Origin of the sequence: Diaminobutyricimonas aerilata (assembly GCF_002797715.1) — a bacterium.
Classification (GTDB): Bacteria; Actinomycetota; Actinomycetes; order Actinomycetales; family Microbacteriaceae; genus Diaminobutyricimonas; species Diaminobutyricimonas aerilata.
Window position 1 is genome coordinate 1,977,325 of sequence record NZ_PGFF01000001.1, and the last position, 57,671, is coordinate 2,034,995.

Sequence of the window (57,671 nt, forward strand, 5' to 3'; positions counted from 1 at the left end):
TGCTGCAGAAGGGGCGCATCTCCCCCGACGACGCGAACCGGCTGAACGCCCTCGTCACCGGCACGACCGACAAGGCCGACTTCGCCGACTGCGACTGGGTCATCGAGGCCGTGTTCGAGGAGCTCGAGGTCAAGCAGCAGGTGTTCGCCGAGGTGGAGCAGCACATCTCCCCCGACGCGATCCTCGCGACGAACACCTCCTCGCTCTCTGTCGAGCGGATCGGCGCGAAGCTCGCCCACCCCGAGCGCGTGGTCGGCTTCCACTTCTTCAACCCGGTCGCGGTCATGCCGCTCATCGAGGTCGTGCGTACGCCGGCGACCACCGACGAGACGCTCGCGACCGCCATGGCCGTCGCCGCGAAGCTGAAGAAGAACGCCGTACTCGTGAAGGACGCCCCCGGCTTCGTCGTCAACCGCATCCTCGCCAAGCTCCTCGGCGAGGCGATGCACGCCGTCGACTCCGGCACGCCGTTCAAGGTCGTCGACGAGTCCATCACCCCGTTCGGACTTCCGATGGCGCCGTTCGAACTGCTCGAACTCGTCGGGCTCAAGGTGGGGGCCCACGTGCTCGACACGCACCACGCCGCGTTCCCGGATCGGTTCTTCGCGAGCGAGAACCTGCACCGCCTCGCCGAGCACGGGCGGATCTTCGAACGCGACGCCAAGGGCAAGATCAAGGGCTACGACAAGCAGGCCGAGCGGATCGTCGCGGGGGGCACCGCCCCGCTCACCGGCGAGCAGCTGCTGCGGCGCATCGAGGACGGTCTCGCCGACGAGGTCAAGCGGATGCTCGACGACGGGGTCGTCTCGGCACCCGAGGACATCGACCTCTGCCTCATCCTCGGAGCGGGCTACCCGTTCCAGATGGGCGGGGTGACCCCGTACCTCGATCGCGTCGGTGCGTCGCAGCGGGTGTTCGGCGACACGTTCCACCACCCGCCGATCCGCGGAGTGCGCTGACCGTACCCGTGATGGGCCGGATGCCTTAGTCGGGCATCCGGCCCATCCACACGAATAGGGAATTCGCCCGATGTCCGGGGTGCACCTCAGCGAGGACCCTGAACGGTATGGACATCACCGAGTATTCGCATTCCCTGCTGAGCGCGGCGCTCGACCGCGAGGCCACCGTCGCCGCCGAGGCCGCTCGAGTCGCGCGCGAACGTCGTGAGGCGCGCGCGCGTGAGCGGTCGCCGCGCCGCATCGCCCTCCGCGCCCGACCCGCCGGTGGAGCCGACTGCTGACAGCCCGCCCGTCCCGTTCCCGGCTGGTCGACGCAGCGCGGGCGACGGGGCGCACACATGTCGGCCGCCGGTGGCAGCATGAGAGTGTGGGATCCTCAACCGGGCAGGCGCGGATGGTGGGTCGCGACGCCGAATGGGCGACGCTCCGCCGTCTCGCGGACGAGAGCGCCCGCGGCAGCGCCCGCCTCGCCGTGATCGGCGGCGAGGCTGGCATCGGCAAGTCGCGCCTCGTCGAGGAGTTCACCGCGGCCCTCCCCTCCGGAACACTCGTGCTCCGCGGACAGTGCGCCGGCGCCGTGAGCGTGCCGTACGCGCCGTTCGCGCGCGTCGTGCGCGGACTCGTCGCCGAACTCGGACTCGACACCGTCCTCGACGCGGCCGGAGCGAACCGCCCGACGCTCGAGACCCTTCTCGACGGCGGCACCCCGCAAGGCACCCTCGATGAGCGACTCGGGGTCGATCGGCTGAACGGGGCCGTCACGAACCTCTTCGAGCACCTCTCCGCCGACCGGTCGCTCGTCGTCGTCATCGAAGACGTGCACTGGGCCGATCCGGCGTCGCTCGAGCTCATCCGGTTCCTCGCCCGGGTGCTCGTCGACGGTGCCGTGCTCTTCGTGCTGACCTATCGCAGCGATGACGTCCCGCGCGGACATCCGCTGCGCCCGCTGCTCGCGGATCTCGACCGCAACCGTCGCGCGGAACGTGTCCTGCTGCCACGCCTCACCGCCGCACAGGTGCGAGCGCAGGCGTACAGCCTGCTGGGCGCGGTCCCGACCGGCGATCACGTGCGACGCCTGGTGGAACGCAGCGAGGGGGTGCCGTTCTTCGTCGAGGAGCTCGTCGCCACCGGGCGCGCGCTCGACCGTGGCCAGGTGCCCGAATCGTTGCGCGACGTGCTGCTCGCCCGATACGAAGCGCTGGACGACTCGGCCCAGCGGGTCGTCCGGGTGCTCGCCGCCGGTGGCGGGCGGGTCGACCACGACCTGCTCGCGATCGTGAGCGGCGAGGCTCCGGACCGGCTCGAACGGGCGCTGCGCGACGCGATCGACGCGGGCGTCATCGTCGTCGATGGCCACGGCTACGACTTCCGGCATGCGCTCGTGCGAGACGCGGTGCACGCCGAGCTGCTCCCCGGGGAGAGCGTGCGGTTCCACACCGCCTACGCGCACGCGCTCGAGACGGGCGGCTCCGACTCCTCGACGCGGGTGACGCGGTCGGTGCTGCTGTCGTTCCACTGGAGCCAGGCGCACGACAGTGAACGCACCTTCAGCGCCTCGATCGAGGCGATGCAGGCCAGCCACGCCGCCTTCGCGTACGCGAGCGCCGCCCAGATGGCCGAGCGCGCGCTCGAGCTGTGGGACCGCGTCGACGATCCCGTTGCCTCGTCGGGGATGAGTCACGTCGATCTGCTCGCGCGGGCCGCCGCGTTGTGGCGCAACGCCGGCGACATCCCGCGGGCCATCGCGATCCTCGACTCCGCTCTCGCCGAGGTCGGCGACAGCGACCGGGCGCGCGCGGCGGCCCTTCTGCGCGACAAGGCCGCCGCGCTCGGATTCGACGGGCGCCCCTCGGCGATCGAGGTCTACGAACAGGCACTCGCCCATGCCCTCCAGGTGGACGACGCGACGCTGCGGGTGAGCATCCTCGCCCCACTCGCCGCGCAGTACATGGTGACCGGCCGTATCGACGAGGCGGTCGCCGCCGCCGACCGAGCGCTCGAGGAGGCGCCGCCGGGAGCCGCCCGGCACGCCTCCGTCGCGGCGAACGTGCGGGGCAGCACGCGCCTGCAGAACGGACGCATCGCCGAGGGCGAGGCCGACCTCGAGCTCGCCAAGCGGCTCGCCGGCGAGGAACGCGGACCGCTGCTGCGCTACTACGTCAACGCCTCGGACGCGATGCAGCTGCTCGGACGGTTCGAGCGGGCGCTCGACATCGCGAGCGAGGGGTACGAGATGGCCCGCCGGGTGGGCGTCGAACGGACGACCGGGGCGGTGCTTGCCGTCAACTCGATCGACCCGTTGTTCAGCCTCGGCGACTGGGACCGGGCGGACCGTCTGATCGAGACGGCGCTCGAGCTCGATCCGCCGCCGGTCTTCCGCGTCTACCTGCGGCGCGCGCACATCCGTTCGGTGCTGTGGCGAGGCGATCCGGAGGGCGCGTGGCAGCTCGTGCAGAAGTGGCGCGCGTCGATCGACGAGCTGGGTCGATTCGAAGAGCAGACCCGCGCGGGCATGGCGCTCGATGTCGCCGACGTCGCCTTCGCCCGGGGCGACCTCGACTCCGCGTGGGAGGCGGCGTCCATCCTGCTCGAGAGCCGCGTGGCCTCACCGGGCTGGGAACTGCCCCTCGCGGGGACGGCCGCCCGCGTGCTCGCCGCACGGCGTGCCCACGGCACGGATCCGGCGCGAGCGGCTGCCGACGAACAGCGACTGCGCTCCGCCCTCGACCGGTCCGCGCTGTGGCCGAGCCTGCCCTTCTGGTCCGCCGTCGTCGACGCCGAGCTCTCGGGACCGGCGGGCACCGGCGACGACCCGGAGGCATGGCGCCGCGCCGTCGCCGCCGCGCAGGCCCCCGAAGCTCCCGCGCTCGGCCGTTTGCAGTGCCGACTCGGACTCGCGCGAGCACTCACCGCCCACGGAGACCGTGCCGAGGCGCGGCGGGAGCTCGCCGACCTGCACGAACAGGCGACTGCGGTCGGATGCGCGCTCATCGCACGCTGGGCCGACGAACTGGCCGAACGCATCGCCCCGAGTGCCCCACGCACGACCGGCGAGAACGAGCTCACCGCGCGGGAGCAACAGGTGCTCGACCTCATCGCCGCAGGCGCGAGCAACGCCGAGATCGGGAGACGCCTCTACATCAGCGTGAAGACGGTGAGCGTGCACGTGTCGGCGATCCTGCGCAAGCTCGGCGCCACGAGCCGCACCGAGGCGGTGCACCGCGCGCTCGGGGCGTCCACGGATGACCGGCGTGTCGGCGGCTCACCGTAGCCTGCACACATGACTCGTGTTCAGTACTACGTCGCCTCGTCCCTCGACGGATTCATCGCCGCCCCGGGCGACGACCTCGACTGGTTGCTCGCGTTCGGCTTCGAGGAGTTCCAGGAGGGCTACGACGCGTTCTTCGCCGAGGTGGGAGCGATCGTCATGGGATCGCGCACCTACGAGTTCATCCGCGACTCCGGCGAGGAGTGGGCCTACGCGTCGACACCCGCGTGGGTGCTCACGACGCGCGAACTGACCTCCATCCCGGGTGCCGACATCCGCTTCTCGTCCGCGCCCCCGGCTGAGGTGCACGCCGAGGCGACGGCGGCCGCGAACGGACGCAACATCTGGGTCGTCGGCGGCGGCGTCGTCGCCGCACAGTGGGCCGAGGCAGGTCTGCTCGACGAGATGCTCGTGACGTACATGCCCGTCGTGCTCGGCCGCGGCGCTCCCCTGCTGCCGCTCTCGGCGACGCGTACGGGGCTCACGCTCGAGCGCACCCGCAGCTACCCGTCCGGCGCCCTCGAGGTGGTGTACCGGTTCTGAGCCGACCCAGACGGGCCCAGCCGAGGTCGATCGAGCATGGCGCTTGACCTTGTCACCGTGACACGCTCTGTAATCGATCACGGAGGTGGTCCGGATGACCCGAACACACGCGCCCGGCGCGGAATCGCGCTTGAGATCCGCGCTCGAATCGACCCACCCGTCCGTCCGTCCGTCTGCAAGCAGCGCTGACCGCGGGAACGCAGCCGCACGACGAGTACGTGGCGCCGATCATCGAACGGTGCGCCGTCGAACCCGATTTCTACGTGCGCGACATGCTCACCTGGGCGCTCACGCGTCACGATCCTGCTCGGACCGTCGACCTGTTGCTCGCCGAACTGGCCTCCCCCACGCCGCAAGCGCGCAGCCAGGCGTTGCACACGCTCTCGAAGATCGGCGATCGACGAGCGTGGTCGGCGATCACCGTCGAGCTGCTGCACGACGATGATGACGAAGTCGCTCGCGCCGCGTGGCGCACCGCCGTGGGCCTCGTTCCGGACGGCGAGAGGACCTCTCTCGCTGAACTGCTCGCGACCCAACTGGGTCGCGGAGGACTCGAGCTGCAACGCAGTCTGAGCCGCGCCCTCCTCGGACTCGGCGATGCGGCCTCGCCTGTCGTGACTGCCGCGATGACGGATCGCCGACCCGGCGTGCGCGCTCACGCCCTCGCCACCGAGCGACTTCTGCGCGACCCCGACGAGGATTTCGCCGCCGCCCTCCACGAGGCCCGCTGGGTCGTCGCGCTCCGCGCCGCGCCCGACTGGACGGAGTGACCACGTGCTGATCGGGGAGGTCTCCGCACGATCCGGCATCAGCACGCGGATGCTGCGGCACTACGACCGCGTCGGCCTGCTGTCGCCCTCGGGTCGGGAGCACGGCGCCTATCGCCGCTACTCCGACGACGACGTGCGGCGCCTGTTCTACATCGAGAGCCTGCGCTCCCTCGGCCTCACGCTCCGCGAGGTCGCGCTCGCCCTCGCCGACCCCTCGTTCGATCCGGCGTCCGTCGTGGAACGGCTCCTCGTCGGTACCCGTGCACGGCTCGCTCGCGAGCGGGAACTGCTCGACCGACTCGAGCGGGTCCACGCGAGCGCGCCCGACGCGTGGTCGGATGTGCTGCGCACCGTCGGGCTCGTTCGCGGACTCGACGCCGAGGACCCATCGACACGGCAGCGCATCGTGCTGTCGGGTGAGGCCGCAGCGCCGGCGGACGTCGCGCGCCTCGCAGAGGCCGCGCTACGCGAGACGGATCCGAATGCGGCTGGGGCTCTCGATTGGGCACTCGCCCGCATCGGCGAGAGCGCGGTCCCGCTGCTCGTGGCAGCCCTCGACTCCTCCGACCCCGACCGCAGACGGCGCGCGATCGAGGCCCTCGCGAAGCACCCGTCGCCCGAGGCGGAAGGCGCGCTCGTGCAGTCACTGCGGCACGTCGATCCGGTCGTGCGTGCACGGGCGGCTCTCGCGAGCGGCGCGCGCGGCGTGCTCGAGGCGGTGCCGCTGTTGCTCGCTCTCGTGGCCGACGGGCGCGGCGATGTCGAGGCATCCGAGGTGCTCGGCTCTCTCGCGGTCCGCCACGGGCAAGCGGATGCGGTCGCCCGCTTGATCGCCGACGAGTCGGTCGGCGCGCCCGATGCGGCCCGCGTGCGGCTCGCGGCAGCGCTCGCGGAGGTGCCGGGTTCGATCGCGGCGTCGATCCTCACCGCCTTCGCGAGCGACCCGGACCCGAGGGTGGCGGGCACCGCGACGTTCCTCCTCGCGGCACGGTCGCCCGAGGGGTGACCACGTGATGACCCGGCGTGCCGTCAGGGGCCTCCGAGGCGGTCCATCGATTCCGAGCCGGGCTAGTCCGCGTCGGTGCGGATGCGCTCGTGCTCGTCCTCCGGCAGCGGGCGGGCGACCGGGATGCGGCTGCCGAGCACCTGCGCGACCACGTCGCGCGCGATCTGCTGACCGGTGAGTCCCACCTGCTCGAAGATCTGCGACCGGGACGCGTGCGGCAGGAACTCGTCCGGCAGCCCGAGCTCGGTGACGGCGGTGTCGACCCCGGCGGCGCGCAGGTCCTGCCGCACCCGGGTGCCGATCCCGCCGACGCGCACGCCGTCTTCGATCGTCACGACGATGCGGTGCGACCGGCTGAACTCGATGACGCTTCCCGGCACGGGCACGACCCAACGCGGGTCGATGACGGTCGCGCCGATGCCCTGCTGCGCGAGACGCTCCGCCACCTGCAGCCCGACCGCGGCCATCGGCCCGACGGTCACGATGAGCACGTCGCGGTGGGCCGCCTCGCGCAGCACGTCGACACCGTCGTCGGTGCGACGCAGGGCCGGGTACTCGACTCCGACATCGCCCTTCGAGAAGCGCACGACGGTCGGGGCGTCCTGCACGGTGACGGCCTCGGCGAGTTCCTCGCGCAGCGTGGCGGCGTCCCGCGGGGCGGCGATGCGGATGTGCGGCACGACCTGCAGGATCGCGAGATCCCACATCCCGTGGTGACTGGGGCCGTCCGGTCCCGTCACGCCGGCGCGGTCGAGCACGAAGGTGACCCCGGCACGGTGCAGCCCGACGTCCATGAGCACCTGGTCGAAGGCCCGGTTGACGAAGGTCGCGTAGAGGGCGACCACCGGGTGCAGCCCGCCGTAGGCGAGGCCGGCCGCCGAGGTGACCGCGTGCTGTTCGGCGATGCCGACGTCGAAGACCCGATCGGGGAACCGTTCGGCGAACTTGTGCAGGCCCGTCGGACGCAGCATCGCCGCGGTGATGCCGACGATCCGCTCGTCACGGGAGGCGAGGGTGAGGATCTCGTCCGCGAAGACGGACGTCCACGAGGGCCGGCTCGCCGTCTCGACCGGCTCGCCGGTCTCGGCATCGATCTGGCCGACGGCGTGGAACTGGTCCGCGACGTCGGCGAGGGCGGGCTCGTAACCGCGCCCCTTCTGCGTGATGGCATGCACGATGACCGGCGCGCCGTAGTCCCGCGCCTGGGTCAGGGCCTCCTCGAGCGCCTCCAGGTCGTGGCCGTGCACCGGGCCGATGTACTTGATGTCGAGGTTGGAGTAGAGCGACTCGTTGTTGGTGAACCGGGACAGGAACCCGTGCGTGCCGCCGCGGATACCGCGGTACACCGCGCGACCGACCGCACCGAAGCGGTCGAAGAGCCGGCGGCTCGACACGTGCAGGCGCCGGTAGGTGTGCCGGGTGCGCACGCCGTTGAGGAATCGCGCCATGCCGCCGATGGTGGGCGCGTACGAGCGACCGTTGTCGTTCACGACGATGACGAGATTGCGGGAGTTGTCGTCGCTGATGTTGTTGAGCGCCTCCCACGTCATCCCGCCGGTGAGCGCCCCGTCGCCCACGACCGCGACGACGTGACGGTCGCCCTGACCCGTCATCGTGAACGCACGCGAGATGCCGTCGGCCCAACTGAGCGAGCTCGACGCGTGGGAGCTCTCGACGATGTCGTGCGGTGACTCCGAACGCTGTGGGTATCCCGCGAGTCCGCCCTGCTGCCGCAGCCGGGAGAAGTCCTGCCGCCCGGTGAGCAGTTTGTGCACGTAGGACTGGTGGCCGGTGTCGAACACGATCGCGTCGCGCGGGGAGTCGAAGACGCGGTGGATCGCGAGGGTGAGCTCGACGACACCGAGATTGGGGCCGAGGTGTCCCCCGGTCTTCGACACCTCGGTGACGAGGAACCGCCGGATCTCCTCCGCCAGCTCGGTGAGCTGGGCGGAGGAGAGCGCGGCGAGGTCCTCCGGTTCGCGGATGTTCTCGAGCAGGCTCACGCCGGGAGCCTAGACCAGGCTCCTCAGCACGTACTGAAGGATGCCCCCGTTGCGGTAGTAGTCCGCCTCACCGGGGGTGTCGATCCGCACGACCGCATCGAACTCGATGGTCTGCTTGCCGGCGGGCGAGTGCTCGCTCGGCTCGGCGACGACGTGCACGGTCCGCGGCGTCGTGCCCTCGTTGAGCTGCTCGACCCCGCTGATGGAGATGATCTCGGTGCCATCGAGTCCGAGCGACTCCGTGGTCTCCCCGGCCGGGTACTGCAGCGGGAGCACGCCCATGCCGATGAGGTTCGAGCGGTGGATGCGCTCGAAGCTCTCGGTGATGACCGCCTTGACGCCGAGGAGGCTCGTGCCCTTCGCCGCCCAGTCGCGGCTCGAGCCGGAACCGTATTCCTTGCCGCCGAGGATGACGAGCGGGACGCCCTGCTCCTGGTAGTTGCGGCTCGCGTCGTAGATGAAGCTCTGCGGAGCATCCGCCTGCGTGAAGTCGCGCGTGTACCCGCCCTCGACGCCGTCGAGCAGCTGGTTCTTGAGCCGGATGTTGGCGAAGGTACCCCGGATCATGACCTCGTGGTTGCCGCGGCGCGATCCGTAGGAGTTGAAGTCCTTGCGGTCGACGCCGTGCTCGGCGAGGTAGTGACCGGCCGGGCTGTCGGCCTTGATCGATCCCGCGGGGCTGATGTGGTCGGTCGTGACCGAGTCGCCGAGCTTCGCGAGCACCCGGGCGCCCGAGATGTCGCTCACTGGCGACGGCTCGAGCGTCATGCCCTCGAAGTACGGGGGCTTGCGCACGTACGTCGACTCCGCGTCCCACTCGAAGGTGGCACCGGTGGGCGTCGGGAGCGACCGCCAGCGCTCGTCGCCCTCGAACACCCCGGAGTACTGGGTGTCGAACATGTCGGTGCTGATCGACGAGTCGATCGTCGCCTGCACCTCGGCCGCGTCGGGCCAGATGTCGCGCAGGTACACGTCGGCACCCGTGCTGTCCTGGCCGAGCGGGTCGTTCTCGAAGTCGAAGTTCATCGACCCGGCGAGGGCGTAGGCCACGACGAGCGGCGGGCTCGCGAGGTAGTTCATCTTCACGTCGGGGTTGATGCGGCCCTCGAAGTTGCGGTTGCCCGAGAGCACCGCGGTGACGGCGAGGTCGTTCTGCTGGACGGCCTCGGAGATCTCCTCGTCGAGCGGTCCGCTGTTGCCGATGCACGTCGTGCAGCCGTAGCCGACGAGGTAGAACCCGAGGTCCTGGAGCGGCTTGGTGAGACCGGCCTTGTCGTAGTACTCGGTGACGACCTTCGACCCGGGCGCGAGGGTGGTCTTGACCCACGGCTTCGCCTTGAGGCCCTTCTCCGCGGCGTTGCGCGCGAGCAGACCCGCGGCGAGCATGACGGAGGGGTTCGACGTGTTCGTGCACGAGGTGATCGCCGCGATCGCGACGGCACCGTGGTCGATCGTGAACTCGCCCGACTTGCCCACCACTCGGGCCGGGTTGGAGATGTGCGCCGGGGCGGAGGTGTCCTGCGCGGCGAACTGGTGGTGGTGGCTCGTGTCGGTCTCTGCCGCCTGGTGCGCCGACTCCTCGTCCTGCGAGGTCAGACCGATCGGGTCGGACGCCGGGAAGGTGCCCTCGACGGCCGCGTCGACACGGCTCCGGCCGGGAACCGCGTAGTCGACGAGGTCCTTGCCGAACTGGTCCTTCGCCGACGAGAGCTCGATGCGGTCCTGGGGACGCTTGGGTCCGGCGATCGACGGCACGACGGTGCTCAGGTCCAGTTCGAGGTACTCGCTGTAGACGGGCTCGACCGAGGGGTCGTGCCACAGCTTCTGCAGCTTGGAGTACTCCTCGACGAGCTTGACCTGCTCCTCGCTGCGGCCGGTGAGGCGCAGGTAGTCGAGGGTGACGTCGTCGATGGGGAAGATGGCGGCGGTTGAGCCGAACTCCGGGCTCATGTTGCCGATGGTCGCGCGGTTGGCGAGCGGCACCTCGGCGACGCCCTCGCCGTAGAACTCGACGAACTTGCCGACGACGCCGTGGCGACGCAGCATCTGCGTGATCGTGAGCACCACGTCGGTGGCCGTCACGCCCATCGGGATCGCGCCGGAGAGCTTGAAGCCGACGACCTTCGGGATGAGCATCGACACGGGCTGGCCGAGCATCGCGGCCTCGGCCTCGATGCCGCCGACACCCCAGCCGAGCACACCGAGGCCGTTGACCATGGTCGTGTGCGAGTCGGTTCCGACGAGGGTGTCGGGGTAGGCCTGCAGCACGCCGCCGACCTCACGCGTGTAGGTCACACGGGCGAGGTACTCGATGTTGACCTGGTGCACGATCCCGGTGCCGGGCGGCACGACCTTGAAGTCGTCGAACGCCGTCTGGCCCCAGCGCAGGAACTGGTACCGCTCGCCGTTGCGCTGGTACTCGATCTCGACGTTGCGCTCGAAGGCATCCGGCTGGCCGAAGAGGTCGGCGATCACCGAGTGGTCGATGACGAGTTCCGCCGGAGCGAGCGGGTTGATCTTGGTCGGATCGCCGCCGAGTTCCGCGACGGCCTCGCGCATGGTGGCGAGGTCGACGATGCACGGCACGCCGGTGAAGTCCTGCATGACGACGCGGGCGGGGGTGAACTGGATCTCGGTGTCGGGCTCGGCCGTGGGCTGCCACGATCCGAGCGCCTCGATCTGCTGCTTCGTGACGTTCGCGCCGTCCTCCGTACGCAGCAGGTTCTCGAGCAGCACCTTGAGGCTGAACGGGAGCTTCTCGTGACCGGACACCCGGTCGACGCGGAAGACGCGGTAGGTGGCGGATCCGACGGTGAGATCGTCGGCGGAATCGAAGCTGTTGACTACGGACACGTGTCGTCTCCCTTGCTGACCTGGTCCCATCCTTGCGGCGCGGTCTCCCGCCTGCCAGCAAGGCAAGCCTAAGCCTGAACCCGGTGGAAATATCTTGATATCAAGATAAATCGCACGGCTCCGCAGGGCAAGTCGACGCGCCGGATGGAACGGGCGGCGTCGAACGCGGACGGGCGGTCAGCGCGCGTCGGCGGCGCCTTCGGGCCGCGCGTAGACAGCCCGGACGAGCAGCCACGTCACCCACAGCAGGCCCGCGTAGAGCGGCACGCCCATGAGGAGCTTCGTGCCGGCGAGCCATTCGACGTTGCCGCTGAAGTAGAGGGGCAGCTGCACGCCGAGGCGCAGCGCGAACAATCCGGCCCACAGCACGGTGGCCACCGTCATCACGCGCATCTTCGCCCGGTCCGCGCGCCACCCCGAGAGATCGGAGGTGAGGAGCCCGACGATGACGCCGACGAGCGGCCAGCGGGCGATGAGGCTCGCCACGAGGGTCGTGAGTGAGATGGCGTTGATCCAGAAGCCGGGCACGAAGTTGTCCTCGGCGCGGCCGCTGAGAAGAGCGAGGGTCGCCGACGCGGCGATGCCGATCGCCCCCACGACGGCCGGCATGACGGGAGTGCGGGTGATCAGGCGCACGATCACGAAGAGGGCGGCGACCGCGATCGGCACGATCACGGAGGGCACGAGGTCGGCGGTGATCGTGTAGACGACGAGGAAGACGAGCCCGGGGAGGATCGACTCGACGAGTCCGCGGACTCCCCCGACGGCCGCGAGCAGCGCCGACGCCGTTGGTGTCTCGCCGGGCGCGACGCGGGCGAAGCCCGCACGTTGCGCCGCGGCCGAGAGGGTGTCGCTCAGACTCGGCGCGGGGTCCGGTTCGCGGGGCTCCGACACGTCAGACGCGCGTGGGGCCGCCGGACGAGTCCCCACCCGTCGGCATGTGCAGCGGGATGAGGTCGCGGGGCGGCATGGGCGCCGTACCGCGCACCACGACGATGCTGCGGAACAGGTCCTCGACCTTCTCCGCGGCCTCGGGGTTGACGACTCCCTCGCCGGCGATGACGCCGCGCAGGAACCAGCGCGGACCGTCGACGCCGATGAAGCGTGCGAGGCGCGTGCCGGCGGATTGGGCGCCCGCCGTGACGGGGATCTCGGCGAGGATCTCAGGGCCGAAGTTGCCCTCGATGAGCTTTGTCGTGCCACCCTGCTTGTGGATCTGGTCGATGATCTGCTGTCGGATCTCGTGCCAGAGCCCGCTGGATCGCGGCGCGGCGAACGGCTGCACCTGGAGGGTCGAACCCGCGTAGTCGAGACCGACGGCCACGACGCGCTTGGTGCCCTCCTCGACCTCGAGCCGCAAGTGCAGCTCGGCGCGGGGCAGGATCTTCACTCCGCCGAGGTCGACGTAGGGGCGGACCGGGTTGGCCTCGCTCTCGTCGAACGGGCCGGCGGTCACGCGGTCGGCGGGAGCCGACTTCTCGACCTCGGCGCCGTCGCCGGGCTCGCTCTGATTCGCTGCGATGTCGCTCACGCGTCCACTCCTGTACTCATGCTCTGGTAGCCCGTCGACCCGAAGCCGCCCGCGCCCCGGGCGCTGCCGGGGAGTGAGCTGACGGGCACGAAGACCGCTCGACTGACCGGCATCACGATCAATTGCGCGATGCGATCGCCGACCGCGACAGGATACGGCACCCGCGCATCCGTGTTCAGCAGTGTCACGCGGATCTCCCCGCGATACCCGGCGTCCACCGTGCCGGGGCTGTTCACGACGGTGATCCCGTGTTTCGCGGCCAGGCCGCTGCGCGGGACGACGAAGGCGGCGTACCCCGCCGGAAGGGCGATCGAGACGCCCGTGCCGACGGTCGCCCGTTCGCCGGGGCCGAGTTCGACGGCCTCCGTCGACACGAGGTCCGCGCCGGCGTCACCGGGGTGCGCATAGACGGGGATCGCGTCGCCGCTGAAGAGCACCTCGACGGGATCGGTCACGATCCGAGGCTAGTGCATGGTCGAATGGGGGCATGGCGTACCGTGAACGGCTCTGGCCCGCCCCCTGGCTCTACCTCGCGACGGCACTCGTGATCCCGGCGTCGCTGCTCGTGCTGCTGCCGATCTCGCTCGCAGCCGGGGTGGTGACCGCCCTCGTGCTCTACGCGGGCTGCCTCGCCCTGCTGCTCACCGGCTCCCCCGTCGTCGAGGTGGGGCCCGACGGGTTGCGCGCGGGACGCGCTCTTCTCGAGCCGCGTTTCGTCGGCGACGCCGTCGCCTTGCGCGACGACGAGGCGACGCACGCCCGCGGTCCGGGGCTCGACGCCCGCGCCTACCTGCTCATTCGTGGCTGGGTCACGCCCGTCGTGCGGGTCGAAGTGCGCGACGAGCGCGATCCGGCTCCCTACTGGTTGATCTCCAGCCGGCAGCCCGAGCGCCTCGTCGAGGCGATCGCGGCGATCAGGCCGCGCACTCCTGGCAGATAGGTCCGAGCTTCTCCTCGTGGTCCATCTGCGAGCGGTGCTTCACGAGGAAGCAGCTGACGCAGGTGAACTCGTCCGCCTGCGGCGGGAGCACCACGACGTCGAGGTCGAGGTCGGCGAGGTCCTGCCCGGCGAGCTCGAAGCTGCCCGGGTTGTCGGCGTCGTCCACGTCGATGGCCGAGGCCATCTTGTCGGGAACCCGCTCCTTGAGGGCATCGATCGACTCCGCGTCGTCATCGGTCTTCCGCGGGGCGTCGTAATCGGTCGCCATGTCCATCCATCTCTGTGAGCGTTCCGCCGGATCGGCGGCCATAGTTTGCATCAAACGAGGGGCAATAGCAAACCGCTGGAAGCCGCTCGATTCCTGCGATCTGCCCAACTCGCGCCGCGCCCCGGATATTCCCGGATTCCGGCCCCCGCCGTGTCATTCTGTGCGGGAGACAGGACGGATGAAGGGGTGTACTCCGACATGCACGAGCTCCGAGTGATCGGTTCCGAGGGCGGCGCACTCGTCGTGGCCTCCGACGGCGGTGAACAGTACCGCGTTCCCGTCGACGACGTCTTCCACACACAGCTTCGCCGGGCGACCGCGAGCACGTCGACGGGCCGGCGCCTGTCGCCGCGGGAGATCCAGGCGCACATCCGCTCCGGCATGTCCGCGCAGGACGTCGCGGCCGTGACGGGCGCGGACCTGGAGTACATCCAGCGCTTCGAGGGGCCCGTGCTCGCGGAACGCGAGTACGTCATCGACTCGGCCCTCGCCGTGCCGGTGCACACCGCGGTCGAGACCGACCCGCTCGAGGGCGGCACGACGTTCGGCTCCGTCATCCGCGAGCGGCTCCACGACCTCGGGGCGTCGGGCGAACGGTGGGCGAGCTGGAAGGAACAGGGCGGCGGCTGGATCGTGAAGCTCGCCTTCACGGCCGAGCACGTCGAGCACGACGCGCGCTGGCAGTTCGAGCCGCGCAAGCAGCAGCTCTCGCCGCTCAATCACGAGGCGGTGACGCTCTCGCAGCAGGACGACCAGGCGCGCGCGCTCATCCCCCGCTTGCGCGCGGTGAAGTTCGGCGATGAGCCCGACAGCGATTCGGACCGATTCGACAGCGGCGCCTTCTCGGTCGAACCCGAACCGGAGCCGGAGCCCGTCCGTCCCACGAGCCGCACCGCCGAGATCGTGTCGACCGGTCAGACGGCCGACCTGCTCGAGGCCCTGCGCCGCCGTCGCGGGGAACGGGAGACCGCCGGCTTCGGCGACCCCGACCCGATGGGCGGTGCGGAGTCCGCTCCTGCGACCTCGAGCATCCGCCTCATCGACGTGCCGCTGGACGACTTCCCCGAAGAGTCGCCGACGCCGCCGCGCCAGGACACCGGGCCGGCGCCGAAGCAGCAGGCCCGAAAGGGGCGTGCGACCATGCCGAGTTGGGACGAGATCGTCTTCGGCGCCCGACCCGACGACGACCTGGCCTGACTCAGCGCGGCGCGAAGGCGCCGAACGCGAGCAGCGGCACCGACGCCTCGTCCGGGGTGATCGACCCGTGCTGCCCGATCATGCCCCGACCGGGGTCATCCGGGTCGGCGTAGACCGCCGTGCGGCCCCGCGCGAGCACGAGCACATCGCCTATGCGGTCGAGCACGGAGTCGTCGACCGGTCCGAACCAGCCCGCGTCGACGACCTCCCGCCGCTCCGCGACCCAGGCCCGGGAGCCGACGGCCGCGCGCCACCGCTCGGCGACGGCGGAGGCGTCGGCACCCTGTTCGACGACGAGCTGCACGCAGCGGGGCTCTCCGGCGACATGCCGGACCCCCTCGAGGAGCGCGACATCGGCGATGACATGGTCTTCGCCGGAGACGTCGACCATGCCGTGGTCCGCGGTGACGAGCAGCCCCTCGTCTCGACGGAGCGAGGAGGCGAGCCGGGTGACCGCCGCGTCGATGTCCTCGAGCGTCGCGAGCCAGCGGTCGGACGCCGTGCCCGAGTCGTGGCCGGCCTTGTCGAGCTCGGGCACGTAGAGGTAGACGACACCGCGATCCATGCGGTCGAGCAGACGTCGTGTCGTGCTCACGCGCTCATCCAGGGTCGCGGCTCCCTGGTACTGCGCGCCGCGCAGCACGGCGGCGGTGTATCCGGAGGCGGAGAACTTCGGATGGCCGACGACGAACGCGGACATGCCTTCCGCCGTCGCCCGCTCGAACACCGTGGGCTCGGCCTGCCAGTCGAGGGGGCGCATCCCGTCGTCCCAGCCGGTCAGCTGATTCACGACGCGGTCGCGGGCGGAGTCGTACACCGAGTAGCCGACGAGCCCGTGCCGACCCGGCAGCACGCCCGTCGTGAGCGTCGCGAGCGCGCTCGCGGTCGTGCTCGGGAACGTCGAGGCGATCGTGCGCGACGAGGCCGAGGCGAGCGTGCGGGCGTACCCGGACGCGCCGCGCAGGTTCGCCGCGCCCATCCCGTCCACGAGGAGCACGACCACCTTGGACACCCGCGGGAGTCCGAGGCGATTCGGCCGGCCGCGCACCGCCTCGAGCGAATCGGGGAGCACGTCGGCGAGGCTGAACCGGTGGGAGGGGCGCGCCGGTAGCATGGCGGTCATCCTATGACTGCGTCCGACACCCCCACAGCGAATCCCGGCGAACGCATCGAGGACGTCGATGTCGCCACCGAGATGCAGGGCTCCTTCCTGGAGTACGCCTACTCGGTCATCTACTCCCGAGCGCTCCCCGACGCCCGCGATGGCCTCAAGCCGGTACAGCGCCGCATCCTCTACCAGATGAGCGAGATGGGCCTGCGGCCCGACCGCGGGCACGTGAAGTCGGCGCGCGTCGTCGGCGAGGTCATGGGCAAGCTCCACCCGCACGGCGACTCCCCCATCTACGACGCCCTCGTGCGGCTCGCGCAGGACTTCACCATGCGTGTGCCGCTCGTGGACGGGCACGGCAACTTCGGCTCCCTCGACGACGGCCCCGCGGCGCCCCGGTACACCGAGGCGCGGCTGCAGGCCTCCGCGCTCGCGATGACCGAAGGCCTCGACGAGGACGTCGTCGACTTCGTGCCGAACTACGACAACCAGCTCACCCAGCCCGAGGTGCTGCCCGCGGCGTTCCCGAACCTGCTCGTCAACGGCGCGAGCGGCATCGCCGTCGGCATGGCGACGAACATGGCCCCGCACAACCTCGTCGAGGTCATCGGTGCGGCACGGCACCTGCTCGAGAACCCGTCGGCCACGCTCGACGACCTCATGGCCTACGTGCCCGGCCCCGACCTGCCGACCGGCGGCACGATCACCGGCCTTGCGGGGGTGCGGGAGGCGTACGAGACCGGCCGCGGACGCTTCATCACCCGGGCGAAGGTGCGGGTCGAGCAGCTCACGGCACGCAAGTCCGGCCTCATCGTCACCGAGCTGCCCTACATGGTCGGCCCCGAGCGGGTGATCGAGAAGATCAAGGACGGCGTCACCGCCAAGAAGATCAACGGCGTCTCCGCGGTGACCGACCTCACCGACCGCAAGAACGGTCTGCGCCTGGTCATCGAGATCAAGACGGGCTTCAGCCCGGAGGCCGTGCTCGAACAGCTCTACCGGCTGACGCCGCTCGAAGACGGCTTCAGCATCAACAACGTCGCGCTCGTCGACGGCAGCCCGCAGACACTCGGACTGAAGCCGCTGCTCGAGGTGTACCTCAGGCACCGCCTCGACGTCGTGCGGCGGCGGTCCCAGTACCGGCTCACCCGCCGCCAGGAGCGCCTGCACCTCGTCGAGGGGCTGCTCATCGCGATCCTCGACATCGACGAGGTCATCCAGGTCATCCGCACGAGCGACGACGCCGAGCAGGCGCGCACGCGACTGTCCGAGGTGTTCGACCTCAGCCAGCCGCAGGCCGAGTACATCCTCGAACTCCGCCTGCGCCGCCTCACCCGGTTCAGCCGGATCGAGTTGGAGGCCGAGCGCGACCAGCTCAAGCGCGAGATCGAGGAGCTCCAGGCCATCCTCGGCGACGAGGCCCGACTCCGCGGTGTCGTCTCCGACGAGCTCGACGACATCGCCGAACGCTTCGGCACACCCCGCCGCACCCTGCTAACCGAGGCCAAGCCGAGCGTGGCCACCTCGTCGCGCAAGAACGCCCCGGTGCTCGAGATCGCCGACGTGCCGTGCCTCGTGCTGCTCTCCACGACCGGACGCATGGTGCGCATCGACCTGCCCGACGGCGCCCTCCCCCCGGTGCGACCGGCCCGGCGCAGCCGCCACGACGCCCTGCTCTCCGTCGTCGAGGCCACGAGCCGCGGCGAGCTCGGCGCGATCACCGATCGCGGTCGGCTCGTGCGCTTCTCCCCCGTCGACCTCCCCTCGGTGCCGTCGAACTCGGTGCAGCTCGGCGCGGGTGCCCGCGTCGCGGAGTACCTCGCCCTCGGCGACAAGAAGGAACGCGTGCTCGCGATCGTGAGACTCGGCGACGAGCGTCCGATCGCCCTGGGCACCCGCTCCGGAGTCGTCAAGCGCGTCGCCGCCGGCGGCTACCCCAACCGACCCGACTTCGAGGTCATCGCGCTCAAACCGGGCGACCAGGTCGTGGGCGCCGTGCAGGGCGACGAGACCGACGACCTCGTCTTCGTCACCTCGGATGCCCAACTGCTGCGATTCCCCGCCTCGGCGGTGCGTCCGCAGGGTGTCGCGGCCGGCGGCGTCGCCGGCATCAACCTGAGCGACAAGGCGCGCGTGCTGTTCTTCGGCTCGGTCTCCCCCGACGCCGACCCCGTCGTCGCGACCATCTCGACGAGCACGGCGACGATCGCCGGAACCGACCCCGGACGGGCCAAGGTGTCGGCATTCACCGAGTTCCCGCGGAAGGGTCGGGCGACCGGCGGCGTGCGCGCACACACCTTCCTGAAGGGCGAGGACACGCTCGCCCTCGCCTGGGCGGGACCCGAGCCCGCGCTCGCGCTCGGCACCGACGGCTCGCTGCGCTCGCTCCCCGAGACGCGCTCGCGGCGGGACGCCTCGGGCACTCCCCTCGAGGCGATCATCGGCTCGATCGGCCGCGCCCTCTAGGCGCGGGGCGGCTTCGCTCCGACGGGCTCGACGAGCGGTGCACCCGTTCCCCGCGCCGGTCGAACGGAACAGCGGCGGACCGCTGCCGCCTGCGCGATCAGAAGGTGCGCTTGAGGAACTCGGCCGTCGACGAGTAGCCGAGCCGGTCGTAGAACCCGCCGGCACGGCGGCTCGCGACGGTCAGCTGACGCACGCCGCGTCTCTCGCACTCCTGCTCGATCGCCCGGACGAGATGCGTGCCGTAATCACGACCGCGGCTCTCGGTGTCGACGACGAGCTCGTGCAGCTGCGCCGACGGTCCGTTCGTGTAGAACAGCCGCGTGACCGTGCAGAGGGCGTAGCCGCGCACGACGTGCTCGTCGTCCTCGACGACGTACAGGAGTGTGTCGTCGGCCGCCCGGCCGAACACCGCCTCGATCGTCTCGTCGAACGCGGGACGCTCGGGCGAGTACGAGGTGGCGAGCTGGGCGAGCAGCCCGAAGAGTGCGTCGGAGTCCTCGCGTCGCGCGGGCCGGATCAGCACGTCAGCGCCCGAAGTTGCCGCGGTAGTACTCGTACTGCCAGCCCATGAGGCTCACGACCGTGAAGGCGGCGCCGATGAGCGCGACCCACAGACCGATGGCGAGTCCGAGGAAGATGAGCGCGAGACCGGCTGCGAGTGAGATCGGCCACCAGCTCCACGGGCTGAAGTGGCCCAGCTCCGCGTCACCGTCGTCGATGTCCGCGTCGAGGCGGTCCTCCGGAAGCTCGCCGCCCTGCGCCTTGTAGGTGCGCTGCAGGTAGAAGCCGAGGAAGATCGTCAGCGCCGAGGTGAGCGACAGGCCTACCGTCCCGACCCACTCCACGCCCGACTGCTGCTTGAGCTCGCTCGGGAAGTTCGCGTAGTCGATCATCGACCAGATCGCGTACGCGATCGCGGCGAGGCCGAAGAAGATGGACAGCAGCCAGAACAGAACCGCGTTGACTCTCACGGCTACTTCACCTCATCCTTCGCGGCGTCGTACGTCGGGGCGTCGGGCGCGTCCTTGGCCGGGCCGACCCCGACCGGGATGCCCGCCTCCGGGTGGTTGAGATCGAACGCCGGCGACTCCGAACGGATGCGCGGGATCGACGTGAAGTTGTGCCGCGGCGGCGGGCACGAAGTGGCCCACTCGAGCGAACGACCGTAGCCCCACGGGTCGTTCACCGTGACCTTCGGGGCGCGACGCGCGGTGACGTAGACGTTGTAGAAGAACGGCAGCAGCGAGGCGCCGAGGATCATCGCCCCGACGGTCGAGAGCTGGTTCATCCAGGTGATGCCGTCCTCGGGGAGGTAGGTCGCGTAGCGCCGCACCATGCCCTGCACACCCAGCCAGTGCTGGATGAGGAAGGTCGCGTGGAAGCCGATGAACAGCATCCAGAAGTGGATCTTGCCGAGACGCTCGTCGAGCATCTTGCCGGTCCACTTCGGCCACCAGAAGTAGAAGCCCGAGAACATCGCGAACACGACGGTGCCGAACACGACGTAGTGGAAGTGCGCCACGACGAAGTAGGTGTCGGAGACGTGGAAGTCCAGCGGCGGCGACGCGAGGATGACACCCGTGAGCCCACCGAAGGTGAAGGTGATGAGGAAGCCGATGGCCCACAGCATCGGGGTCTCGAACGTGACCGATCCCCGCCACATCGTGCCGACCCAGTTGAAGATCTTCACCCCCGTCGGCACGGCGATGAGCATCGTCATGAGGGCGAAGAACGGCAGCAGGACCGAACCCGTCACGTACATGTGGTGCGCCCACACGGTCACCGACAGCGCGGCGATCGCGATCGTCGCGTAGACGAGCGTCTTGTAGCCGAAGATCGGCTTGCGGCTGAAGACCGGGAACACCTCGGAGACGATGCCGAAGAACGGCAGCGCGATGATGTACACCTCGGGGTGACCGAAGAACCAGAACAGGTGCTGCCACAGGATGGCGCCGCCGTTCTCGACGTTGTACACGTGGGCACCGAAGATGCGGTCGGCCGCGAGACCGAACAGCGCCGCGGCGAGCACCGGGAAGGCCATCACGACGAGCAGCGACGTGACGAGCGTGTTCCAGGTGAAGATCGGCATGCGGAACATGGTCATGCCCGGGGCACGCATCGTGATGATCGTCGTGATGAAGTTCACCGCGCCGAGGATGGTGCCGAAACCGCTCAACGCGAGGCCGACGACCCACAGGTGTCCGCCGACCCCGGGTGTGAACGTCGTGTTCGACAGCGGGGTGTAGGCGAACCAGCCGAAGGATGCGGCACCCTGCGGCGTGAGGAAGCCGGCGACGGCGATGAGCGAGCCGAAGCTGTAGAACCAGTACGCGAGCGCGTTCAGACGGGGGAACGCCACATCCGGCGCGCCGATCTGCAGGGGCATGAGCACGTTGGCGAAGCCCGCGAACAACGGCGTCGCGAACATCAGCAGCATGATCGTGCCGTGCATCGTGAACAGCTGGTTGTACTGCTCTTTGCTGCCGACGATCTCGAGGCCCGGAGCGAACAGCTGGGCGCGGATGATGAGAGCCATCACTCCGCCGAGGCAGAAGTAGATGAACGAGGAGATGAGGTACAGGTACCCGATCTTCTTGTGGTCCGTCGTCGTGAGGTAGTCGACGATGATGCTGCCTCGGCGGACGGGTGCGGGGGCGTCCGCCGACGGGGTCTGGGGACGTGATGCGGTGAGCGTCATGGTTGCCTCGGGGTCCCTTATTCCTCGATCGGGCTACGGCCCGGCAGGTTCGAGTTGGTGTTGTACTCGTTGCCGAGCTGGCCTTCGTTGCCGGCCTCGCGCAGCGATTCGATGTAGTCGTCGTACTCGGCCTGCTCGACGACCTTCACCTTGAAGAGCATGAGCGAGTGGTACTCGCCGCAGAGCTCGGCGCACTTGCCCTCGTACTCGCCGGTCTTCTCCGGCACGAAGTACATGTAGTTCGACTTGCCGGGGATCATGTCCTTCTTGTAGAGGAAGTCGATGATCCAGAACGAGTGGGCGACGTCGCGGGATTCGATCTTGATCTCGACGCGCTTGCCCACCGGCAGGTAGAGGGTCGGCAGCAGGTCGGTGTCGACGTAGTTCGTCTGCGGGTCCTCCTGGGCCTGGATGCCCGCGAGGTAGACGTTCTCATCCGTGTAGTTGAAGTCCCAGCCCCAGCGCTTGCCGAAGACCTCGATCTTCACCTCGGGGTCGTTCGGCGACTCGATCGCCTGCTGGTCCCGTGCGGTGAAGGCGAAGAAGCCCAGCACGAGGATGAGCGGCACGACCGTGTAGAAGATCTCGATCGGCAGGTTGTAGCGCAGCTGCACGGGCAGGCCGCTCTGGCCCTTGCGGCGGCGGTAGACGACGGCGGCCCAGATGATGAGCGACCACGTCACGACGCCGACGGCGAGCAGGACGATCCACGAACCGGTCCACAACGAGGTGATCCGATCGGTGTGGTTCGTGATGCCGGGCTCGCCCGGGAGGTAGCCGCGAAGCTGCTCGGACGTGCAGCCGGCCAGCGCGAGGGCCAGCCCGGCCACGACCGGGATCGCGACCCAACGGAGACGGCGGGAAGAGCGCACCTGGAACCTCTCGTGACGCTGGGGGGAAGGAATCGAGAGCCAGTCTATAGCCCCGATCGACGCGCCCAGCGTCACCGCCGGGCGGGTTCCCGGCATCCGTCGCCGCCCCATTAACGACGACGAGGGAGCCGCCGGAGCGGCTCCCTCGTCGGGGTCGGATGCGCGCCGTCGGCGGGCATCCGGTGGGGATCAGTGGAAGCTGTCGCCGCAGGCGCAGCTGCCCTGGGCGTTCGGGTTGTCGATCGAGAACCCGTACTTGTGGATGGAGTCCTCGAAGTCGATCGAGGCGCCGTCGAGATAGGGCACGCTCATCTGGTCGACGACGAGGCCCACTCCGCCGAACTCGACCACGGCGTCGCCGTCGTGCATGTTCTCGTCGAAGTAGAGCCGGTAGATCAGGCCGGAGCATCCGCCCGGCTGCACCTCGATGCGCAGCTTCAGTTCGTCGTTGCCCTCCTGCTCGAGCAGGCTGGCCGCCTTCGCAGCCGCCGCCTCGGTCAGGGTGACGCCGTGCGTCGCCGGAGCGATGGTGGTGTCGGTCATGGGTCCCTCCTTCGGTGGGAAGTCGATGCGATTGTACCCGCGCGACCTGGGACTGCTTACGCGCGCGAACCGAGTCGCGACAACAGGAGCGCCTCGCTCAGGATGCCGCGGTGGAAGACGCCCAGGTGCAGCGACTCGTTCGGGCTGTGCGCGCGCGAGTCCGGGTCCTCGACGCCGGTGATCAGAATCTGCGCCTGCGGGAACACCTCCACGAGGTCGGCGACGAAGGGGATGCTGCCGCCGACGCCCATGAGCACGGGCTCGGCGTCCCACGCGTCGCGCATCGCGTCGAGAGCGGCGGCGGCGACCGGCCCGCTCGTGTCGACGAGGAACGGCGCGCCGAGGTCGATGTCGGTGATCTCCACCCGGGCGCCGAACGGGGTGTGGTCGGTGAGGTGCTTCTCGACGGCGGCGAACGCCTCGGTGGGGCTCTGCCCGGGCGCGATGCGCACGCTGATGCGGCCTCGGAGCTTCGGGCTGAGCGTGTTGGAGGCGTTGAGCACGCTCGTCGCGTCGATGCCGACGACCGTGATGCTCGGCTGGTACCAGAGGCGGCTCAGGATGGTGCCGCGCCCGATGGGCGTGACGCCGTCGAGCAGTCCCGACTCGCGTCGCAACTGCGCCTCGTCGTAGGGCGGCGTCTCTGCCTCGTACGAGCGCAGCCCCTCGACCGCGACCGCGCCCTCGTCGTCGTGCAGGGTCGCGAGGAGCTTGATCATCGCCGTCATCGCATCCGGCACCGCGCCGCCGAACATGCCCGAGTGCGACGCGTGGTCGAGGGTCTCGATCGTGAAGTTGAAGGTGACGTTGCCGCGCAGCGCGGCGGTGAGGGCCGGGGTCTCGGTGTCCCAGTTGCCGGAGTCGGCGACGATGATGACGTCAGCGGCGAGCTGATCGCGGTGCTGGGCGAGGAAGCTCGAGAACGAGCGGGAGCCGAACTCCTCCTCACCCTCGATGAAGACGACGAGACCGAGGTCGAAGTCGGGGCCGTGCGCGGCGATGAGCGCCCGGATCGACGCGATGTGCGACATGATGCCGGCCTTGTCGTCGGCGGTTCCGCGTCCGTAGAGCCGGTCGCCGCGCAGCGTCGGCTCGAACGCCGGCGACAACCAGCCGCTCTCGTCGCCCACCGGCTGCACGTCGTGGTGCGCGTAGAGCAGCACTGTGGGCGCACCGTTGCGGGCCGCGCGCGTGCCGAGCACCGCCGGCTGCCCCAGCTCGTCACTCCCGGGGATCGGTGCGCGGGAGATCACGACCTCGTCGAACGCCCCCGTCTCCTCGAACAGCGCGCGCACCGCCTCGGCGCTCGCCTGCACGTGCGAGTGGTCGAAGCCCTCGAACGCCACCGAGGGCACGCGGACGAGGCGCGACAGGTCGGCGATCGTGGCCGGCAGGCCCTCCTGCACCGCGGTGCGCACCGCCTCTTCGACGGCGGGTCGGTCGGATGCTGCGCTGCTGTTCGGAGCCTGGATCTCGGTCATGCGACTACTCTAGAGAGGACGTGAGAAGGCAGGTTCCCGTGGCCACAGCATCCGACAAGAAGGGCGCGGCCGCGCCGGAGACCCTCGAAGAGACGCAAGCGCGGCTGGCCGGCAAGGGCCGACCGACCCCGTCTCGACGCGAGCGGGAGGCGCAGCGCAAGCGCCCCCTCGTGCCCGAGGACCGCCGTCAGGCCAACAAGGAGGCGCGGGCCAAGCTCGCGCAGGCGCGCGAGAAGGCGCGCATCGGCATGGCGAACGGCGAGGAACGCTACCTCCCCGCTCGCGACAAGGGGCCGCAGAAGCGCTACGTGCGCGACTACGTCGACGCGCGCTTCAGCGTCGGCGAGGTCATGATCCCGCTCATGTTCCTCGTGATCGTGCTCACCTTCTTCCCGCAGCCCGAGATCCAGTTCTTCGGCATCCTCGCGCTGTGGGCGTTCTTCCTCGTCGCGATCATCGACTGCGTCGTGCTCGGGTTCCTGCTGAACCGACGCCTCAAGGAGAAGTTCGGCGAATCGCGCGTCGAGCGCGTGCGCTGGTACGCCGCCATGCGGGCGCTGCAGCTGCGCCCGATGCGTCTGCCGAAGCCGCAGGTCAAGCGCGGCCAGTACCCCGCCTGATCCGCGCCGGTCAGCGGCGGCGGGCGGCGACCCGTCCGGATGCGGTCGCCCGCAGCTCTGTGAGGGGCTCGCGCGCCACTTCCGCGCACGCGCGACAGTTCTTCCTGTGGCGCGAGCGCGAACCCGTAGCGCGAGCGGCATCGGCTCGTCAGCAGCGGCGGCCGGTCAGCGGCGGCGGGCGAGGCCCCGGTTGATCTGCCGCGCCCAGAACGGGCCGCGGTAGAGGAAACCGGTGTAGCCCTGCACGAGCGTGGCTCCCGCGTCGAGGCGCTCGGCGACGTCGTCCGCCGTCTCGACGCCGCCGACGGAGATGACGCACAAGTCGGACGGCACGTGTCGGCGGAGGATGCGCAGCACCTCGAGGGAGCGCGCGGCGAGTGGACGACCCGACAGTCCCCCGGCGCCGGCGGCGTCGACGACGGATCGGTCGGTGCGCAGTCCGTCGCGCGAGATGGTCGTGTTCGTCGCGACGATCCCGTCGAGGCCGAGGCGCACGGCGAGGCCGGCGATCCCGGCGATCTGCTCGTCGTCGAGGTCCGGCGCGATCTTCACGAGCAGCGGGGTGCCCGCCGATGCGGCGCGCACCGCATCCAGCAGCGGCTCGAGCCGATCGAGCTCCTGCAGCCCGCGCAGCCCGGGCGTGTTGGGCGAGCTCACGTTGATGACGAGGTAGTCGGCGAGGGGCGCGAGCAGCCGGGTGCTCTCGAGGTAGTCCTCGACGGCGTCGTCGACCTCGACGACACGCGACTTACCGATGTTCACGCCGATCACGGGCCGGTCGGCGCGCCGGCGCGCGCGGGCGATCCGTTTCGCGGCCGCGCGGGCACCGTCGTTGTTGAACCCCATCCGATTGATCACCGCACGGTCCGGGATGAGCCGGAACAGGCGGGGCCGCTCGTTGCCGGGCTGCGGCCGCGCCGTGATCGTACCGACCTCGACGTGTCCGAACCCGAGCTGGTGCAGGCCGATGATGCCCGCCCCGGTCTTGTCGAACCCGGCGGCCACGCCGAACGGCGACGGGAAGCGGAGTCCGAGCGCGTCCACCGCGAGCGACTCGTCGGCGCGCGTCATCCGGTGCACCGCGCGACCGACGGTCGGCGGCAGGGCGCGGATGACGCCGAACGCGAGGTGGTGGGCGCGCTCCGGATCGAGGCGGGACAGGACGAGGCGGAACAGCAGCGGATACATGCGCGGGCGGCCTACCGGCCGGTCCGCGCGTCGGGCGACTCGGCGTCGTCGGCCGGCTGGTGTTCGACGCGCAGGAGCGCGATCGCCGACTCGAAGTCGTCGAGGGAGTCGAAGCCCTGGTACACGCTCGCGAAGCGGAGGTAGGCGACCTCGTCGAGCTCGCGCAGCGGCGGCAGGATCGCGAGCCCGATGTCGTTCGCCTCGATCTGCGAGGCGCCCGTCGCACGGATCGACTCCTCGACCCGCTGGGCGAGCACCGCGAGATCGGTGTCGGTCACCGGGCGACCCTGGCAGGCCTTGCGCACGCCGGAGACGATCTTCTCGCGGCTGAAGGGTTCGACCACGCCGTTGCGCTTGATGACGTTGAGGCTCGCCGTCTCGGTGGTGGTGAACCGCCGTCCGCATTCGGGGCACTGCCGCCGCCGCCGGATGGCGAGGCCGTCGTCGCTGGTGCGCGAGTCGATCACCCGCGTGTCGGGATTACGGCAGAACGGGCAGAACACCCGCTCAGGATACCGCTCGATGCGGCTCGATCAGGCGAACCGCGCGTCGACGGCGTCGCCGTGGGCCGGCAGGTCCTCCGCGTCGCTCAGGGCGCGGATGCCGTCGCGCACCCGGGCGAGCGCGTCGCGGTCGTAGCGGACGACCTGCTGGGGGCGCAGGAAGGTCGCCGTGTTGAGACCCGACGAGAACCGGGACTGGCCTCCGGTCGGCAGCACGTGATTGGAACCGGCGAGGTAGTCGCCGAGGCTGACCGGGGTGTGCGGTCCGAGGAAGATCGCGCCCGCGCTGTCGATCGACTCGAGCACCGCCTCGGGATCGGCGGTCTGGATCTCGAGGTGCTCCGGACCGTAGGCGTTGCTGAAGCGTGCGGCGGCCTCGAGGTCGTCGACGAGCACGATCGCGGACTGCGGGCCGCCGAGCGCGGTGCGCACGCGGTCGGAGTGGTGGGTGCGCTCCACGAGGGCGGGGAGCGCGGCGATCACGCGTTCGGCGAGCCCGGCGTCGTCGGTGACGAGCAGTGCGGAGGCGAGCTCGTCGTGCTCCGCCTGGCTCACCAGATCGGCGGCGACGAGATCGGCCTCGGCGGTCGCGTCGGCGATCACGAGGATCTCGGTCGGACCGGCCTCCGCATCGATCGCGACCCGGCCGGCGACGGCGCGCTTCGCCGCGGCGACGAAGACGTTGCCCGGACCCGTGATGGCGTCGACGGGATCCAGCCCGAGCGACGGCACCCCGTACGCGAACGCACCGACCGCTCCGGCGCCGCCCATCGCGTACACCTCGTCGATGCCGAGCAGCCCCGCGGCGGCGAGGATCGTGGGGTGCACTCCCCCGGACTCGCGCTGGGCCGGGGAGGCGATGGCGATCGAGCGCACGCCGGCGACCTGGGCGGGGACGACGTTCATGACGACGCTCGACGGGTAGACGGCCTTGCCACCGGGCACGTAGAGCCCGACACGGTCGACCGCCTGCCAGCGCTGCACGACGACGGCACCGTCGTCGATGCGCGTCTCGGCCGGCGGCGGCACCTGGGCCGCGCTCGCGGCCCGCACGCGGGCGATCGCCTCGGTGAGCGCCGCCCGCACGACCGGGTCGAGCCCGTCGACGGCCGCGGCGATGTCGGCGGACGGCACCCGCAGCGACGCGGGACGCACGCCGTCGAAGCGTTCGGCCTGCTCGAGCAGTGCCTCCTCCCCGCGGGCGATGACGTCGGAGATGAGTCCCTCGGCGATCGGCAGTGCCGACGCCGGGTCGACGTGTGCTCGCGGGACCGCCGCGAGCAGGGCGGCGCGGGAGGCGGGAAGCGGGCGCAGGTCGATCGTCTGGATCATGGCCCGACCATGCTATTGCGTGCCACCTGGCACCCCGGCCCGGGGAATAGGGCAGGCCCGCCCGCTCTTGATGCAGGTGTATGGACGACACCCGCCCCGCCGACGACACCGCGGCGTTCCGGCACGCGTTCCGCCGTCACGCGGCCGGAGTGGTCGCGATCACGACGGTTCTGCCCGACGGCACGCCCGCGGGGTTCACCGCCACCTCGGTCGCCTCACTCGCCGCGGATCCGCCGCTCGTGACCTTCAACATGGCCCGTACCGCGAGCACCTGGCCCGCGGTCGCGGAAGGCACCCACGTCATCGTGCACATGCTCGGAGCCCGCAACCGCACGGCGGCCGAGCGTCTCGCCGGGCCGGCCGGACGCCGCTTCGAGGGCGACCATTGGACCCCCGGCCCGCTCGGCATCCCGTTGCTGCGGGACGTGACCGCGTGGATGCTCGTTCGCATCGTGGACCGGGTGGCGGTCGCGTCGGCCGCCGTCGTCGTCGCGCAGGTCGAGGACGGCGGGCTCGGCGAGCCCGACGTGCCGCTCATCTACCACGAGCGTCAGTACTGGCGCCCGGGCGATCCGGCCTGACCCGCTCTAGGCGAGACAGGACGGACCGAGCAGCGTCTTGAGCTCCCCGTAGAGATCGGCGCTCACCCGCACCGGATACGGGATCTCGAACACGCGAGCCGTGTCGCCCTTGAGCAGGCGCAACCGTACCTCGCTCTCGCCCTTGTGCCGGGCGAGCACGTCGCGCAGTTCGCTCACGAGCTCGGTGGTCGCACGCTGCTCCGGGGTCTGGATGACGAGCGTGCCGATCTCCCCCGCGGCACTGACATCCGGCTGGAACATGCTCGCGGCGTGCAGGTTCATGCCGTCGTCGCGCGCACTGACCCGGCCGCGCACGACGACGATGGTGTCGCTCTGCAGTCCGGGGGCGAACTCCTGGTACGTCTTGCCGAGGAACAGCACGGTGATCTCGCCGCCGAAGTCCTCGATCTGCACCATGCCGTACTGGTTGCCGGAGTTGCGTGCGGTGCGATGCTGCACGCTCGTCACGAGCCCGGCGATCGTGACGATCTCACCGTCGGAGACCGCCTCGCCGCCGAGCAGGTCGGCGATGCCGACGGTGGCGTGCTTGGCGAGTTCGAGCTCGAGCCCGGCGAGCGGATGATCGGAGACGTAGAGCCCGAGCATCTCGCGCTCGAAGGCGAGCTTGTCGCGCTTGGACCACTCGGGGCGATCCGGCACACGCAGGCCCTCCTGCGGTTCGTCCCAGAGCGACTCGAAGTCGAAGCCGACCTGGCCGTTGGCCTCCGCGCGCTTCTCGCTCACGGCGGCGTCGATCGCGTCCTCGTGGATCTCGAGCATCGCCCGGCGGGTCGCCCCGAGGGAGTCGAACGCGCCCGCCTTGATGAGCGACTCGACCGTGCGCTTGTTGGCGACGGGGATCGGCACCTTCTTGAGGAAGTCGTGGAAGGAGGTGAACGCGCCCTTCTGCTCGCGCACGGCACGGATCTGCTCGACGACGTTGAAGCCGACGTTGCGCACCGCCCCGAGCCCGAAGCGGATGTCCTCGCCGACGGCCGCGAAGAATCCGATCGACTCGTTCACATCCGGCGGCAGCACCTTGATGCCCATGCGACGGCACTCGTTGAGGTACAGCGCGAGCTTGTCGCGCGCGTCGCCGACGCTCGTGAGCAGGGCGGCCATGTACTCGGCCGGGTAGTGCGCCTTGAGGTACGCGGTCCAGTAGCTGAGCACGCCATACGCGGCGGAGTGCGCCTTGTTGAAGGCGTAATCCGAGAACGGCAGCAGGATGTCCCAGAGGGTCTGGATGGCCTCGTCGGAGTATCCGTTGGCCTTCATGCCGCCGGAGAAGCCCTCGAACTGCTTGTCGAGTTCGGCCTTCTTCTTCTTGCCCATGGCGCGGCGCAGGATGTCCGCTTGACCGAGTGAGAAGCCCGCGACCTTCTGCGCGATCGCCATGACCTGCTCCTGGTAGATCACGAGGCCGTAGCTCGTCGAGAGGATCTCGTCGAGCGGCTCCGCGAGCTCAGGGTGGATCGGCACGATCTCCTGCTGCCCGTTCTTTCGCAGCGCGTAGTTGGTGTGCGAATTCGCGCCCATCGGGCCCGGACGGTACAGCGCGATCAGGGCGGAGATGTCTTCGAAGTTGTCGGGCTTCAACAGGCGGAGCAGCGACCGCATGGGTCCGCCGTCGAGTTGGAAGACGCCGAGGGAGTCGCCGCGCGAGAGCAGCGCGTACGCCTCCGGGTCGTCGAAGTCGAGGTCTTCGAGCACCGGGCGGAAGCCGCGGTTCGCGGCGATGTTGTCGAGCGCGTCGTCGATGATCGTGAGGTTGCGCAACCCCAGGAAGTCCATCTTGATGAGCCCGAGGGCCTCGCACGCCGGGTAGTCGAACTGCGTGACGATCTGGCCGTCCTGCTCCCGCTTCATGATCGGGATGATGTCGATGAGCGGTTCGCTCGACATGATGACGCCGGCGGCGTGCACGCCCCACTGGCGCTTGAGGTTCTCGAGTCCGAGCGCGGTGTCGAACACCTTCTTGGCGTCGGGGTCGGTCTCGAGCACCGCCCGGAAGTCGCCCGCCTCCTTGTAGCGCTCGTGCGACGGGTCGACGATGCCGGAGAGCGGGATGTCCTTGGCCATGATGGGCGGCGGCATCGCCTTGGTGAGCTTCTCGCCCATGCCGAAGGGGAAGCCGAGCACGCGCGAGGAGTCCTTGAGCGCCTGCTTCGCCTTGATCGTGCCGTACGTCACGATCTGCGCCACCCGCTCGTCGCCGTACTTCTCGGTGACGTAGCGGATGACCTCACCGCGCCGGCGCTCGTCGAAGTCCACATCGAAGTCGGGCATCGAGACGCGGTCGGGGTTCAGGAACCGCTCGAAGATGAGTCCGTGACGCAGCGGGTCGAGGTCGGTGATCCGCATCGCGTACGCCGCCATCGAGCCGGCGCCCGAGCCGCGGCCCGGGCCGACGCGGATCCCGTTGCGCTTGGACCAGTTGATGAAGTCGGCGACGACGAGGAAGTAGCCGGGGAACCCCATCTGGACGATGACGCCCTTCTCGTACTCCGCCTGCGCGCGCACCTCGTCGGGGATGCCGTCCGGGTAGCGGTACTCGAGGCCGGCGTCGACCTCCTTGACGAACCAGCTCTCCTCGGTCTCCCCCTCGGGCACCGGGAAGCGGGGCATGTAGTTGGCGCGCTCGTTGAACTCGACCTCGCACCGCTCCGCGATGAGCAGCGTGTTGTCGCACGCCTCCGGGTAGTCGCGGAACAGGTGCCGCATCTGCTCGGCGCTCTTGAGGTAGAACTCGTCCGCGTCGAACTTGAAGCGGTTCGGGTCGTCGAGCGTCGTGCCCGACTGCACGCACAGCAGCGCCGCGTGCGAGGTGGCGTCGTGGGCGTGGGTGTAGTGCAGGTCGTTGGTGGCGACGAGCGGGAGGTCGAGGTCTTTCGCGAGCCGGATGAGGTCGCTCATGACGCGGCGCTCGATGCCGAGGCCGTGGTCCATGATCTCGGCGAAGAAGTTCTCCTTGCCGAAGATCTCGCGGAACTCCCCCGCCGCCTTCTTGGCCTCCTCGTACTGCCCGAGACGCAGCCGGGTCTGCACCTCGCCGCTCGGGCAGCCGGTCGTGGCGATGAGGCCCTTGCCGTAGGTGTTCAGCAGGTCGCGGTCCATCCGCGGCTTGAAGTAGTAACCCTCGATCGACGCCTTCGACGAGAGGCGGAAGAGGTTGTGCATGCCCTCCGTCGAGGCGGACAGCAGGGTCATGTGCGTGTATGCGCCGGCGCCGGAGACGTCGTCCTCGCCGCCGTTGCCCCAGCGCACGCGCGTCTTGTCGCTGCGGTGGGTGCCCGGGGTCAGGTACGCCTCGGTGCCGATGATCGGCTTGATACCGGCGTCGCGCGCGGTCTTCCAGAAGTCGTAGGCACCGAACGTGTTGCCGTGGTCGGTGATGGCGATCGCCGGCATGCCCTGCTCGACCGCCTCCTGGATCAGCGGTTTGACGCGCGCCGCTCCGTCGAGCATCGAGTATTCACTGTGGACGTGCAGATGCACGAAGGAACTGCTGGATGCCACGCGACCTCCGAACGGGCGAGGGGGATCATCCGAGCTTAATCGCCACGGAGGACATCGAGGGCGTGCTGCAGGTCGTCCGGGTAGCGTGTCGAGAACTCGACCCACTCCCCGCTCGCGGGATGCGCGAACCCGAGCCGCATGGCGTGCAGCCACTGACGAGTGAGCCCGAGCCGGGCGGAGAGCGTCGGATCGGCGCCGTACATCGCGTCCCCGACGCACGGGTGCCGCTGCGCGGCCATGTGCACGCGGATCTGGTGGGTGCGCCCGGTCTCGAGATGGATCTCGAGCAGGGACGCGGAGGGGAACGCCTCGAGCGTCTCGTAGTGGGTCACCGACGGCTTGCCGTCGGCGACGACCGCGAACTTCCAATCGGAGCTCGGATGCCTCCCGATCGGCGCGTCGATCGTGCCGGCGAGAGGGTCCGGGTGCCCCTGCACGACGGCGTGGTAGACCTTCTCGACCGTGCGGTCGTGGAAGGCGCGCTTGAGCTCGCGGTAGGCCCGTTCGCTCTTCGCGACGACCATGAGTCCGCTCGTGCCCACGTCGAGACGGTGCACGATGCCCGCGCGTTCGGCCGCTCCGCTCGTCGCGACCCGGAAGCCCGCCGCGGCGAGGGCGCCGAGCACGGTGGGTCCGGTCCAGCCCACCGAGGGGTGGGCCGCCACCCCGATCGGCTTGTCGATCACGACGATGTCGTCGTCATCGTGCACGATCGCGAGGTCGGGTACGGCGATCGGGACGATCGTGGGGGCCTGTCGCGGCTGCCAGGAGACCTCGAGCCAGCCGTCGGCGACGAGCCGGTCGCTCTTGCCGAGCACGACGCCGTCGAGGGTCACTCCCCCCGCTTCGGCGACCTCGGCGGCGAAGGTGCGCGAGAAGCCGAGGAGCTTGGCGAGCGCGGAGTCGACGCGCTCCCCGGCGAGCCCCTCGGGGACGGGGAGGCTGCGGGTCTCCACGGTCACTCCTCCTCGGAGGCGGACCGCGCACGCGGCGCCTCGCGCGCCGGCCGGGTGCCGTCGAGGCCGGTGCCGCGCAGGGTGAGCACGATGAACAGCGCCATGCTCGACACGATGCCGATGTCGGCGATGTTGAAGATCGCGGGGAAGGCGTACAGCTGCAGGAAGTCGATCACGTGACCCTGCCCGAAGCTCGGTTCACGGAATAGCCGGTCGGTGAGGTTGCCCAGGGTGCCGCCGAGCAGCATCCCGAACACGACCGCCCAGGTGATCGAGCGGATGCGGTGGGCCGAGGCGACGAGGAAGACGACGACCCCGGCGGCGACGAGGGAGAAGATCCAGGTCACGCCGGAGCCGAGCGAGAACGCGGCTCCCGAGTTCTTGACGAACCGGAGCTGCAGCAGCTCGCCGATGAACGGCACCGGCTGGCCGAGCGGCAGGTTCTCGACGACGAGGTACTTCGTCAGCTGGTCGAGTCCGTAGACGACCACGGCGACGACGGCGAGAACGAACAACGCCCGCGACGCGAGTCGGCGGGCGTTGTCCTTCGCCGTCGGTTCAGGAGCCTCCACCGAAGCCGGAGAAGTTCGCGGGCGGCGCGGGCGGAGCGCCGAACCCGCCGCTCGGGGCGGAGATCGGGGCGGGGCGCTGCTCGCCGGTCGACTCGCCCTGGTCGGCGCGAGCCGCGGGAGCGGCGGAGCCGGCGGTCTCGAGCTCGCGGAGCTGGCCCTCGATGTAGCCGCGCAGCTTCTGGCGGTACTCGCGCTCGAAGGTCTTCAGACCCTCGATGCGGCGCTCCACCTCGTCGCGCTCCTTCTCGAGCACGGCGCGCTCCTGCTCGAGGGCGCTCAGCTGGGCACGCTGCTTGGCCTCCGCCTCGGCGACGACGCGTGCCGCGGTCGCGTGACCCTCGGCGATGAGCGCGTCGCGCTTCTCGACGCCCTCACGGACGTGCTCCTCGTGCAGTCGGCGGGCGAGCTGCAGCAGGTTGTTCGTGTTGCTGGGGTCGAAGGAGCTGTCGGCGCTCGGGGCCACGTAGGCGGGAGCCGGGGCGGCCGCCGCGACGGGCGCGGGCGTCGGAGTCGCGACGGGCTCCGGGGTCGCCGGGGCCGCTTCGGCCGCGGGAGCGGGCTGGGCCTGCTGGCCACCGCTGCGCTGCAGCTCGTTGATGCGCGACTCGCTCGCGACGAGGCGCTGACGCAGCTCCTCGTTCTCCTGGTTGAGACGCCGCAGCTCGACGACGACCTCGTCGAGGAAGTCGTCGACCTCGTCCTGGTCGTAGCCCTCGCGGAACTTCGTCGGCTGGAACCGCTTGTTGACCACGTCTTCCGGCGTCAACGCCATCTGCGTCACCTACAACTCTCTGTGTCGTTCGCGTACCGGGTAGCCACGGTAGCAAGATTCTTCGGCCGCAGGACGAGGCCGCGCGGCGCGCTTCCAGGGTACATCCGCTCACGGGGCGGACTCAGGAGAAGTTGGCCACCACGAGCATGAGGAACAGGCACGCGAGCATCACGATGCTCCACCCGAAATCGAGGGCCGCTCCGCCGACGCGCAGCGGCGGGAACACGCGACGGACGAGCTTGATCGGCGGATCGGTCACGGTGTAGCTCGCTTCGGCGAGCACGAGACCAAGGCCGCGCGGTTTCCACCGCCGGGCGAACACCCGCACCCAGTCCAGCACGAAGCGCGCCCACATGGCGATGAAGAAGAGCACGAGGGCGAACATCAGGATGTTCGCCACGACGGCGACGACGGTCACCGTTCCAGGCTATCGCCCGGGAGACGGCTCACTGACCGAAGAACGACGCCTCGACGTCGGGCTCGACCTCGGCCTGGTCGCCGCTGACCGCGACGTGAGCAGGCGAGAGCAGGAACACCTTGTTCGTGACGCGCTCGATCTTGCCGTACAGACCCTGCGAGAGACCGCTCGCGAAGTCGATCAGGCGACGCGCCTCGGGCTCGGTCATCTGCGACAGGTTGATGATCACCGGGATGCCGTCGCGGAAGCTCTCGGCGATGACCTGGGCGTCCTTGTACTGACGCGGGTGCACGGTGAGGATCTCGTTCATGTCGGTGGGTCCCGTCGTCGTGGTGGGAGCGGGCTGCGCGCGACGCAGCGGGGTCACCGGGGCACGACCGGCCGCGGCCGCGGGAGCACGCTCCGGGGCGGGGGCCGGCGCCGGAGTCGCGGCATGGGCCTGCGCGGCGGGGGCGGCGGTGGGCTCCTCGTCGAACTCCTCGTCGGCGAGTCCCAGATACACCATCGTCTTACGCAGCGGGTTGGCCATTGTGTTCCTCCGAACAGGTCCTGTCGTCTCGATGAGATTAACCGCGGGCGGGTCGGTTTCCCGTGATTGCCGTCCCGATCCGCAGGTGTGTCGCGCCCTCGAGGATGGCCTCGCGGTAGTCGCCGGACATCCCCGCCGAGATGTCGCGCGCGTCGGGGGCGACCAGCCGCAAGCGCTCCGAGGCGACGCGCACGCGTGCGAATGCCCGCCGCGGTTCCTCATCGAGCGGGGCGACGGCCATGACTCCGCGCAGACGGAGCCCGGCGGATCCGAGCACCCGCTCGGCGATGGCCTCGACCTCGTCCGGCTGCACGCCGCCGCGCGCCGGATCGTCGGTGAGGTTGAGCTGGACGAAGCAATCCACGGGGTCGTGGTCGCCCGCGAGCGCGTCGACGAGCGACGACCGGTCGATCGAGTGGACGACCCGTGCGTAGCGGATGGCCTGGCGGGCCTTCTTGCTCTGCAGCTGGCCGACGAAGTGCCAGGTGAGCGGAAGGTCCGCCAGCTCGGCGGCCTTCTGCTGGGCCTCCTGGTGGCGGTTCTCCCCCACGTCGCGCACGCCGAGTCCGGCGAGTTCGCGCACGAGCGACGCCGGGTGGAACTTGGTCACCACGATGCGGGTGATGCCGGCGGGATCCCGCCCTGCCTCGCGCGCGGCGTCGGCGATACCGGCGTCGACGCGCGCGAGGCGCTCCGCGAGTCCGCTCACTTCAGGAAGTCGGGAACGTCCAGCTCGTCGTCGTCGGTGAAGTCGCGGTGCGCCGGCGCGGGCGTCGGCACCTCGGGCTCCGCCGGGGCCCACGCCTGCGCGGGCGGTGTCTCGACCTCGTCGGGCACGGTGACGGCACCGGCGCCGGCCGACACGAAGCCCGACGCGGCCTCGACGAAGTTCGAGCGGCGCTCCTTGGCCTTCGTCGACGGCTCTCCGCCGTCGAACCCGGCGGCGATGACGGTCACGCGCACCTCGTCACCGAGGGTGTCGTCGATCACGGCACCGAAGATGATGTTGGCCTCGGGGTGCACGGCCTCCTGGACGAGGCGGGCCGCGTCGTTGATCTCGAAGATCCCGAGGTTCGAGCCGCCCTGGATCGACAGCAGCACCCCGTGGGCGCCGTCGATGGAGGCTTCGAGCAGGGGCGAGGCGACCGCGAGTTCCGCGGCCTTGATGGCGCGGTCGGCGCCTCTCGAGGATCCGATGCCCATGAGGGCGCTGCCGGCGCCCTGCATGACCGACTTGACGTCGGCGAAGTCGAGGTTGATGAGGCCCGGCGTGGTGATGAGGTCGGTGATTCCCTGCACACCGGCGAGGAGCACCTGGTCGGCCGTGGCGAACGCTTCGAGCATCGAGATGCCCCGGTCGCTGATCTCGAGCAGGCGGTCGTTCGGCACGACGATGAGGGTGTCGACCTCGTTCTTGAGCGCCGCGACGCCGTCCTCGGCCTGCGCCTGACGGCGACGGCCTTCGAAGCCGAAGGGCTTGGTGACGACACCGATCGTGAGCGCGCCGATCGACTTCGCGATGCGCGCGACGACGGGAGCACCACCGGTTCCCGTCCCGCCGCCCTCACCCGCGGTGACGAAGACCATGTCGGCGCCGGTGAGCGCCTCCTCGATCTCCTCTGCGTGGTCCTCAGCGGCACGACGGCCGACCTCGGGGTCGGCGCCCGCACCGAGCCCGCGGGTGATCTCCCGACCCACGTCGAGCTTGACGTCGGCATCGCTCAACAGGAGCGCCTGGGCGTCCGTGTTGATGGCGATGAACTCCACGCCGCGGAGACCGAGTTCGATCATCCGGTTCACGGCGTTCACACCGCCGCCGCCGATACCGACGACCTTGATGACGGCGAGGTAGTTCTGGTTCGTGGTCACGTCCGGCCTCCGCTTGAACCTTCAACCTCTACTTGAGGTCTAAAGTTATACTCAATATGCAATCTGCTGACTCGAAGGTATGCACGCGCGTCCATCGGCTCGGGCAGGCGCGCCGCGTGTCGGGGACACGAGGGCTCGTCAATCCGGGCGGAAGACCGCCGTGCGCTCGGCGGACACGTCGTACTCCCCCGCGCCCGCACCCGCGTGCAGCGGGATGAGGCGTGCCAGCACGGCCGCCTTGCGGTCGCTGTCGGTCGCGCTCCCCCACAGCACGCGCTGCTCCGAGCCCGCGAGATCGAGCGTGACGCTGTCGCGACTCGGCGCCGAGATCGAGTCGACCTGGGCGAGCACCTCGGGCGGCAGCGCGAGCAGCACCTCGACCATCCAGTCGAAACCGGCGGAGTCGAGGTCGCCGTCGGGCAGGGTCAGCAGCGGCACCCCCGGGGGACGCTCCGGGGTCGTCTGCACGACGACGCCGGCCGGGTCGACGAGGTCGAAGCCGCCATCCCCCTGCACGAGAGCGATCGGCTGCCGTTCCTGCAGGCGCACGACGAGCGTGTCGGGCGGTACGACCTCGGTGACGTAGTTGCGGATGAGCGGGAACTCCGCGAGCTCCCGTTCCACGGCGTCGAGGTCGACGAGCGCGAGCGGGGTGCCGAGCTGTTCGTCGAGCACCGCGTGCAGCTGCTCCTGCGGGATGCGCTCCGTGCCGGTGATGCGGATCTCGCGCAAGGCGAGCAGCGGGGAGAACACCGCGAGCGACACCGCCACGGCGAACGCCGCGACGATCCCGCCGGCGGTCCACCAGATGGCGCGACGGTGCCGCGTGCGGCGGGTGAAGCGGCGCACCTCGTCGCGCTCGACCCGGGCCCTCTCGCGCGCCGCCCTCCGCAGGGCGGCCCGGGCCTCGCGCTCGCGCAGTCGCGACGCCGCTGCATCCGGCAGCACCGGCGTGCCGATGGCCGGCGGCGCGGGCGTGACCGGTCGGCCGGGGACCGGCTCCTCCGCCTGCGGAGAGGACTTCGGCGCGCGTGCGGTCCGTCGGGGCGATCGCACGGTGCGCCGGGGCTCGGGCGTCGCTTCCGGCTGGGGCGGACGAGGGTCGAAGCCCTCGGGACGCTTCATCGGGCGGGATCGAGGGCGTCGAGGATCTGCGGGATGATGCGGTACACGTCGCCGCAGCTGAGGGTCATGACGATGTCGCCCTCGCGCGCCACTTGGGCCGCGTGGTCCGCCGCCTGCTGCCAATCGGGCAGGTACACCACCCGCGACGGGTCGTGGAAGCGGTCCGCGACGAGCGCCCCGGTCACGCCCGGCTCGGGATCCTCGCGCGCGCCGAAGACGTCGAGCACGATCGTGTGATCCGCGAGCCGCTCGTAGGTCTCCGCGAACTCGCCGGCCATGAGACGCGTGCGGCTGTAGAGGTGGGGCTGGTGCACCGCGATGACCCGGCCCTCGCCGACGACGCTGCGGGCGGCCGCGAGAGCCGCCGCGACCTCGGTCGGGTGGTGGGCGTAGTCGTCGTAGACGCTCACGCCCCGCACGGTGCCGTGCAGCTCGAAGCGCCGCTCGGTGCCTCCGAACGTCTCGATCGCTGCGAGCACCGGCTCCGCCTCGAAGCCGAGACCGACGAGCACGGCGAAGGCACCCGCCGCGTTGAGCGCGTTGTGCGCGCCGGGCACGCGCAGACGCGCCGGGAGCTCGCGTCCGCCGTAGGAGAGCGTGAACGCGACTGGACCGTCGGCGACGATCGAGTGCACGCGCACGTCCGCGTGCTCCGCCTCGCCGAAGGTGATGACGCGCTTGCCGTCGAGACGGTTCGTGACGCTCACGGCCCCCGGATCGTCCGCGGACGCGACGACGAACTCGTCCGCCTCGTTCGCGAACGACACGAACGCGTCTTCGAAGGCCTCGCGCGAGCCGTAGTGGTCGAGGTGGTCCGCGTCGACATTGGTGATCAGCACGACGGACGTGTCGTAGAGCACGAACGACCCGTCGGACTCGTCCGCCTCGACGACGAAGAGCTCGCCCGACCCGCTCGACGCGCTCGTGCCGAGCGACTGGATGACGCCGCCGTTGACGAAGCTCGGGTCCTGCCCGAGCTCGAGCAGTGCCGTGACGATCATGCCGGTCGACGTGGTCTTGCCGTGCGCGCCGGCGACGGCGACCAGCCGCTGCTTGTTGATGAGCCAGGCGAGCGCCTGAGCGCGGTGCAGCACCGGCATCCCGCGCTGGAGCGCGAGCTGGTACTCGGGGTTGTCCTGCCACAGGGCTCCGGTGACCACGAGCGTGTCGGCGTCGCCGACGTTCGAGGCGTCGTGGCCGATGTGCACGGTGGCGCCGAGCTCGCGCAGCGCACGCACCGCATCCGTCTCGCGGAGGTCGGATCCCGTGACGGTGTAGCCGGCGGTGAGGAAGACGCGGGCGATGCCGCTCATGCCGCTGCCGCCGATGCCGACGAAGTGCAGGGCGCCGAGCTCGGTGGGGAGCTCCATGGAGAGGTCGGGCTTGATCATCGCGCTCTACGGTACCTTCCGCTCGAGCGCGTCCCGCACCAGGGCGACCATCCGTTCGGCCCCGTCGCGCACGCCCGTCTCGAGCGCGTGGGCGGCCATCCGGGCGACGGAGGCGCGGTCGGCGAGCAGCGGGACGAGTTCGTCGCGCACCCAGTCGGGGGTGAACGCCGCGTCGTCGACGAGCCGGGCGCCGCCCGCGGCGACGGCGTCGCGCGCGTTGTGGCGCTGTTCGCCGTTGCCGACGGGATAGGGCACGTAGACGGCGGGCACGCCCACCGCCGAGAGTTCGCTCACGGTACCGGCTCCCGCGCGGCACACCGCGAGATCGGCGAGGGCGAGCGCGAGGTCCATGCGGTCGCAGTAGCGCATCATCCGGTAGCCGGGCAGACCCGGGTCGCGCAGTTCCGAGCGGTCGCCGGTGATGTGCAGCACCTGCCACCCCGCTCCGAGCAGCAGGGCGACCGAGCGCGAGACCGTGTCGTTGATCCGGCGGGCGCCGAGCGAGCCGCCGGTCACGAGCAGCGTCGGTCGCGTCGCGTCGAGGTCGAACGTCGCAGCGGCCTCACCCCGGCGGGCCGCGCGGTCGAGCCCGACGATCTCGCGGCGCAGGGGCATCCCCACGAGGGTCGCGTGCGGCAGACGCGTGGAGGGGAAGGTCACGCCGACGTGGCGGGTGAAGCGCGCACCGAGACGGTTCGCGATGCCGGGCTTCGCGTTCTGCTCGTGCACGGCGATCGGGACGCCGAAGCGGCGGGCGGCGAGGTACGCCGGCGCCGCGGCATAGCCGCCGAAGCCGACGACCGCGTCGATGCCACGGTCGCGCAGGTACCCGGCGGTCGTGTCGATCGAGGCGCGCAGCCGGCCGGGGAAGCGCAGGGCCGCCGCATCGGGCCGGCGCGGGAACGGCAGCCGCGGCACGATGAGCAGCTCGTAGCCGCGTTCCGGCACGAGCCGGGATTCGAGTCCCTCCCGGGTGCCGAGCACGAGCACGTCGGCGTCCGGTTCGGCGTCGCGCAGCGCGTCGGCGGTCGCGAGCAGCGGATTGACGTGACCGGCCGTGCCGCCACCCGCGAGGAGGTAGCGGGTCACCGGGTGCTCCCCTGCTTGCGAGCGAACGACAGCACGACGCCGATCGCCACCATCGTCGTCACGAGCGCGGATCCGCCCGCGGAGATGAGCGGCAGCGGCACACCGAGCACGGGGAGCAGCCCGAGGACCACGGCGATGTTGACGAACGCCTGACCGACGACCCACACCATGACCGAGGCGCACGCGACGCGGGCGAAGATGTCGGTGGTGTGCCGGATGACCCGCACGAACGCGATGGTGAGCACGACGAACAGCAGCAGCACGACGATGGCGCCGATCATGCCGAGCTCCTCGCCGATGATCGCGAAGATGAAGTCGTTGTCGGCCTCGGGCAGCCAAGACCACTTCGCCTTCGAGTTGCCGAGTCCGACGCCGAAGAACCCGCCGGAGGCGAGGGCGTAGAGGCCGTGTTGCGGCTGCCAGCCGAGGTCGTTGTAATAGTCGCCGCCGTACCCCTCGAGCCACGCGTTGATGCGTCGCATGCGCGAGTCGCTCGCCATCGTGGCGAGCACGCCGAGCACGGCGATGGCGCCGACCGTCACGCCGAGGTGCTTGAGCCGCATGCCGCCGAAGAACAGCGCGCCGATCACGAGCAGCAGCATGATGATGGCGGTGCCGAGGTCGTTGCCGACGAGCACGAGGCCGATCGAACCGCCGGCGACGGGCAGGATCGGGAGCACGAGCTGTCGCCAGTCGTGCAGCACGTCCTGTTTGCGCGTGAGGATGAGCGCGAGCCAGATGACCAGGCCGAGCTTCACGACCTCCGACGGCTGCAGCGTCGCGAAGCCGAGGTTGAGCCAGTTGCGGTTTCCCTGGTGGTCGACGCCGAGCGGGGTGAAGACGACGAGCACCTGCAGACCGACGCCGATCAGCACGGCGTGCCACGCCCAGCGCTTCCAGAACGACACGGGCATGCGGGAGGCGAGCAGCATGAGCGGAACACCGAGCAGCGCGAAGAGCCCCTGCCGCGCGGCGGCGCCGAAGAAGTCGCCCGTCGCGGCGTAGTTCTCGATCGCCGACGACGACAGCACCATCACGAGCCCGAAGGCGACGAGGAACAGGGTCGTGCCGAGCAGGAGGTAGTAGGTCGAATTTCCGGTCTCGAAGAGACGTCTCACCCGTACGAACGCCGCGGGCGCCGAGGGGCCGTCAGCTGCGGTGCTCGCCGGTCCCGGTCTGGTCGTCGTCATGCGCTCCACTCCCGAGGTACTCGTGCACGGCGGCCGTGAAGCGCCGACCCCGGTCCGCGTAGTCCGCGAACTGGTCCATCGAGGCCGCAGCCGGAGCGAGGAGCACCACGTCGCCGGCTCGGGCCGCCCGCGCGGACAGCCTCACCGCCTCCGTCATTACCCGTCCAGTGTCGGTCTCCGTCACCTCGAACAGGGGCAGGGCGGGCGCGTGTCGCGCGAAAGCCTCAACCACGGGTTGACGGTCGACGCCGATGACCACGGCCGCGGAGACCCGCTTCGCGTGCGCACGGACGAGCGGCGCGAGGTCGACGCCCTTGAGCAACCCGCCGACGATCCACACCACCGAGCCGAAGGAAGCGAGCGACGCGGCGGCCGCGTGCGGATTGGTGGCCTTGGAGTCGTCGACCCACCGCACCCCGTCGCGTTCCGCGACGTGCTGCGTGCGATGCGCGTCGACCGAGAAGGCGGCGAGGGCCCTGCGGATGACCGGGGCCGGCACATCGAGCGACCGGGCGAGGGCGGAGGCGGCCAGCACGTCGGCGACGAGGTGCGGCGCGCGCAGCCCGACCGGTTCGAGGTCGTCGAGCGTCGTGAGCTCGATCGCGGAGTTCCGCCGGTCGTCGAGGAACGCACGGTCGCAGAGGATGTCCTCCACGAGGCCGAACTCGCTCGGCCCCGGCATGCCGAGCCCGAACCCGATGGCACGGCACCCCTCGATGACCTCCGCCTCTTCGACGAACCCGCGAGTGACCTCGTCTGCGGTGTTGTAGACGGCCGCGATGCGCGTGTTCTGGTACACCTTGGCCTTCGCGGCGCGGTATGCCGCCGCTCCGCCGTGCCAGTCGAGGTGGTCGTCGGCGATGTTGAGACACACCGAGGCCCACGGCGTCACCTCTCCACCGGGATTGCGGTGCATCCAGTGCAGCTGGAAGCTCGACAACTCGACGACGAGCACGTCGAAGCCCGCGGGATAGCGGACGACGTCGAGCACGGGTGTGCCGATGTTGCCGCACGCGGCGACCCGGCGCCCGTCGGCGGCGATCATGGCCGTGGTGAGCTGCGTCGTCGTGGTCTTGCCGTTCGTGCCCGTGACGAGCACCCATTCGGCCGGGGTCCCGGTCTTGTCGCGCACGCGCCAGGCGAGCTCGATGTCGCCCCAGATCGGCACGCCGAGCGCCTCGAGGTGCGCGATGCGCTCGTCGTCGGGACGGAACCCGGGCGAGACGACCGCGAGTTCCGGCGCGAACGCGTCGAGGTCATCCACATCACCTCGCTCGGCACCGATGACGGCGAGCATCTCGCCGGTGCGCTCGTCGACGCTCTCGGCGAGCACGAGCACGCGGGCACCGAGCTCGACGAGCGTGTCCGCCACGGAGAACCCGGTCTTGCCGGCGCCGAGCACGACGACGCGCAGGCCCGCCCAGTCGGCGTTCCAGCTCGTGAGTGCGGCCAGCCGCGCGGCGTTCAGAGCGACAGCCATTCGAGATAGAACAGTCCGACGCCCGCGGCGACGAAGAGTCCGGAGATGATCCAGAAGCGCACGACGATGGTCACCTCGGCCCAGCCCTTGACCTCGAAGTGATGGTGCAGAGGGCTGGCCAGCCAGATGCGCTTGCCCCCGGTGAGCTTGAAGTAGGTGCGCTGGATGATGACCGTGCTCGTGCAGACGATGAAGAGTCCGCCGATGAGGATGAGCAGGAGTTCGGTGCGCGAGAGCATCGCGAGGGCGGCGAGCACTCCCCCGAGCCCGAACGATCCGGTGTCCCCCATCATGATCTGCGCGGGCGAGGTGTTCCACCAGAGGAACCCGATGAGCGAGCCGACGACCGCGGCGGCGACGGTCGCGAGATCGAGCGGGTCGCTCACGGTGTAGCAGCGGTCGAGGTTCTCGCGCACGACCGTGGCGCAGTCCTGGTTGAACTGCCAGAACCCGATGATGATGTACGACCCGATGGCGAAGATCGACGCCCCGGCGGCGAGGCCGTCGAGCCCGTCGGTGAGGTTGACCGCGTTGGTGGTCGACACCGAGATCGCCGCCGCGAGCAGCACGACGAGGATGACGCCGAGGGTCGTGCCGAACACCGCGGTGAAGTCGAACGGCAGGTCGCGCACGAAGGAGATGTGCGTCGACAGGGGCGTGAGACCGCGGGAGTCGTGCACGGTGAGGGCGATGACCGCGAAGACCGCGCTGATGACGAGGGTGAGCGCGATCTTCCACGGGCCGGGCAGCCCGAGGCTGTTGCGCTTGCGCACCTTGATGAAGTCGTCGAGGAATCCGACACCGCCGAGCGCGACCATCATGAACATCGCGAGCGACGCCGACGGCGTGACGTTGAGGTCGGAGATGGTCTGGCCGACCATCGCCGAGACGAGCTTGCCCACGAAGTACCCGAGCACCGACCCGGTGACGAAGACCACCCCGCCCATCGACGGCGTGCCGCGCTTGACCACGTGGGTCGTCGGGGTGTCGGCGCGGATGAACTGACCCAGTCGCAGGCGACGGAACGCGCGCGCGAAGAGGGGCGTGAGCAGCAGGGTGAAGAGGGCGGCGAAGGCCGCGGCGACGAGGAGCGCGATCACGGTGTGAGCCCGCCCAGCCGGTCGCCGAGGAAGCGCAGACCGGCCGACTTCGAGGACTTCACGAGCACGACGTCCCCCGCTCGCAGTTCGTCACGCAGCACAGCGTAAGCGGCGTCCGCGTCGGCGACGAATCGGGACTCGCCGTCCCACGATCCTTCGAGTCCGGCCGCGTTGTGGATGTGCCGCGCACCGTGACCCACGACGATGAGCTGCGAGATGTTGAGCCGCACGACGAGCCGGCCGAGTCGGTCGTGTTCCTCGTCGGCGAACTCCCCCAGCTCGGCCATCTCGCCGAGGACGGCGAACGAGCGCCCCTCGGGGGGCGTGATCTGGGCGAGCGTCTTCAGGGCCGCGGCCATCGAGTCGGGACTCGCGTTGTAGGCGTCGTTGATGACCACGACGCCGTCTTCCCGCGGCAGCACCTCCATGCGCCACCGCTCGGCGCGGGCGACCGCTTCGATCGCCTCGACGGCGGGCTCGAGCGGCACGCCGAGCTCGGACACGACGGCGAGGGTGGCGAGCGCGTTCATGACGTGGTGCTCACCGAGGATGCGCAGGGCGACGGTCCGCCGCGTCCCGCCCGCGTGCAGTTCGAAGGTCGTGCCGCTCGCCGAGGCCGCGATGTGGTCCGCCCGGGTCTCGGCGTCGTTCGAGAGCCCGAACCAGTGCACCCGCCCGGGGGCGAGCGCACTCATCGCGGCGACCCGCGGGTCGTCGGCGTTGAGCACCGCGACGCCGTCGGCGCCGAGCGCCTGCACGAGTTCCGACTTGGCGCGCTGGGTCGCCTCCACCCCGCCGAACTCGCCGGCGTGGGCGAGACCGACCTTGAGCACGACCGCGATGTCGGGGCGTGCGATCGCGGCGAGCCGGGCGATGTGGCCGATGCCGCTCGCCCCCATCTCGACGACGAGGTACTCGGTGTCGTCGTCGATCATGAGCATCGAGATCGGCGCGCCGACGTGGTTGTTGAACGACTCGCGCGGTGCCACGGTGCGCCCGTGGGCGCCGAGCGCGGCGGCGAGCAGGTTCTTGGTGGTGGTCTTGCCGTTCGAGCCGGTGATCCCGACGACGCGCATCCGCCCGCGCGAGCGCACTCGGCGCACGATCTCCGTCGCGAGCGCGTGCAGGGCGGCGACCCCGTCCGGCACCACGACGACCGGAGCCGTCACCTCGGGGTCGCGTTCCGCGACCACGAGCGCCGCCCCCGCGTCGACCGCGGCGGGGGCGAACAGGTGTCCGTCGGTGACCTCTCCGGGCAACGCGAAGAAGATCGACCCGGCGGTCACGCGGCGCGAGTCGGTCTCCACGGTCCCGTCGACGAGGGCGTCGGCCGCGCTGTCCGCGGGCAGCACGAGACGCCCGCCGACGATGTCGGCGATCTCCTGGAGCGCGAGAGCGATCACCAGCCGGCCTCTCTCAGCGCGTCGCGGGCGAGCTGTCGCGCCGAGTACGGCGTGCGGACGCCGCGGATGTCGCGGTAGTCCTGGTGTCCGGGGCCGGCCCACAGGATCGAGTCACCCTCGCCGGCGAGCGACACCGCGAAACGGATCGCCTCCTCGGGCGGGCTGACCTCGTAGATCTCGGGCTGGTGCTCGGCGAGCCGTGCGCCGTCGAGGAGCGTGCGGCGGATCGACGCCGGATCCTCGAATCGCGGGTGGTGGTCGGTGATCACGAGGATGTCGGAGCCCTCGGCTGCGACCCGGCCCATGTCGTGCCGCTTGGTTGCATCCCGGTCGCCGTCCGCGCCGAACAGCATGATGACCTGGCCGGGCGTGAAGCGGCGTACCGCATCGAGGGTGTTCAGGAAGGCGTCGGGACTGTGCCCGAAGTCGACGTAGACGCTCGGCCCGCGATCGCCCGAGACCCGCTCCGTGCGACCCGGGAGGTACGCGTCGATGCCGCCGTGCGCATCCAACGCCTGCCCGATCGCGTCGAGGTCGAAGCCCGCCTCGACGAGCATGACGATCGCGAGGGCCGCGTTCCAGGCCATGTGGCGTCCGATGAGGGGCACGCGGGTCTCGAGGGAACGCCCCTCGGGGCCGGTGACGCGGAAGCCGGTGTACGCCGCCTGCTCGTCGAGCACCTCGACGAACCAGTCGGCGCGGTCCTCGGCGCGGGACGAGATGGTGCACACGGGGATGCGCGCCTCGTCCACGACGCGGCGACCCCACTCGGTCTCGAGGGAGACCACGCCGCGGTCGGCGCGATCCGGATCGAAGAGCGGGAGCTTCGCGCGGAAGTACTCCTCCATGTCGGCGTAGTCGTCGAGGTGGTCGTGGCTGAGGTTGGTGAACCCCACGACGTCGAACTCGATCCCGTCGACCCGGTGCCGGCTGAGCGCCTGCGCGCTCACCTCGAGGGCGACGGCGCGCACCCCGCTCTCGCGCATGCGGGCCAGCAGCGCGTGCATCTCGCTCGCCTCGGGCGTGGTGAGGCGACTGACGACCTTGAGATCGCCGATGTGCCGTTCCGCCGTGGTCGACAGGCCCGTCACGAGTCCGAGCTGGGTCAGCATGCCGGCGAGCAGGTACGACGTCGAGGTCTTGCCGTTCGTGCCGGTCACGCCGAACAGCAGGGGCGGGTGCTCCCGCGTGCGATAGACCCAGGCCGAGAGTTCTCCGAGCGCCTCGCGGGGCGAGTCGACGATGAGCACGGGCAGTCCGGATTCGGCGGCGAGCTCGGCGCCGGCCGGGTCGGTGACGACGGCGACGGCACCCCGCTCGGCCGCGCGGGAGGCGAAGCGGGCGCCGTGGGTGTTGGCGCCGGCGACGCCGACGTAGAGGTCGCCGGGCTCGACCTCCTCGGAGTTGAGGGTGACGCCGGAGATCTCGACGCCCGCGACGGTGCCCCGGGTCTCGAGGGAGAACTCGGCGACGAGTTCGGCGAGGGAGCGGGGAACCGGGTGCTCAGGGCGCAGCACCGGGGGGATCCGACCGGACGACACGGGTGGTTCTTCTCTCTCCCGCGCGCTCCTCACCAGGTGAGGGGGATGGCCGGCGCGGGCTGGGTCGAGGGCGGCACCCGGAAGGTCGTGAGCGTCTTGCTCATGATCTTGCCGAAGGTCGGGGCCGCCGCGGAGGACGTCTTTATCGTATCCGGCAGGCCGAGGGTCACGACGACGGCGTACTTCGGGTCCTCCGCCGGAGCGAGGCCCGCGACGGAGACGATGCGGTCCGAACCGTACCCGCTTCCGTCCGAGCGCGCGACTTCGGCGGTGCCGGTCTTGGCGGCGACACGGTAGCCCGGCACCTTGATGAGCTTGCCGATGGGCGTGTCGGTCACCGTCTTCTCGAGCACCGAGACGATCTGGTCGGCGGCCGAGCCCGAGACGACCGGGATCGGCGTGCTGTCGGGGAGGTCCGTGATCGTGCCGTCCGGCAGCTCGCAGCCCTCGACGAGGGTGAGCGGCATGCGCGTGCCGTCGTTGCCGAGAGTCTGGTAGATCGCCGCGACCTGCGCGGAGGTGGCCGCGACACCCTGCCCGAACATGATGTTGAAGTTGCTCAGGCCGTCCCAGTCCTGCGGCTCGCGGAAGAGTCCGGCCGACTCGCCGTTGAACTGCACGGCCGTCTTCTCGCCCACCCCGAACTTGCGCATGTACTCGTAGCGCTGCTGCGCGCTCATGCCCGACTGCTGCACGAGGGTCGAGATGCCCGTGTTCGACGAGTTCGCGAGGGCGCCCGCCATCGTGTAGTGGATGTCGCCGTGCGCCCACGCGTCGGTGAGCCGCTCCCCCGTCGGGGTGGTGAACCAGCCGGGCGCCGTGATGCGGGTGGTGGGCGAGATGAGCCCCTGGTCGACGAGCATGGCCATCGACATCGCCTTGAACGTCGATCCCGGCTCGTACGGGATCGCGAACAGGCGGGAACCCGTGATGAGGCCGCCGTCGGCGTCCTTCGGGGCGTTGTTCACATCGTTGGGGTCCATCGCCGGGTAATCCGCGGCGGCCATGATGTGGCCGTCCTCGACCCGCACGACGACGGCGGTCGCCCAGTCCGACCCGGTCGCGATCGCCTGCTCGGCGAGGGCCTGCTGCACGAACCACTGCAGGTCCGAGTCGATCGTCAGGCGGACGGTGCCGCCGTCCTTCGCCTCGTCGGTGACGACGGTGCTGCCGGGCAGCCGCACGCCGTCTTCGCTCTTCTCGTAGACCGCGCTGCCGTCGGCGCTCGCGAGGCACGCGTCCTCGGTCATCTCGATGCCCGCCTGGGGACCGTCGGTGCCGATGTTGCCCACGAGGTTGCCGGCGATCGAGCCCTGGGGGTAGATCCGCTCGGAGACCGGCTCGAAGTAGATGCCGGCGATGTCGAGGTCGCGCACGGCCCGGAACGTCGCGGTGTCGATCTTCTTGGTGAGGTACGCGAAGTTCGACTCCGGATCGGCGGTGAGCGCGGTGACGAGCTCGTTCACGTCCTGGCCGGTGAGCGCGGCGATGTCGGACAGGTTGGTCATGAGGTCGTCGTCGACCCCGTGGGTGCCGAGCATGACCTTCGGTGAAACGGTGATGTTGTAACGGGTGACCGTGTACGCGAGTTCGGTGCCGTTCGCGTCGACGATCGCACCGCGCGTGCCGTAGGTGCGGTCGGGCACCGAGCGCTTTCCCTGCGACTCGGCGTTGAGGTCGTTCGCCTGCACCATCTGGATGTCGACGAGGCGCACGACGAAGACGGCGAAGACGGCGAAGACGATGAGCATCGCGATGGAGAGTCGGGCGCGGGTGCTGCGACGTGCTTTCACGGCGGCTCCAGGATCGGGTCAGCGGGTCGTCGGGAAGGGGATCGTCGGGAGGTCAGCGGGTGACCGGAGAGGGGATGCCGCCGCCGGCCGCGGGGGCCGAGGCCCCGGCGCCCGGTGTCGCGTCGCCCGCTGCACCGGCGCTCGGTGCGACCGTCCCGGGTGCGACCGTGCCCGGTGCGACGCCTCCGCTTGCGGGAACGCCCGGAGCCGCGCCATCCGCCGCCCCCGTCCCCGTTGCGATGCCGGTGGCGATCGGCAGATCGCCCACCAGCGCGTTGCCGACGAGGTTACCGGCGGCGTCGACGATTCCGGCGTCCGCCGCGCTGGCGGGAGTCGCATCCCCCGTGACCGCACCGGTCTGGAGGCTGAGGAGCGCCTGGTGGGTGTTGCTCACCATGCCGAGCTGCGCGGCGGCGGCCGCGAGGTACTGGGTCGAGCCGAAGAGCAGATCCTTCTCGGTCAGCTCCTCGACGTCCCGCTCGGCCTCCCGCTGGAGCACCTGCAGCTCGGAGATCCGGTAGGCCCCCTGGGAGACCGCCATGCTCAGCAGCAGCTGGGCGAGCAGGATGACGAAGATGCCGGCGACGCCGACCACCGCGTAGGCGACCTTCGGGCGCGCCCGGCGCTGTTCGCGGGTGGGCACGATCTCGATGTGCGGACGCGGCGCCTCGGCCGGGCGGCGCAGCGGGCGGACAAGGGCGGGGGCGGCGCTCATGCGACTCTCCGGATTCGTTCCGCGGCGCGCAGCCGCACTGGGGTGGCACGAGGATTGCGGGCGCGTTCGTCATCGTCGGCGAGTTCGGCGCCGCGGACGAGCAGGCGCAACTCGGGTCGGTGCTCCGGCAGCTCGACGGGGAGCCCGGCGGGGGCGGTCGAGCGGGAACGGGCCTGGAGCTCGCGCTTGACGATCCGGTCCTCGAGCGACTGGTAGGCGAGCACGACGATGCGGCCGCCCTCGTCGAGGGCGTCGATCGCCGCGGGGATCGCGCGTTCCAGCACCGCGAGTTCCTGGTTCACCTCGATGCGCAGCGCCTGGAAGACCCGCTTCGCCGGGTGACCCGAGCGCTGCACCGCCGCGGGGGTCGCCTTCGCGATGAGGTCGACGAGCTGCGCCGAGCGGGTGAACGGCGTCACTGCGCGCTGCTCCACGATGCGACGGGCGAACCGCGGGGCGAGCTTCTCTTCGCCGTACTCGTAGAAGATGCGGCGCAGGCTCGCCTCGTCGTACTCCGCGAGCACACGCTCGGCGGTGAGGCCGCTCGTCGCGTCCATGCGCATGTCGAGCGGCGCGTCCTTCGAGTAGGCGAAGCCGCGCTCCACCGTGTCGAGTTGCAGGGACGACACCCCGAGGTCGAAGAGCACGCCCTCGACGGAGGCGATGTCGAGTTCGTCGAGCGCGTCGAGGATGCCGTCGTAGACGGTGTGCACGAACTCGACGCGGTCGCCGAACGGCGCGAGCCGGCGCCGGGCGATCTCGAGTGCATCCGTGTCGCGGTCGAGTCCGACCAGGCGCACCTCGGGGAAGCGCCGCAGGAACGCCTCGGCGTGTCCGGCCATGCCGAGGGTGGCGTCGACGAGAACCGCTCCGGGCTTGTCGAGGGCCGGCGCGAGCAGCTCGATGGTGCGTTCGAGCATGACGGGGATGTGGATGTCGTCGTCGGCCATGGCGTGTCCGGTTCCGGTCCCGTTCACTGATCCCCATCCGTTCGACCTGGAACCGGGGAAGGTGCACCAGGGCGGGCGGCTGGGAGTCAGCGACCGGGCATCAGAACAATCCGGGGATCACCTCCTCCTCGGTGTTCGCGAACGCCTCTTCCTTTTCGGCGTAGTAGGCGTTCCACGCCTCGGTGTCCCAGATCTCCGCGCGGTCGCCCGCGCCGATGACGGTGAGATCGCGCTCGAGTCCCGCGTAGGCGCGCAGGTTCGCCGGGATGGTGACGCGGTTCTGCTTGTCGGGCACCTCGGCGCTCGCGCCCGAGAGGAACAGGCGCAGGTAGTCGCGCGCGGCGCGGCTCGTGAGCGGTGCCTGACGGATGCGTTCGTGCTGCTCCTCGAAACCGCGCTGGCTGAAGACGTAGACGCATCGCTCCTGCCCACGGGTCAGCACGACGCCCGAGGCGAGCTCGTCGCGGAACTTGGCGGGAAGGATGATGCGCCCTTTCTCGTCGAGCTTGGGCGCGTGAGTACCGAGGAACACGTCGGCACCCCCTCACTCTCCGGCCCGGGTCTCGAGGTAGCTCCACTTTACTCCACTTTGCACCACTCACAAGGCACAAATGACCCCAATTCGGGAATAAGCACGATGAGATCCGCATGATCATGCGGATTCGGGCGGTGGAGGGAAATGGAGGGCATCGACCGCTCCGAAGCGGCGCGAGGAGCACGCCGGGGCGGGTCACCCGGGCATCAGAGGGCGCGGAGCGGTTCCCGGCGGCCCGGTGGAGGACGGTGGAGGGCCGGGGTGACGGGCTCGTGCGCGCACGAAAAAGGGCCGACCCGAAGGTCGGCCCTCATCGAGATGTGGAGCTGGTCAGTCGCGCCCGTCCTGGCGGCGCTCCCACCGGTCGTTCAACTGGTCCATGAAGCCGCCGCCGCGGGTCGGTGCCCCCTTGCGCGGCTTGGCGGGCTGCACCGGCTCGGCCGGCGCCCGGCGCGAGGGGTTCAGGGCGACGAGCACACCCGCGAACATGATCGCGAATCCGAGCACTCCCACGAGCGGCTGCCGGATGACGACTCCGGTGACGAGCACCGCGATCCCGGCGACCCCGATGAGGATGCCGACGATCAGCGAGGTGTAGTTGGGGCGCCCGCGTCGAGGGCCGACTGTCGCGACGAAGTCGGCATCATTGCGGTAGAGATTGCGCTCCATCTCGTCGAGGAGTCGCTGCTCCTGCTCGGAAAGTGGCATCTCGGTTTCCCCTCACGTTCGGGTGCACGTGGCGATCAGAGCATCATTGTAGGCCCGCCCCCGGGGCTAGGCTAGGCAGATGCCTGGGAGTACGCGGTTAGTCGACCTCGTACACGACCGACTCGACTCCGTTCTGACCGATCGTGCCGCACACCTGGCGCAGATCTCGCCCGATCTCGAACCCTTCATCGGCTTCTCGCGCGACCTGCTCGCCGGGGGCAAGAGGTTCCGCGCGCTCTTCTGCTACTGGGGCTGGGAGGCGGTGCGCACCGCGCCGACGCCGATCGATCCCCTGCCGGAACCGGACGACCGCGACCTGCCGGCGATCGTCGAGATGTGCGCGGCGCTCGAGGTGTTCCATGCCGCCGCGCTCGTACACGACGACATCATGGACAACTCCGACACGCGCCGCGGCCTCCCCGCCGCGCACCGGCGGTTCGAGTCCATCCACGGCGAGAGCCGATGGGCGGGCAGCCGTGAGGGCTACGGACGGTCGGGGGCTTTGCTACTGGGAGACCTGCTCCTCGGCTGGAGCGACGAGCTGCTCGATGCGGGGCTCGCGCTGCTCGCGGACCGCACCGCGGCACGGGCGACCCGCGACGAATTCGTGCGGATGCGCACGGAGGTGACCCTCGGGCAGTACCTCGACATCCTCGAGGAGGCGTCGTGGCGCTCGAGGCCTGAGGCGGACCTGCTTCCCCGGGCCCATCGCGTGATCGTGTACAAGTCGGCGAAGTACAGCGTCGAGGCGCCTCTCGCGCTCGGCGCGGCGGCCGCCGGCGCCGCGGCCGAGCAGATCGAGGCGGTGCGCGCGTTCGGACTCCCCCTCGGGGTCGCCTACCAGTTGCGCGACGACCTGCTCGGGGTGTTCGGAGACCCTGAAGTGACCGGCAAGCCCGCCGGCGACGACCTGCGCGAGGGCAAGCGCACGGTGCTCATCGCGCTCGCTCGACCGGCGCTTCCCGCCGGCGCGCGGCAGCTGCTCGACGAGCTGCTCGGCGACCCGGAGCTCGACGGCCGTCAGATCGAGGTGCTGCAGACCGCGATCCGCGAGAGCGGTGCGGTCGACAAGGTCGAGCGCATCATCGCGCACAACGTCGACAAGGCGAAGTCGGCGCTCATGGGTGCGCCACTCGGCCCGACCGCCCGCGCGCAACTGTCACGACTGGCGGACACCGTCACGCGCCGCAGTTCCTGAGCCGCGCCGCGTCGTCGAGGTCGTCAGAACGCGAGCGCCTGCGCCACCCGACGCACCTCGGCCTTGCGCCCCTGCTGCAGGGCGGCGATCGGGCTCGTGCCGAGCGCGTCGTCCTCCTCGAGCAGCCACTGCATCGCCTCGGCGTCGTCGAACCCGTTGTCGGCGAGCACCACGAGGGTGCCCTTCAGTTCGGGCATCGGGTGCCCGTCGACGATGAACGACTCGGGGATCGAGAGCACGCCGTCACGCCGGATGGCGAGCAGGGCGCGCTCCTCGAGCAGACGGTGGATGCGGCCCGGTCCGATGCCGAGGATCTCGACGAGCTGGGGAACGGTCAACCAACGGGGTTCGAGGGAACTCACTCTCACAGGGTGCCACGAGCCGGGCATCCGATCTGCACCACTCCAGTCACACCAATCACATGCGCCTCTTTGATTGACAGGAATGCCCTCGTGTGACAGCGTGGGACGGAATTCCGCGCGCGTTCGGGGGAACGTGACGGGGGCCGGGAACAGAACGGGAATTCGATGAACTTCGACGACGACCTCGCGCACTCCGCGATCACGGGCCTGACGCCCACGCCTCGAGCCGAGGCGAGGCCGACGCGCGTCCGGGTGGGCAAGAGCATGATCGCGACGATGCCGATCGTGCTCGCGGGCTCGATGGCCGTCTCGATGCACCTGACCGGTCCCGTCGAGCCGGTCGACACCGACCGCGACGAGAAGCCGCGGGAGAGCAAGTCGAGCATCGGCGACGCGATCAAGGACGCCTTCGTCGCGGCCGGGACCGCCGTCGCCACCACCACGAGCCCTGCCGCGCACCGCCCCGCCGCCGTCCCCTCGAGCTACCGCGTGGCCGCCGGCGACACGGTGAGCAGCATCGCCGGCCGCTTCGGACTGTCGACCGCGTCCGTGCTCGCGCTCAACGGGCTCGGCTGGAAGTCGGTCATCTTCCCTGGCCAGGTGCTCAAGCTCTCGAGCGCCGCGACCTCGGCTCCCGCGCCCGCTCCGGCCCCCGCGCCGAGCAGCGCCGGCCGCTACACGATCGCCAAAGGCGACACCGTCTCCCGCATCGCGCAGAAGTTCGGCGTGCCCGTCGCCTCGGTGCTGAGTGCGAACGGCCTCTCCTGGTCGAGCATCATCTACCCCGGCCAGACGCTCACCATCCCCGGTCAGGCCGCGCCCGCCGCGACGCCGGTGACTCCGGTCGTCTCGACGCCCGTCGTCTCCGCCCCGCCCGCGTCGTCGACGTACACGATCAAATCCGGTGACACCATCGGCGCGATCGCCGCACGCCACGGCGTCTCCACCCAGGCTCTGCTCAGCGCCAACGGCCTGAGCTGGTCGAGCGTCATCTACGCCGGCCGCACGCTCACCATCCCGGGCACCGTCGCCACGACGCCGGCGGTGCACGTCACTCCCGTCGCCACGCCGGGCAAGGTCACCCCGATGACGGCCGAGATGCGCGCGAACGCGCAGGTCATCGTGCGGGTGGGCCAGCAGCTCGGCGTGAGCGAGTACGGTCTCGTGATCGCGCTCGCCACCGCCATGCAGGAGTCGTCGTTGCGCAACCTCGACCACGGGGACCGGGATTCGATCGGGCTGTTCCAGCAGCGTCCGAGCACCGGTTGGGGCACCAAGGCGCAGCTGATGGACGCGGCGCACGCGGCACGGCTCTTCTACGGCGGCCCGAGCAACCCCAACAAGGGCGTCACCCGGGGTCTGCTCGACATCCGCGGATGGCAGTCGATGAGCGTGACGCAGGCCGCGCAGGCCGTGCAGATCTCCGCCTACCCCGACGCGTACGCCAAGTGGGAGACGAGCGCGCGGGCCTGGCTCGCGGAACTGCGCTGACCCCGTGTGGCGGGGTCCGGTTCGAGCCGCTCATCTTTAGACTCGAACGGTGAGCACGAGCACCACGGACCCGATGATCGGCCGTCTCATCGACGGCCGGTACCAGGTGCGCTCCCGCATCGCCCGCGGCGGCATGGCCACGGTCTACCTCGCCACCGATCTTCGCCTCGAGCGCCGAGTCGCGATCAAGATCATGCACCACCACCTGGCCGACGACAGCCAGTTCACCCAGCGCTTCATCCAGGAGGCGCGCTCGGCGGCCCGCCTCGCGCATCCGAACGTCGTGAACGTGTTCGACCAGGGCCAGGACGGCGACTCCGCGTACCTCGTCATGGAGTACCTGCCCGGCATCACCCTGCGTGACCTGCTGCAGGACTACGGCAGCCTCACCTCCGAGCAGACGATCGACATCATCGAGGCGGTGCTCTCCGGCCTCGCGGCCGCGCACAAGGCCGGCATCGTGCACCGCGACCTCAAGCCCGAGAACGTGCTGCTCGCCGACGACGGACGCATCAAGATCGGCGACTTCGGACTCGCCCGCGCGGCGACAGCGAACACGGCCACGGGCGCCGCGCTGCTCGGCACGATCGCCTACCTCTCCCCCGAGCTCGTGACCCGCGGGATCGCGGACACCCGCAGCGACATCTACGCCGTCGGCATCATGATGTTCGAGATGCTCACCGGCGAGCAGCCGTTCAAGGGCGAGCAGCCGATGCAGATCGCCTACCAGCACGCCCACGAGCACGTGCCCGCGCCGAGCACGAAGAACCCGCGCGTACCGGCCGAGCTCGACGAGCTCGTGCTGTGGGCGACCGCCCGCGACCCCGAGCATCGCCCGCGCGACGCCCGCGCCATGCTCGATCAGCTCCTCGACACGCAGGAGTCGCTGCGCACCGCACTGCCGACGCAGGCGACCTCAGCCCAGCGCACCATGGTGCTGCCCGCGGCAGCGCCCCTGCCGACGCAATCCACCGCCGAGACGCAGATCCTCGGCGGCCGCCCGGCCGTCGCCGCACCCGCCGACACCGGTCCCGCCCTGACCGAGAACACCGCGAGCCTCGCCGTGCAGAGCCGCAAGCGCCGGTCGAAGGGCTGGATGCTGCTCGTCATCATCCTCGTGCTCACCGCCGCCGCCGGAGTGGGCGGGTGGTGGTTCGGTGCCGGCCCCGGTGCCGCCGTCACCGTGCCCGACGTCACCGACAGCACCCCGGAGGAGGCGACCGCCGCCCTGCAGGAGCTCGGCTTCGAGGTCGACCCGAGCGGCACGATGTTCTCGATCGAGATCGAGGCCGGTCGCGTCGCCGGCACCGATCCCGAGCCGGGGGCCGCGCTCGCACCGGGCGAGACGGTCACCCTGCTCGTGTCGCAGGGTCGCGAGCTGTTCGCCGTCGAGGAGCTGCGCGGCCTGCAGGAGAGCGTGGCCCAGACGGTCATCCGCGAACACTGGACCGAGGGCACCGCGATCCGTCAGTTCGACGCCGAGGTGCCTGAGGGTCAGGTGCTCGACGCACTCGACGGGCAGGGCGCGCCCCTGGCCGCGGGCGCGCAGTACGGCGACCAGCTCCCCATCACCCTCGTCGTCTCCGCCGGTCCGCTGCCGGACCTCGCGGGCCGAAGCGTCGAGGATGCGACCGCCGTGCTCGGCGAAGCCGGCCTGACGGCGGGCCAGAACCTGCAGCAGTTCAGCGACGCGATCGAGGAAGGTGCCGTCATCGGCATCATCACGACCAACGAAGACGGCTCGCCGAAGGTCATCAGGGTGGACGACACGGTCGATCTCGCCGTATCGAAGGGTCCCGAGCCGGTCGAGGTCCCGGATGTCGTGGGCGACACCTGGGCGGCCGCCAAGGAGGCACTCACCGCCGCGGGCTTCCAGCTCGAGTACAACCGCCTCGCGGACGCCTTCCCCGGCGCCTTCGTCGTCAGCCGCATCGACCCCGAGGCCGGTGAGACCGCGCCGAAGGGGTCCACGATCCGCGTCAACTTCGCCGGTTTCTGATCCCGCCGGTCGCTCCGCACGCATGCGGAGCGACCATCCCGCGGATCAGATCGCGCTGAGCTCCTCGGCGACGAGGAAGGCGAGTTCGAGCGACTGCATGTGGTTCAGGCGCGGGTCGCACAGCGACTCGTACCGCGTCGCGAGGGTGGCCTCGTCGATCATCTCGGAGCCGCCGAGGCACTCCGTCACGTCGTCGCCGGTGAGCTCGACGTGGATGCCGCCGGGGTGGGTGCCCG

At 70.4% G+C, this 57,671-nt stretch carries 53 protein-coding genes (2 of these 53 only partly in view); 14 read left to right on the forward strand and 39 right to left on the reverse strand.

Going from position 1 to position 57,671, the window contains the following annotated elements:
- From CLV46_RS09545 to CLV46_RS09565, 6 genes are all read left to right on the forward strand, one after another.
- On the forward strand, positions 1–959 hold the end of the coding sequence (locus tag CLV46_RS09545) for a 3-hydroxyacyl-CoA dehydrogenase NAD-binding domain-containing protein (RefSeq protein WP_100364551.1). 1,174 nt of this gene lie to the left of the window's left edge; the window shows 959 of its 2,133 coding nt (coding positions 1,175–2,133); the start codon falls outside the window, past its left edge; the stop codon is at positions 957–959.
- A gap of 107 nt (positions 960–1,066) precedes the next feature.
- A complete protein-coding gene (locus CLV46_RS16690) occupies positions 1,067–1,240 on the forward strand; it encodes a hypothetical protein (protein WP_157802287.1) in 174 nt (57 codons plus the stop codon).
- 86 nt (positions 1,241–1,326) lie between these two features.
- Positions 1,327–4,230: a helix-turn-helix transcriptional regulator gene (locus tag CLV46_RS09550; RefSeq protein ID WP_157802288.1), complete on the forward strand. Its 2,904-nt coding sequence runs from the start codon at positions 1,327–1,329 to the stop codon at positions 4,228–4,230.
- Positions 4,231–4,239: 9 nt separating this feature from the next.
- Entirely contained in the window at positions 4,240–4,770 is a 531-nt protein-coding gene (locus tag CLV46_RS09555; RefSeq protein ID WP_100364553.1) for a dihydrofolate reductase family protein, read from the forward strand.
- Positions 4,771–4,988: 218 nt separating this feature from the next.
- Positions 4,989–5,540 carry a HEAT repeat domain-containing protein gene (locus CLV46_RS09560; protein ID WP_245866689.1) on the forward strand — a complete coding sequence of 184 codons (552 nt, stop codon included), beginning with the start codon at positions 4,989–4,991 and terminating at the stop codon, positions 5,538–5,540.
- Between the two features lie 4 nt (positions 5,541–5,544).
- Positions 5,545–6,546, forward strand: coding sequence for a HEAT repeat domain-containing protein (locus CLV46_RS09565; protein WP_100364554.1), 1,002 nt, complete (start codon positions 5,545–5,547; stop codon positions 6,544–6,546).
- Between the two features lie 62 nt (positions 6,547–6,608).
- Here the strand turns inward: CLV46_RS09565 and dxs are convergent, their stop codons facing one another.
- The 5 genes from dxs to dut all read right to left on the reverse strand — a co-directional run bounded on the left by dxs (position 6,609) and on the right by dut (position 13,388).
- Positions 6,609–8,549, reverse strand: coding sequence for a 1-deoxy-D-xylulose-5-phosphate synthase (gene dxs, locus CLV46_RS09570; RefSeq protein WP_100364555.1), 1,941 nt, complete (start codon positions 8,547–8,549; stop codon positions 6,609–6,611).
- A 9-nt stretch (positions 8,550–8,558) separates the two neighbouring features.
- Positions 8,559–11,402, reverse strand: coding sequence for an aconitate hydratase (locus CLV46_RS09575; protein ID WP_100364556.1), 2,844 nt, complete (start codon positions 11,400–11,402; stop codon positions 8,559–8,561).
- A 177-nt stretch (positions 11,403–11,579) separates the two neighbouring features.
- On the reverse strand, positions 11,580–12,296 hold the full coding sequence (locus CLV46_RS09580; RefSeq protein WP_100364557.1) for a DUF3159 domain-containing protein: 717 nt from the start codon (positions 12,294–12,296) through the stop codon (positions 11,580–11,582).
- 1 nt (position 12,297) lies between these two features.
- Entirely contained in the window at positions 12,298–12,933 is a 636-nt protein-coding gene (locus tag CLV46_RS09585; RefSeq protein ID WP_100364558.1) for a DUF3710 domain-containing protein, read from the reverse strand.
- Positions 12,930–13,388: a dUTP diphosphatase gene (gene dut / locus CLV46_RS09590; RefSeq protein ID WP_100364559.1), complete on the reverse strand. Its 459-nt coding sequence runs from the start codon at positions 13,386–13,388 to the stop codon at positions 12,930–12,932. The genes CLV46_RS09585 and dut overlap by 4 nt, the downstream gene beginning before the upstream one ends.
- 32 nt (positions 13,389–13,420) lie before the next feature.
- Here dut and CLV46_RS09595 point away from each other — a divergent pair, with 32 nt between their 5' ends.
- Entirely contained in the window at positions 13,421–13,873 is a 453-nt protein-coding gene (locus tag CLV46_RS09595) for a DUF3093 domain-containing protein (protein WP_100364560.1), read from the forward strand.
- On the opposite strand, the gene CLV46_RS09600 is transcribed toward CLV46_RS09595, so the two are convergent.
- On the reverse strand, positions 13,848–14,141 hold the full coding sequence (locus tag CLV46_RS09600) for a DUF4193 domain-containing protein (RefSeq protein WP_100364561.1): 294 nt from the start codon (positions 14,139–14,141) through the stop codon (positions 13,848–13,850). The genes CLV46_RS09595 and CLV46_RS09600 overlap by 26 nt on opposite strands.
- A 198-nt stretch (positions 14,142–14,339) precedes the next feature.
- Between CLV46_RS09600 and sepH the strand changes: the two genes are divergently transcribed.
- Entirely contained in the window at positions 14,340–15,338 is a 999-nt protein-coding gene (sepH, locus tag CLV46_RS09605; RefSeq protein WP_100365991.1) for a septation protein SepH, read from the forward strand.
- A gap of 1 nt (position 15,339) precedes the next feature.
- Here the strand turns inward: sepH and CLV46_RS09610 are convergent, their stop codons facing one another.
- Positions 15,340–16,452 (reverse strand): alkaline phosphatase family protein, encoded by a 1,113-nt coding sequence (locus CLV46_RS09610; RefSeq protein ID WP_100364562.1) that lies wholly within the window; start codon positions 16,450–16,452, stop codon positions 15,340–15,342.
- Positions 16,453–16,464: 12 nt separating this feature from the next.
- Here CLV46_RS09610 and CLV46_RS09615 point away from each other — a divergent pair, with 12 nt between their 5' ends.
- Positions 16,465–18,912: a DNA gyrase/topoisomerase IV subunit A gene (locus tag CLV46_RS09615; RefSeq protein ID WP_100364563.1), complete on the forward strand. Its 2,448-nt coding sequence runs from the start codon at positions 16,465–16,467 to the stop codon at positions 18,910–18,912.
- A 97-nt stretch (positions 18,913–19,009) separates the two neighbouring features.
- On the opposite strand, the gene CLV46_RS09620 is transcribed toward CLV46_RS09615, so the two are convergent.
- The 6 genes from CLV46_RS09620 to CLV46_RS09645 form a co-directional block, all read right to left on the reverse strand.
- On the reverse strand, positions 19,010–19,435 hold the full coding sequence (locus CLV46_RS09620; protein WP_100364564.1) for a GNAT family N-acetyltransferase: 426 nt from the start codon (positions 19,433–19,435) through the stop codon (positions 19,010–19,012).
- A gap of 1 nt (position 19,436) precedes the next feature.
- The gene (locus CLV46_RS09625; RefSeq protein WP_100364565.1) at positions 19,437–19,883 is read right to left on the reverse strand and encodes a cytochrome c oxidase subunit 4; all 447 of its coding nucleotides are present in this window, start codon (positions 19,881–19,883) and stop codon (positions 19,437–19,439) included.
- Between the two features lie 2 nt (positions 19,884–19,885).
- A complete protein-coding gene (gene ctaD, locus CLV46_RS09630) occupies positions 19,886–21,610 on the reverse strand; it encodes an aa3-type cytochrome oxidase subunit I (protein ID WP_100364566.1) in 1,725 nt (574 codons plus the stop codon).
- Positions 21,611–21,627: 17 nt separating this feature from the next.
- The gene (gene ctaC / locus CLV46_RS09635; protein WP_245866693.1) at positions 21,628–22,482 is read right to left on the reverse strand and encodes an aa3-type cytochrome oxidase subunit II; all 855 of its coding nucleotides are present in this window, start codon (positions 22,480–22,482) and stop codon (positions 21,628–21,630) included.
- A gap of 189 nt (positions 22,483–22,671) precedes the next feature.
- Positions 22,672–23,025, reverse strand: coding sequence for an iron-sulfur cluster insertion protein ErpA (erpA, locus tag CLV46_RS09640; RefSeq protein ID WP_100364567.1), 354 nt, complete (start codon positions 23,023–23,025; stop codon positions 22,672–22,674).
- Positions 23,026–23,081: 56 nt separating this feature from the next.
- Positions 23,082–24,506 carry a dipeptidase gene (locus tag CLV46_RS09645; protein WP_100364568.1) on the reverse strand — a complete coding sequence of 475 codons (1,425 nt, stop codon included), beginning with the start codon at positions 24,504–24,506 and terminating at the stop codon, positions 23,082–23,084.
- 38 nt (positions 24,507–24,544) lie between these two features.
- On the opposite strand from CLV46_RS09645, the gene CLV46_RS09650 reads away from it, so the two are divergent.
- The gene (locus CLV46_RS09650) at positions 24,545–25,126 is read left to right on the forward strand and encodes a DUF3043 domain-containing protein (RefSeq protein ID WP_245866695.1); all 582 of its coding nucleotides are present in this window, start codon (positions 24,545–24,547) and stop codon (positions 25,124–25,126) included.
- Between the two features lie 165 nt (positions 25,127–25,291).
- Here the strand turns inward: CLV46_RS09650 and CLV46_RS09655 are convergent, their stop codons facing one another.
- From CLV46_RS09655 to hisD, 3 genes are read right to left on the reverse strand one after another with little or no spacing between them, the layout of a single operon-like run.
- Positions 25,292–26,314, reverse strand: coding sequence for a quinone-dependent dihydroorotate dehydrogenase (locus CLV46_RS09655; RefSeq protein ID WP_100364570.1), 1,023 nt, complete (start codon positions 26,312–26,314; stop codon positions 25,292–25,294).
- A gap of 11 nt (positions 26,315–26,325) precedes the next feature.
- Positions 26,326–26,817, reverse strand: coding sequence for a transcriptional regulator NrdR (gene nrdR / locus CLV46_RS09660; protein WP_100364571.1), 492 nt, complete (start codon positions 26,815–26,817; stop codon positions 26,326–26,328).
- Positions 26,818–26,847: 30 nt separating this feature from the next.
- Positions 26,848–28,149, reverse strand: a complete 1,302-nt coding sequence (gene hisD, locus CLV46_RS09665) for a histidinol dehydrogenase (RefSeq protein ID WP_100364572.1) — start codon at positions 28,147–28,149, stop codon at positions 26,848–26,850.
- Between the two features lie 80 nt (positions 28,150–28,229).
- Between hisD and CLV46_RS09670 the strand changes: the two genes are divergently transcribed.
- Complete coding sequence (locus tag CLV46_RS09670) at positions 28,230–28,730, forward strand: flavin reductase family protein (protein WP_100364573.1); 501 nt, start codon at positions 28,230–28,232, stop codon at positions 28,728–28,730.
- A gap of 6 nt (positions 28,731–28,736) precedes the next feature.
- Here the strand turns inward: CLV46_RS09670 and dnaE are convergent, their stop codons facing one another.
- The 21 genes from dnaE to CLV46_RS09775 form a co-directional block, all read right to left on the reverse strand.
- A complete protein-coding gene (gene dnaE, locus CLV46_RS09675; protein ID WP_245867050.1) occupies positions 28,737–32,198 on the reverse strand; it encodes a DNA polymerase III subunit alpha in 3,462 nt (1,153 codons plus the stop codon).
- A gap of 86 nt (positions 32,199–32,284) precedes the next feature.
- Positions 32,285–33,205, reverse strand: a complete 921-nt coding sequence (locus CLV46_RS09680) for an RluA family pseudouridine synthase (RefSeq protein WP_100364575.1) — start codon at positions 33,203–33,205, stop codon at positions 32,285–32,287.
- 2 nt (positions 33,206–33,207) lie between these two features.
- Entirely contained in the window at positions 33,208–33,777 is a 570-nt protein-coding gene (gene lspA / locus CLV46_RS09685; RefSeq protein ID WP_245866698.1) for a signal peptidase II, read from the reverse strand.
- A complete protein-coding gene (locus CLV46_RS09690; RefSeq protein ID WP_100364576.1) occupies positions 33,764–34,549 on the reverse strand; it encodes a DivIVA domain-containing protein in 786 nt (261 codons plus the stop codon). Before CLV46_RS09690 ends, lspA begins: the two co-directional genes overlap by 14 nt.
- A gap of 121 nt (positions 34,550–34,670) precedes the next feature.
- Positions 34,671–34,967 carry a YggT family protein gene (locus tag CLV46_RS09695; RefSeq protein WP_100364577.1) on the reverse strand — a complete coding sequence of 99 codons (297 nt, stop codon included), beginning with the start codon at positions 34,965–34,967 and terminating at the stop codon, positions 34,671–34,673.
- A 28-nt stretch (positions 34,968–34,995) separates the two neighbouring features.
- Positions 34,996–35,496 carry a cell division protein SepF gene (locus CLV46_RS09700; RefSeq protein ID WP_100364578.1) on the reverse strand — a complete coding sequence of 167 codons (501 nt, stop codon included), beginning with the start codon at positions 35,494–35,496 and terminating at the stop codon, positions 34,996–34,998.
- A 37-nt stretch (positions 35,497–35,533) separates the two neighbouring features.
- A complete protein-coding gene (locus CLV46_RS09705) occupies positions 35,534–36,205 on the reverse strand; it encodes a YggS family pyridoxal phosphate-dependent enzyme (RefSeq protein WP_100364579.1) in 672 nt (223 codons plus the stop codon).
- Positions 36,202–37,365, reverse strand: a complete 1,164-nt coding sequence (ftsZ, locus tag CLV46_RS09710; RefSeq protein WP_100364580.1) for a cell division protein FtsZ — start codon at positions 37,363–37,365, stop codon at positions 36,202–36,204. The genes CLV46_RS09705 and ftsZ overlap by 4 nt, the downstream gene beginning before the upstream one ends.
- A 138-nt stretch (positions 37,366–37,503) precedes the next feature.
- Positions 37,504–38,313: a cell division protein FtsQ/DivIB gene (locus CLV46_RS09715; protein WP_245866701.1), complete on the reverse strand. Its 810-nt coding sequence runs from the start codon at positions 38,311–38,313 to the stop codon at positions 37,504–37,506.
- 173 nt (positions 38,314–38,486) lie between these two features.
- Positions 38,487–39,881, reverse strand: a complete 1,395-nt coding sequence (murC, locus tag CLV46_RS09720) for a UDP-N-acetylmuramate--L-alanine ligase (RefSeq protein ID WP_100364582.1) — start codon at positions 39,879–39,881, stop codon at positions 38,487–38,489.
- Positions 39,882–39,887: 6 nt separating this feature from the next.
- Positions 39,888–40,970: a UDP-N-acetylglucosamine--N-acetylmuramyl-(pentapeptide) pyrophosphoryl-undecaprenol N-acetylglucosamine transferase gene (locus CLV46_RS09725; RefSeq protein WP_100364583.1), complete on the reverse strand. Its 1,083-nt coding sequence runs from the start codon at positions 40,968–40,970 to the stop codon at positions 39,888–39,890.
- Complete coding sequence (ftsW, locus tag CLV46_RS09730) at positions 40,967–42,160, reverse strand: putative lipid II flippase FtsW (RefSeq protein ID WP_100365994.1); 1,194 nt, start codon at positions 42,158–42,160, stop codon at positions 40,967–40,969. The genes CLV46_RS09725 and ftsW overlap by 4 nt, the downstream gene beginning before the upstream one ends.
- Entirely contained in the window at positions 42,120–43,640 is a 1,521-nt protein-coding gene (gene murD, locus CLV46_RS09735; protein ID WP_100364584.1) for a UDP-N-acetylmuramoyl-L-alanine--D-glutamate ligase, read from the reverse strand. Before murD ends, ftsW begins: the two co-directional genes overlap by 41 nt.
- Positions 43,625–44,740: a phospho-N-acetylmuramoyl-pentapeptide-transferase gene (mraY, locus tag CLV46_RS09740; RefSeq protein WP_100364585.1), complete on the reverse strand. Its 1,116-nt coding sequence runs from the start codon at positions 44,738–44,740 to the stop codon at positions 43,625–43,627. Before mraY ends, murD begins: the two co-directional genes overlap by 16 nt.
- Entirely contained in the window at positions 44,737–46,143 is a 1,407-nt protein-coding gene (locus CLV46_RS09745; protein WP_100364586.1) for a UDP-N-acetylmuramoyl-tripeptide--D-alanyl-D-alanine ligase, read from the reverse strand. The genes mraY and CLV46_RS09745 overlap by 4 nt, the downstream gene beginning before the upstream one ends.
- Positions 46,140–47,660: a Mur ligase family protein gene (locus CLV46_RS09750; protein WP_100364587.1), complete on the reverse strand. Its 1,521-nt coding sequence runs from the start codon at positions 47,658–47,660 to the stop codon at positions 46,140–46,142. Before CLV46_RS09750 ends, CLV46_RS09745 begins: the two co-directional genes overlap by 4 nt.
- 53 nt (positions 47,661–47,713) lie before the next feature.
- Positions 47,714–49,477: a peptidoglycan D,D-transpeptidase FtsI family protein gene (locus CLV46_RS09755; protein WP_245866703.1), complete on the reverse strand. Its 1,764-nt coding sequence runs from the start codon at positions 49,475–49,477 to the stop codon at positions 47,714–47,716.
- A gap of 52 nt (positions 49,478–49,529) precedes the next feature.
- A complete protein-coding gene (locus CLV46_RS09760) occupies positions 49,530–50,192 on the reverse strand; it encodes a hypothetical protein (protein WP_100364588.1) in 663 nt (220 codons plus the stop codon).
- Positions 50,189–51,142, reverse strand: coding sequence for a 16S rRNA (cytosine(1402)-N(4))-methyltransferase RsmH (gene rsmH, locus CLV46_RS09765; protein WP_100364589.1), 954 nt, complete (start codon positions 51,140–51,142; stop codon positions 50,189–50,191). Before rsmH ends, CLV46_RS09760 begins: the two co-directional genes overlap by 4 nt.
- Positions 51,143–51,242: 100 nt before the next feature.
- Positions 51,243–51,674, reverse strand: a complete 432-nt coding sequence (gene mraZ, locus CLV46_RS09770) for a division/cell wall cluster transcriptional repressor MraZ (RefSeq protein WP_100364590.1) — start codon at positions 51,672–51,674, stop codon at positions 51,243–51,245.
- Positions 51,675–52,007: 333 nt separating this feature from the next.
- Entirely contained in the window at positions 52,008–52,385 is a 378-nt protein-coding gene (locus CLV46_RS09775) for a DUF3040 domain-containing protein (protein WP_100364591.1), read from the reverse strand.
- Between the two features lie 79 nt (positions 52,386–52,464).
- Between CLV46_RS09775 and CLV46_RS09780 the strand changes: the two genes are divergently transcribed.
- Entirely contained in the window at positions 52,465–53,583 is a 1,119-nt protein-coding gene (locus CLV46_RS09780) for a polyprenyl synthetase family protein (protein ID WP_100364592.1), read from the forward strand.
- A 23-nt stretch (positions 53,584–53,606) separates the two neighbouring features.
- Here the strand turns inward: CLV46_RS09780 and CLV46_RS09785 are convergent, their stop codons facing one another.
- On the reverse strand, positions 53,607–53,972 hold the full coding sequence (locus CLV46_RS09785) for an Rv2175c family DNA-binding protein (RefSeq protein ID WP_100364593.1): 366 nt from the start codon (positions 53,970–53,972) through the stop codon (positions 53,607–53,609).
- Positions 53,973–54,209: 237 nt separating this feature from the next.
- On the opposite strand from CLV46_RS09785, the gene CLV46_RS09790 reads away from it, so the two are divergent.
- Together CLV46_RS09790 and pknB are read left to right on the forward strand one after the other, a co-directional pair.
- Entirely contained in the window at positions 54,210–55,436 is a 1,227-nt protein-coding gene (locus CLV46_RS09790) for a LysM peptidoglycan-binding domain-containing protein (RefSeq protein WP_425430423.1), read from the forward strand.
- Positions 55,437–55,485: 49 nt separating this feature from the next.
- Complete coding sequence (gene pknB, locus CLV46_RS09795; protein ID WP_100364594.1) at positions 55,486–57,435, forward strand: Stk1 family PASTA domain-containing Ser/Thr kinase; 1,950 nt, start codon at positions 55,486–55,488, stop codon at positions 57,433–57,435.
- A gap of 45 nt (positions 57,436–57,480) precedes the next feature.
- On the opposite strand, the gene CLV46_RS09800 is transcribed toward pknB, so the two are convergent.
- A protein-coding gene (locus CLV46_RS09800; RefSeq protein WP_100364595.1) for a class II 3-deoxy-7-phosphoheptulonate synthase crosses the window boundary here: on the reverse strand, positions 57,481–57,671 show its 3' end. Its footprint extends 1,180 nt past the window's final position; only the last 191 of its 1,371 coding nucleotides appear in the window; its start codon lies off the right edge, out of view — the gene reads right to left on this strand; its stop codon occupies positions 57,481–57,483.

Coding starts and splice junctions, on each gene's coding strand:
- CLV46_RS16690 (WP_157802287.1), top strand. CDS start 1,067: ATGGACATCACCGAGTATTCGCATTCCCTGCTGAGCGCGGCGCTCGAC.
- CLV46_RS09555 (WP_100364553.1), top strand. CDS start 4,240: ATGACTCGTGTTCAGTACTACGTCGCCTCGTCCCTCGACGGATTCATC.
- CLV46_RS09595 (WP_100364560.1), top strand. CDS start 13,421: ATGGCGTACCGTGAACGGCTCTGGCCCGCCCCCTGGCTCTACCTCGCG.
- CLV46_RS09600 (WP_100364561.1), bottom strand. CDS start 14,141: ATGGCGACCGATTACGACGCCCCGCGGAAGACCGATGACGACGCGGAG.
- sepH (WP_100365991.1), top strand. CDS start 14,340: ATGCACGAGCTCCGAGTGATCGGTTCCGAGGGCGGCGCACTCGTCGTG.
- CLV46_RS09610 (WP_100364562.1), bottom strand. CDS start 16,452: ATGCTACCGGCGCGCCCCTCCCACCGGTTCAGCCTCGCCGACGTGCTC.
- CLV46_RS09615 (WP_100364563.1), top strand. CDS start 16,465: ATGACTGCGTCCGACACCCCCACAGCGAATCCCGGCGAACGCATCGAG.
- ctaD (WP_100364566.1), bottom strand. CDS start 21,610: ATGACGCTCACCGCATCACGTCCCCAGACCCCGTCGGCGGACGCCCCC.
- erpA (WP_100364567.1), bottom strand. CDS start 23,025: ATGACCGACACCACCATCGCTCCGGCGACGCACGGCGTCACCCTGACC.
- CLV46_RS09645 (WP_100364568.1), bottom strand. CDS start 24,506: ATGACCGAGATCCAGGCTCCGAACAGCAGCGCAGCATCCGACCGACCC.
- CLV46_RS09655 (WP_100364570.1), bottom strand. CDS start 26,314: ATGTATCCGCTGCTGTTCCGCCTCGTCCTGTCCCGCCTCGATCCGGAG.
- hisD (WP_100364572.1), bottom strand. CDS start 28,149: ATGATCCAGACGATCGACCTGCGCCCGCTTCCCGCCTCCCGCGCCGCC.
- CLV46_RS09670 (WP_100364573.1), top strand. CDS start 28,230: ATGGACGACACCCGCCCCGCCGACGACACCGCGGCGTTCCGGCACGCG.
- dnaE (WP_245867050.1), bottom strand. CDS start 32,198: ATGCTCGACGGAGCGGCGCGCGTCAAACCGCTGATCCAGGAGGCGGTC.
- CLV46_RS09690 (WP_100364576.1), bottom strand. CDS start 34,549: ATGGCGTTGACGCCGGAAGACGTGGTCAACAAGCGGTTCCAGCCGACG.
- CLV46_RS09700 (WP_100364578.1), bottom strand. CDS start 35,496: ATGGCCAACCCGCTGCGTAAGACGATGGTGTATCTGGGACTCGCCGAC.
- murC (WP_100364582.1), bottom strand. CDS start 39,881: ATGATCAAGCCCGACCTCTCCATGGAGCTCCCCACCGAGCTCGGCGCC.
- ftsW (WP_100365994.1), bottom strand. CDS start 42,160: ATGACGACGACCAGACCGGGACCGGCGAGCACCGCAGCTGACGGCCCC.
- murD (WP_100364584.1), bottom strand. CDS start 43,640: ATGGCTGTCGCTCTGAACGCCGCGCGGCTGGCCGCACTCACGAGCTGG.
- CLV46_RS09760 (WP_100364588.1), bottom strand. CDS start 50,192: ATGAGCGCCGCCCCCGCCCTTGTCCGCCCGCTGCGCCGCCCGGCCGAG.
- rsmH (WP_100364589.1), bottom strand. CDS start 51,142: ATGGCCGACGACGACATCCACATCCCCGTCATGCTCGAACGCACCATC.
- CLV46_RS09775 (WP_100364591.1), bottom strand. CDS start 52,385: ATGCCACTTTCCGAGCAGGAGCAGCGACTCCTCGACGAGATGGAGCGC.
- CLV46_RS09780 (WP_100364592.1), top strand. CDS start 52,465: ATGCCTGGGAGTACGCGGTTAGTCGACCTCGTACACGACCGACTCGAC.
- CLV46_RS09785 (WP_100364593.1), bottom strand. CDS start 53,972: ATGCCCGGCTCGTGGCACCCTGTGAGAGTGAGTTCCCTCGAACCCCGT.
- CLV46_RS09790 (WP_425430423.1), top strand. CDS start 54,210: ATGATCGCGACGATGCCGATCGTGCTCGCGGGCTCGATGGCCGTCTCG.